General features: G+C 63.2%; 28 protein-coding genes (1 of these 28 running past the window's edge). 23 read left to right on the top strand and 5 right to left on the bottom strand.

Going from position 1 to position 57,671, the window contains the following annotated elements; translation table 11 throughout:
* Positions 1-600 carry the 5' portion of a helix-turn-helix domain-containing protein gene (locus tag JQ611_RS18445; protein ID WP_212412684.1) on the bottom strand. 360 nt of this gene lie to the left of the window's left edge, so the window shows 600 of its 960 coding nt (coding positions 1-600); the start codon lies at positions 598-600; the stop codon falls past the left edge of the window.
* A gap of 332 nt (positions 601-932) precedes the next feature.
* Positions 933-1,073, bottom strand: a complete 141-nt coding sequence (locus JQ611_RS18440; protein WP_212466192.1) for a hypothetical protein — start codon at positions 1,071-1,073, stop codon at positions 933-935.
* A gap of 349 nt (positions 1,074-1,422) precedes the next feature.
* Here JQ611_RS18440 and JQ611_RS18435 point away from each other — a divergent pair, with 349 nt between their 5' ends.
* From JQ611_RS18435 to JQ611_RS18410, 6 genes are all read left to right on the top strand, one after another.
* Entirely contained in the window at positions 1,423-2,928 is a 1,506-nt protein-coding gene (locus JQ611_RS18435; RefSeq protein ID WP_212466246.1) for a PLP-dependent aminotransferase family protein, read from the top strand.
* A gap of 377 nt (positions 2,929-3,305) precedes the next feature.
* Positions 3,306-5,315, top strand: a complete 2,010-nt coding sequence (locus JQ611_RS18430; RefSeq protein ID WP_212466191.1) for a hydantoinase/oxoprolinase family protein — start codon at positions 3,306-3,308, stop codon at positions 5,313-5,315.
* Positions 5,312-6,898 carry a hydantoinase B/oxoprolinase family protein gene (locus tag JQ611_RS18425; protein ID WP_212466190.1) on the top strand — a complete coding sequence of 529 codons (1,587 nt, stop codon included), beginning with the start codon at positions 5,312-5,314 and terminating at the stop codon, positions 6,896-6,898. Before JQ611_RS18430 ends, JQ611_RS18425 begins: the two co-directional genes overlap by 4 nt.
* Complete coding sequence (locus tag JQ611_RS18420) at positions 6,895-8,217, top strand: aminotransferase class III-fold pyridoxal phosphate-dependent enzyme (protein ID WP_212466189.1); 1,323 nt, start codon at positions 6,895-6,897, stop codon at positions 8,215-8,217. The genes JQ611_RS18425 and JQ611_RS18420 overlap by 4 nt, the downstream gene beginning before the upstream one ends.
* Positions 8,218-8,524: 307 nt before the next feature.
* Entirely contained in the window at positions 8,525-9,457 is a 933-nt protein-coding gene (locus tag JQ611_RS18415; protein WP_212466188.1) for an N-carbamoyl-D-amino-acid hydrolase, read from the top strand.
* Entirely contained in the window at positions 9,458-10,117 is a 660-nt protein-coding gene (locus JQ611_RS18410; RefSeq protein WP_212466187.1) for a flavin reductase family protein, read from the top strand.
* Here JQ611_RS18410 and JQ611_RS18405 read toward each other — a convergent pair.
* Complete coding sequence (locus JQ611_RS18405; RefSeq protein ID WP_212466186.1) at positions 10,111-10,773, bottom strand: aspartate/glutamate racemase family protein; 663 nt, start codon at positions 10,771-10,773, stop codon at positions 10,111-10,113. The two genes, JQ611_RS18410 and JQ611_RS18405, sit on opposite strands and share 7 nt — an antisense overlap.
* 204 nt (positions 10,774-10,977) lie before the next feature.
* Between JQ611_RS18405 and hydA the strand changes: the two genes are divergently transcribed.
* From hydA to JQ611_RS18360, 9 genes are all read left to right on the top strand, one after another.
* Positions 10,978-12,447: a dihydropyrimidinase gene (hydA, locus tag JQ611_RS18400; protein WP_212466185.1), complete on the top strand. Its 1,470-nt coding sequence runs from the start codon at positions 10,978-10,980 to the stop codon at positions 12,445-12,447.
* 31 nt (positions 12,448-12,478) lie between these two features.
* Positions 12,479-13,456 carry an NAD(P)-dependent oxidoreductase gene (locus JQ611_RS18395; RefSeq protein WP_212466184.1) on the top strand — a complete coding sequence of 326 codons (978 nt, stop codon included), beginning with the start codon at positions 12,479-12,481 and terminating at the stop codon, positions 13,454-13,456.
* Between the two features lies 1 nt (position 13,457).
* The gene (locus JQ611_RS18390; protein WP_212466183.1) at positions 13,458-14,219 is read left to right on the top strand and encodes an SDR family oxidoreductase; all 762 of its coding nucleotides are present in this window, start codon (positions 13,458-13,460) and stop codon (positions 14,217-14,219) included.
* Positions 14,216-15,649, top strand: coding sequence for an NAD(P)-binding domain-containing protein (locus tag JQ611_RS18385; RefSeq protein WP_212466182.1), 1,434 nt, complete (start codon positions 14,216-14,218; stop codon positions 15,647-15,649). Before JQ611_RS18390 ends, JQ611_RS18385 begins: the two co-directional genes overlap by 4 nt.
* Before the next feature lie 139 nt (positions 15,650-15,788).
* Positions 15,789-17,405: an ABC transporter substrate-binding protein gene (locus JQ611_RS18380; protein WP_212263763.1), complete on the top strand. Its 1,617-nt coding sequence runs from the start codon at positions 15,789-15,791 to the stop codon at positions 17,403-17,405.
* Between the two features lie 13 nt (positions 17,406-17,418).
* Positions 17,419-18,450, top strand: coding sequence for an ABC transporter permease (locus tag JQ611_RS18375; RefSeq protein WP_212263764.1), 1,032 nt, complete (start codon positions 17,419-17,421; stop codon positions 18,448-18,450).
* Positions 18,447-19,295, top strand: coding sequence for an ABC transporter permease (locus JQ611_RS18370; protein ID WP_212263765.1), 849 nt, complete (start codon positions 18,447-18,449; stop codon positions 19,293-19,295). The genes JQ611_RS18375 and JQ611_RS18370 overlap by 4 nt, the downstream gene beginning before the upstream one ends.
* Positions 19,292-20,959, top strand: coding sequence for an ABC transporter ATP-binding protein (nikE, locus tag JQ611_RS18365; protein ID WP_212466181.1), 1,668 nt, complete (start codon positions 19,292-19,294; stop codon positions 20,957-20,959). Before JQ611_RS18370 ends, nikE begins: the two co-directional genes overlap by 4 nt.
* Before the next feature lie 934 nt (positions 20,960-21,893).
* Entirely contained in the window at positions 21,894-22,199 is a 306-nt protein-coding gene (locus JQ611_RS18360; RefSeq protein WP_212386181.1) for a hypothetical protein, read from the top strand.
* A 97-nt stretch (positions 22,200-22,296) separates the two neighbouring features.
* On the opposite strand, the gene JQ611_RS18355 is transcribed toward JQ611_RS18360, so the two are convergent.
* Positions 22,297-22,656, bottom strand: a complete 360-nt coding sequence (locus JQ611_RS18355) for a hypothetical protein (RefSeq protein ID WP_212270301.1) — start codon at positions 22,654-22,656, stop codon at positions 22,297-22,299.
* 99 nt (positions 22,657-22,755) lie between these two features.
* The gene (locus tag JQ611_RS18350) at positions 22,756-22,929 is read right to left on the bottom strand and encodes a hypothetical protein (protein WP_212466180.1); all 174 of its coding nucleotides are present in this window, start codon (positions 22,927-22,929) and stop codon (positions 22,756-22,758) included.
* A gap of 143 nt (positions 22,930-23,072) precedes the next feature.
* On the opposite strand from JQ611_RS18350, the gene JQ611_RS18345 reads away from it, so the two are divergent.
* From JQ611_RS18345 to JQ611_RS18310, 8 genes are all read left to right on the top strand, one after another.
* A complete protein-coding gene (locus JQ611_RS18345; RefSeq protein WP_212466245.1) occupies positions 23,073-24,221 on the top strand; it encodes an amidohydrolase in 1,149 nt (382 codons plus the stop codon).
* 239 nt (positions 24,222-24,460) lie between these two features.
* The gene (locus JQ611_RS18340) at positions 24,461-26,857 is read left to right on the top strand and encodes a TonB-dependent siderophore receptor (protein WP_212466244.1); all 2,397 of its coding nucleotides are present in this window, start codon (positions 24,461-24,463) and stop codon (positions 26,855-26,857) included.
* A 365-nt stretch (positions 26,858-27,222) separates the two neighbouring features.
* On the top strand, positions 27,223-27,453 hold the full coding sequence (locus JQ611_RS18335; RefSeq protein ID WP_212466179.1) for an MbtH family protein: 231 nt from the start codon (positions 27,223-27,225) through the stop codon (positions 27,451-27,453).
* Between the two features lie 20 nt (positions 27,454-27,473).
* Positions 27,474-28,229, top strand: coding sequence for a thioesterase II family protein (locus tag JQ611_RS18330; protein ID WP_212466178.1), 756 nt, complete (start codon positions 27,474-27,476; stop codon positions 28,227-28,229).
* Positions 28,198-29,166, top strand: a complete 969-nt coding sequence (locus JQ611_RS18325; protein ID WP_212466177.1) for a TauD/TfdA family dioxygenase — start codon at positions 28,198-28,200, stop codon at positions 29,164-29,166. Before JQ611_RS18330 ends, JQ611_RS18325 begins: the two co-directional genes overlap by 32 nt.
* A 51-nt stretch (positions 29,167-29,217) precedes the next feature.
* The gene (locus JQ611_RS18320; protein ID WP_212466176.1) at positions 29,218-39,000 is read left to right on the top strand and encodes a non-ribosomal peptide synthetase; all 9,783 of its coding nucleotides are present in this window, start codon (positions 29,218-29,220) and stop codon (positions 38,998-39,000) included.
* 2 nt (positions 39,001-39,002) lie between these two features.
* Positions 39,003-45,548 carry a non-ribosomal peptide synthetase gene (locus JQ611_RS18315; RefSeq protein ID WP_212466175.1) on the top strand — a complete coding sequence of 2,182 codons (6,546 nt, stop codon included), beginning with the start codon at positions 39,003-39,005 and terminating at the stop codon, positions 45,546-45,548.
* A gap of 13 nt (positions 45,549-45,561) precedes the next feature.
* Positions 45,562-57,671 (top strand): non-ribosomal peptide synthase/polyketide synthase (locus tag JQ611_RS18310; protein WP_212466174.1); only part of this gene is annotated, 12,110 nt, incomplete at its 3' end.

Below are 57,671 nucleotides of genomic sequence, written 5' to 3'. Positions count from 1 at the left end.
CAGCACGCGCTCGTCGGACTCGACCGCCATCGCTAGCAAATCGATGAGATGCTTGCCCATCATGGTTCGGGCAGTCTCGTCCATTTCCTCGATGCGCTCGCCGGAAAGGCGTAGCGTATCGACGAAGAGCGCGCCGACGCTGCGGCTGGCGTCGAATTGCAAGGTTGCGAGGCGTTCGGGGCGGGAGATCCGCCCGCGCAGCACGGCGCTTGGGATTTTCAGCACCCAGAGCGCGGCGGGATCGTGGTGGCTGAACTCATAGGGTAAATGGCTGCGCTCGATCAGGAAGGCGCCCGGTCGGCAGCGGATGTCCTTGCCGTCCTGCTCAAAGCGGATCTCGGCGAGCTCGGGCACGGTGATCAGGAAGCATTCCTCGCGTTCATTGACGAGGTGGCGTTCGTGCCGCTTGTAAAGCAGGCCGTCGCAGACGTTGCGGGAGATCGAAACCGGCCCGAGCGACCAGGCGCCCAAATTGCCGTGGAAGTCATGACCTCCGAGAAAGCGAAGATCCAACGAGTAGTAGATGTCGGAGACGACCTTCTGCCAGAACTGGCGGCGGTGATGGGTAGGAATGTCGTTGGTCGCGAAAGTGGTCTGCATCTTGCGCTCCGTCACTGCCGTCGACTACGGGGTCTTAGGTTCTCTCCTGACCGGGACCATCTGTCGCGCCGATGTGGCGGCGAACGCGATAGGTATCGTCATCTCGATCGTTGATGGCCGCACTCATACGCACTCCCGTGCCGTCATCGACGTCAGCTTGGCGAGGACGGCAGGATGACGTCAAGTCCAATGGAAGGGGAAGCCGATATTTTAGGCCGCGTGCTCAATTTCGATCAGGACAACCGAAGGATGGAGGCGGCGATCAACAACAACCTCCCGGCCGGAGTCCGTCCGAAGAGGTTGCCCATTGTCGGAGCGTTCCGGCGATTACGTCAACTGCGTAGTCTGGCCAAAAGCCCCGCGCGAGCCTGACGCGCGTCCAGTGCCATCCTGACCTTGACGAACCTGACCGCTGTGTTCGGCTGAAGCTGGCCGATCAGGTCGATGTCGGCTGCGTTCACCATGCCAATCATGAACTAGCCGCCGCCCTAAACGGCGTCGGTATCGACGCCGGCGGCAGGCCGCGCAAGTATTCGTGATCACGCAGATAATCCAACCGTGGTTAGTCGCATTGAGGGCGTAAGATAAGCCGCTGAAATACCGAGACTATCTCTTTTCCATCGCCCCCTTGATGGATTGGAGCGAGAAGGCGGCATGCGCACGATGGTTGCGCCGAGAGATCAGAGAAAATCGAGCAACATCCAGCGTGCGCAAGCCGACCTGAACGTGCTGGGGTATCAGTGGCGGGTCGATCGTTTCAAGAACGTGTATATGAAGACTGCGGTTTGCTGGTTGGCCGCGCTCAAGTTAAATCCTTCGTCTATGGAAAAATCCCGCCCCCAAAAGAGGCGCGTGTCGATCGCCGGCATGCATATCGATCGCGCTTCAGCGGTCCCGATCCACCTGCAGATCGCCGCGCATCTCCGGAACGGCATTCTGCAGGGGAGGCTTTCGGCCGGCACGAAGTTCCTCGGCTCGCGGGAGATCGCGCGCGAACTGGGCTGTTCACGAACCGTGATTCTGACAGCGTGGGATTTGCTCTATGCCGAAGGTTACCTGGAATCGACCCCGCGTGGAGGCGTCACCGTCGCGTCGGTCAAGCAGGCGCAAGCGAGCCCGGCGCCAGCGGCGGTGTCCTCGTCAGGAGAGGATTCGACTGCTATCGAGATTGGCCCGGTCTCTGATCGATGGCGATCCCTGCTGGCATTCGAATACGACACCAATTGGAAGTCCGAATTCAGCCCCGGTGCGCCGGATGTTTCCAGCTTTCCATTCAGGGAATGGGCGAGGCTGCTGCGGCAGGCCTGGCAGAATCCCAAAAACTCCGACTGTCTGGACCTTCCGCCTGAGGGGCATCCGGCGTTGCGGAGCGAAATCGCCAATTTCCTCGGATCGGTGCGCGGTCTGGTCTGCACGCCGGGCAACGTGGCCGTGACCTCCGGCACGTCAGGTGCACTGGATTTTTGCAGCCGCATGATCCTCGATCAGGGCGACGAGGTCTGGGTCGAGGAGCCCGGGTTCGTCGAAGCCCGGTGGACGCTGACCGCGGCCGGCGCGAGACTCATTCCGGTGCCTGTCGACGACAAGGGCCTCTGCGTTTCCGAGGGAATTCGGCTGGCGCCGCATGCCAAGCTGGTGGTCGTGACGCCGTCGCATCAATACCCGATCGGCGTCAGCATGGGGCTTGAGCGGCGGCTCGAGCTTTTGAACTGGGCGAACAAGAATGACGCCTGGATCATCGAAGATGATTACAATTCGGAGTTCAGGCACCAGGACAGCATGATTGCCTCGCTGCGGTCGCTCGATCGCGACGGACGCGTGATCTACCTCGGGACATTCTCGAAGCTGATGATGCCGAGCTTGCGTATCGGCTACATGATCGCCGACGAACGTCTCATCAGGGCGTTCTCGAAAGGTCGCGCCCGGATCGATGTCCACACATCGGGAATCGGGCAGGTGGCGCTGGCGGAATTCATGCGGGAAGGCCACCTGGTGAGACATCTGCGACGAATGCGGAAGGTTTATGCCGCGCGGCGGGCTGCCTTGATTGACGCGATCACCACATTGATGCCTGATGATCTGACCGTGTCATCCGCGGCGACCGGGCTCCATCTGGTCGCCTTCTTCACCGAGCGAATGCGGGCACGGATGAGCGACGCAGAGGCGGCAAGGCTCCTGCTGCAAACCGGCATTCACGTGCAGCCGCTGTCGCAGAACTATCTCGGCGAACCCACGCGGCAGGGATTGGTGTTTGGATATGGGCGGCTGCAGACGGAGGATGCACGCCGGTTGATATCCAAAATGGCCGCGTGCCTCAGTGCTTCATAGCGGCAGCAGATCAGCTTGAGCCATCGGAGTCGCGGCTCCGGGGGCGGCGAGTGTGCATCTTCCGTGAGCATCAATGCCCGGATTAATGCAGAAGACTTTGGAAGAGCGGCAGCGCGTTCGAGCGGCTGGCCTACCTGTTTGCGGCAAGTCTGGCTCTATGCGATGGCTCGACCGGTCTGTCACAAATTCGCCTGGGTGGCCTTCACAGGGGAAGCAGGGTGATGATGACGGATCGTGGAGTCTCGTTGAAACTACTGATCGGCGCGGCCTATCTCTAGCTCGACTTTCGCGATTTGAGTCGCAACGTGGCTTCTGTCGTCGCCCCCGGCCTTGTTCGGTGCGCTGAGAAGGAAGGCAATGGCTGAACAAGGAATGAAATGAACGGCTTGAACAGGGAATGGGAAGTCGGAACCGATATCGGGGGCACCTTCACGGACATCATTGCCATCCGGCGTGACCCCGCCGAAACCCGGATCGCCAAGGTTCCGTCGCGTCCGCATGCGCCGGTCGATGCGATGCTCGAAGCCCTTGAGGCCATTGGACTGCAGAAGGATCAGGTCAAACGCTTCGTCCATGGCACCACGCGGGTAACCAATGCGATCGTCGAGGAACGCCTCCCAAAGGTTGCGCTGATCGCCACCGCTGGATTCGAGGATGTGCTGGATATCGCCCGCTACCGGCGCCGTGATCTGTACCGCCTCGATATCCCGCCGAAATCGCCATCATTGGTGCCGCGCGAGCTTTGCTTCGGTCTGGTCGAGCGGCTCGATCACGAAGGCAATGTGCTGAAGCCGTTGCAGGACCGCGAGATCGATCGTCTGCTGACCTGGCTGAAGCGGACCGGTGTGCAAAGCGTCGCGGTGGCCTTGCTGCATGCCTACGCCAATCCGGTACATGAGAGGATTCTGGCCGAACGGCTCAAGGCGATCGTGCCGCATGTCTCGCTGTCACATGAGGTCAATCCGGAAGCACGCGAATACGAGCGCACGTCGTCGACGGTGTTCAATGCGGCGGCGATGCCGATTGCCGTCGAATATTTGAGTGAGCTGGAGCAGCGCCTGCCGATCGGGCCTGGCCTGCAGGTGTTCCATTCCGCCGGAGCCATGGTGCCGATTGCTGCGGTCAAGCGGCGTCCTCTGGTAATGGCGATGTCCGGGCCCGCGGCCGGTGTGTCGGCGTCGGTCAGCATTGCGCGCCAGCTCGGCACGCCGAGAATGCTCACCTTCGATATGGGCGGCACCACCACCGATGTCTGTCTGATCATCGATGGGCAGGCGGAGATGGCGGACGGCCGAATGCTCGGGGATCGGCCGCTGCGCCAGCCGATGCTGGCGGTTCACTCGATCGGAGCGGGAGGTGGTTCGATCGTGCGCAATGGGCCAGGCGGCTTGACCGTAGGACCCCAGAGCGCGGGGTCCGAACCCGGCCCGGCCTGCTATGGCCGCGGCGGCACGGCGGCGACGATCACCGATGCCAACGCGGTGCTCGGCTATCTCAATCCCGAAACGCGGCTCGGGGACCGTATCAGCCTCGACATCGAGGCTGCCCGACGCGCCATTGCGCCCATAGCACAAGCGTTGAAACTGGGCCTCGAGGAGACCGCACTCGGCATCGTCAAGGTCGCCAATGCAACCATGGCAAGGGCGCTGCGCCGGGTGACGGTGGAACGCGGCATCGACGGCCGCGACTGTACGCTCCTTGCCTTCGGCGGCGGCGGTCCGATGCATGCGGCGGGAATGGCGGATCTCTACGGCATCGGTTCGATCGTGGTGCCCAACGCATCGAGTGCATTTTCTGCGCTTGGCTGTCTCACTGCCGATTTCAGCTTTCTGCAGCAGCAGACCTTCCGTGTCGCATTGGATGGTATCGATCTCGCTCGGGTGTTGGAGCGGATCGAGACCTTGATCGGGCAGGCGTCGGAACCATTGATTGCCAACGGCGTTGCGCGCGCAGAGATCGACGTCGAACTGGTCGCCCTGATGCGCTATGCCGCGCAGAACGACGCCATTGCCGTGCCGTTCTCCCTGCCTCTGAATACCACGCGCCTGCGGGAAGATTTTCTCGTTCGTCACCACGAACTGTTCGGCTACGCGACGCAGGAGAGTTGCGTCGTCGAATCGGTGCGCGTGCAGGCGCGGCGGCCATCGACCACCATCGTCGATCGCCCCACGACCGCCGTTCGCAAGTTGCAGGTGGCTTCGCGTCGATGCACGTTCGATGGCGGCCATGACGTGGCGACGGTGATCGTGGACCGCGCCTCGATGAAGGAGCCGGTCCTCGGGCCCGCGATCATTGAAGATGCGTGGTCCACAATTGTGGTCCCCCCGGGCTGGCAGGCCAAACCGGACACGGTCGGTCATCTCTTTTTGACGAAGGTGAGGCCATGACGCTCGATCCGTTTACCGTTGAGGTGATCCGGCATGGTCTGTCGGCGGCAGCCGAGGAAATGAGTCTGGTGATGACGCGTTCGGCACGCTCGCCACTGTTGCGCGAAGCCGGCGATCTTTCATCTGCGATCACCGATGCGAAGGGCGATCTGGTCGGTCAGGGCCGGGACATCCCGATCCACCTCGGGGCCATGGCTTACACCGTCCCGGAACTGCTGAAAGTTGTGCCCGTAGGCAGCCTGAACGACGGCGACGTGCTGATCTATAATCTTGGCGCGCTGGGCGGCAACCATCTTAACGACGTCAAAGTGGTCCGGCCGGTTTTTGTCGACGGTGATATCGTCGCATTCGCGATCAGCCTCGCGCATTGGCCCGATATCGGCGGAACATGGCCGGGCAGCTACTTCGCCAAGGCCATCGATACTTTTCAGGAGGCGATGCGCATTCCGCCGGTTCTGATTGCGACAGCGGGCGGTGTGAATACGCCCATCATGCAGCTTCTGCAGGCCAATGTACGCGATCCCGAAGCGTGCGAGGGCGATCTGCTCGGACAGATCGCGGCAACCAAGGCGGGCGAAAAGCGCATCGTCGAGCTTTGCCGGCACCACGGCAGGGATGTGTTCACCGTGGCGCTGGCGCGTCTGCATGATCTGTCGGAGATCGAGATGCGGGAGGCGATCCGCGAACTGCCGGACGGCGTCTATGAAGGGGAAGATTACCTGGACGATGGCGGCGCGGGCGGCGAACCCGCCCGCATTCACGTCAAGATCACCATCGCTGGTGACGAGGCCACGTTCGATCTGTCTGGCAGCGCCGACCGGGCCGCGAATTTCTGCAACACGACGCCGTTCATCGCGCGTTCCGCGGTAGCTTATTCGGCACGCATCATGAGCGGGCGTGAGATGCAGCAAAATGCCGGCGCCTTGCGGCCGCTCACGATCATCACGCGCCAGGGTTCGATTCTGGAGCCGGGGTGGACGGCGGCCGTCGCGGCGGGAAATCACGAAACCTCAATGCGCATCGTCGATGCCATCTTCCATGCGATGCAGGACGCGATTCCGGAACGCTTGTCCGCCGGCGGGACGACGACAGCCAGCGTGCTCTTTTTCGCCGAGCCGCGCTCGGACGGCTCCTGGAAGATGCTGTACGAGGTCCATGGCGGCGGCGAGGGCGCGCGCCATGATCGTGACGGCGTTTCGGCGACGCGCGTGCACCTGGCCAATACGTCCAATACTCCGGCCGAAGTGATCGAGGCCAACTACAAGATCCGGGTCGAGCAGCAATCCATTCGCCGCGAGTCCGGTGGCGCCGGAAAGTATCGCGGCGGCGACGGCGTGGTGCGTTCCTATCGGATTCTCGCGCCGTCCATGCATCTGACCACATGTATCGAGCGAATGGTGATCCCGCCATTCGGCATGCAGGGCGGCCAACCCGGCCAGACCTGCCTGATATCGCTGGTCAGAAATGGCGCCAATGTCGAAATCGATGGCAAATCGAATCTGGTGCTGCAGCGCGACGATCTTGTCACCATCGAGAGCTGCGGCGGCGGCGGTTATGGAGCGGCGAATGAGGTTTCTCGATGAGTAGGCTATTGCGAACCGGCCTGAACGCAGGCGACAGCGCACCGCTTACCGTCGTCGGCGGTGAGGGCGTCTATTTCCACCTCGAGGATGGCCGTCGCCTGATCGACGGAAGCAATACTGGTGGCGGCCTTGGCCATCGTCATCCGGCGATGGTGGAAGCGATCCGTCGCGCTGCGGATACGCCCGTCGTGAATGAAGGCTGGACCTGGATCGGGCGCGAGCAAGCCGCTGACGATCTGATCAGGGTCGCCTTCGTAGGTGAAGAGGACTGGGTCGGCGCCGTTCGCTTTTGCATCAGCGGAAGCGAAGCGAATGACATGGCGCTCTCGCTTTGCCAGGCACTAACGCAGCGCACGGCGCTCGCGACCCGCGAACGCGCCTATCACGGCCTGGTCGGTCTGTCCCGCAGCATGACCGTGCAGCCGCAATGGCATGGCGGCCTCGCGGTGCATGCCGGTGGCTCGCAACTGCCTGCCGTGATGGCGCCGGTCCGCATTCTACCCGCGCCCGATGGCGCGATCTACGGCGCACCACCGAACAATCCGTCGGCGAAACAGTATCTCGCCGATGCCGCAAGCACCCTGTCGGACACCGCCGCAACCATCATCGACTATACGCAAGGCGGCATCTACTACGACGCCGACTATCAGGACCAACTGGCGCTGCACGCCCGCGAGGCTGGATCGGTCTGGATCGCCGACGAAGTGGTGACCGGCGCGGGGCGGGCGGGGCGATGGTTTGCGTTTCAAGGTGGCGAGAGCCGCCCGGACATCGTGACGCTCGGCAAATCGTTGGGGGGCGGCGCCGCGGCGGTCGCGGCGGTCGTGGTGTCGAAAGCGATCGTCGAGCAGCTCAAGGGCAAGAGTTGGCAGAATTACGGCACGTTGCGCGGGCATCCGATCAGCATGGCCGCCGTCAGCGCCTACCTCGGCGTCGTCACCAGCGAAGACATCCTGTCGCGGGTACGCCAGCTCGAGGGACTGTTCGCAAAGCGTCTGCTCGAGATCGCGCGGCGGCATCCCAGCGTAAGACGCGTGGCGGGACAAGGCCTGCATTGGACCATTGAGCTGCACGGGCCGGACTGGCGGACGTGGCACGCGGACAGCCTTGAGGATCCCATCGCTTCCCGCGTCGCGTTGCGCGCCCTTGAGGCCGGCGCGGTGATCGGAACCAGCGGTGAACAGACCTCGCTGTTCCTTGCGCCGCCTTTGGTGATCTCCGCGGATGAATCCCATCGGCTGCTCGATGCGCTGGATCACGGTCTGCAGGTTGCGGATGAAGAGCATGAGCGGCATGCTGCACCAAGCCACGGCCGATAGGAGGGCTGGACTGAGTCATCAAGGATACCGCCAGTGAGCTGCGTTTCTCGCTTGGCCGGTTGGCGAACCCTGGTACCTGCCGATGCCTGACGGCACGCTCGACCATGCGCTGGCGCGCGCCGAGCATCGGGCGGCGAGCGGAAACGCAGAACTGACGTGCATCACGAGGACTGTCTCCGGAATTGACTTCGTGTGAACCAAAACTTTAACTGCTGGCTCGATTGAGCCGGATAAGACTCCGAGCTTCACAGGCTGCTTCATTTTCATGCAAGCGCCGCCTTAAATGGAAGCGCCCAGAAAGGTATCCATGCGCGTCATCAATGTTGCCGCCGCCCAGTTGGGTCCGATTCAGAAAACCGACAGTCGCGAAACCGTCGTCAAGCGCATGATCGCGCTGATGGATGAAGCCAAGGCGAGGGGCGCCGATCTGATCGTCTATCCGGAGCTTGCCCTCACCACGTTCTTTCCTCGCTGGTACATGGAGGGCCAGGCCGAGGTCGACACGTGGTTCGAACGCGAGATGCCGAATGCTGCGGCCATGCCGCTGTTTGAGCGCGCCGCCCGGCACCAGATGGCGATGAGCTTTGGCTATGCCGAACTGACAGCGGACGGACATCACTTCAACACCTGTATTCTCACCGATAAGTCCGCCAGAATTGTCGGGACCTATCGCAAGATCCATCTGCCGGGGCATTCGGAGTTTGATACGAAACGCGCGTTCCAGCATCTGGAGAAGCGCTACTTCGAGCCCGGCGATCTCGGTTTCAAGGTCTGGCGGACCCTCGGCGGAATCTTCGGCATGGCCGTCTGCAACGACCGGCGCTGGCCGGAAACCTACCGCGTGATGGGTCTGCAGGGCGTCGAGATGGTGCTGATCGGCTACAACACGCCCTCGGTCAATGCCGAGAAGAGCGAGGAGGGGCCCGAGAAGCGGCTCTTCCACAACCGGCTGTCCGCACAGGCCGGCGCCTACCAGAACTCTACCTGGGTCGTATGCGTTGCCAAGGCCGGCGTCGAGGATGGCCACCCCTTGATCGGCGGCAGCCTGATCGTCAATCCGGACGGCGAGATCGTCGTCGAGGCGAAAACCGAAGAGGACGAGTTGCTGGTTTACCCGTGCGACCTCGACGCCACCGATTTCGGCAAGAAAACCATCTTCAACTTCGCCAACCACCGCCGCATCGAGCATTATGGCCTGATCACCAGCCGCACCGGCGCGGTGCCGCCGCTGGAAAACTAGATGTTCGGCATCTCCTTCCGCGAACTTGATCCGCACGACCGATACAAGTTGCTGTGCGGGGTCGTGGTGCCACGGCCGATCGCGCTGGTCACCACGCTCGACGAGAACAACAAGGTCAACGCGGCACCGTTCAGCTTCTTCAACGTGTTCTCCGAAGATCCTCCGCTCGTGGTGCTCGGCTTGCAACACAAGGCCGATCACAGCCCCAAGGACACCACCCGCAACATCCACCGCAGCGGAGAGTTCGTCGTGCATATGGTGGACGAGGCGTTGGCGACCACCATGAACGACTGCGCGATCGACTTTCCCTCCGGCAACAGCGAGGTGGAGGCGACGGGCCTGGCGACATTGCCGTCAGTCGATATCGCCGTGCCGCGGCTGGCGGCAGCTCCCTTCGCGCTGGAGTGCAGGCAACATGTCGCACTCGCTTTCGGACCCGGGCGCGAACTCCTGGTTGGTGAGGTGCTGCGCCTGCACGCGCGCGACGGCTTGGTCGACCGGGAGAGGATGTACGTCGATTTCGACGTCTATCGTCCGATCGGACGCCTGTTCGGCAATCTCTACGCTACCCAGCGCGATACCTTCGCGCTGACGCGCGAAAGCCACGCCCAGTGGCTTGCACGCAGCGGTGCGCGTGAACCGTCCGGCGAAAGTCAGTGATGGGCGAACTGTACCGCACCCAAAGCCATGGTCACGGCCGCCTGCGTCGGGTCGATCACGGGAATCCCGAGCGCCTGTTCCAGCGGCCTTCGATGACGCGCCATGCCGGCACAGCCCATCACGATGGCGCCGGATCCGTCTTCGTCCTTGAGCGCGCGCCCGACCTCGATCATCTTCGCGAGCGTTCCTTCGCCCGACGCCGTCTCCGCCACGCTCATGTTGAGCGGGCGCTCCCGCGTCAGGCGATCCGTCAATCCCATTTGCCTGAGGTAACGGACGTGGCGGCGAATCGAGCGCTGTGCGATCGCAATGACGCCGAAGCTTTCGGCGCGCGCAAGCGCCGTCAGCACGCCGCATTCGGCGATGCCGAAAACGGGCCGGTCCGTCGCTTCGCGGCAGACATGCAGGCCCGGATCGCTGTAGCAGGCAATGACAAAGGCGGCCGAACTGTTGTCGCCTTCGACAAGACGGCGCAGCGGCATCGCCACGCCATCGACGTCGGCCTGGCTTTCGATCCCGTAAGGCCCTTCAGCCAAAGTTTCGCAGACGATCTCCGGTCCGCCCTCAAAGCCGAGCGGCTTGAGTGCCTCTTCCAGCCCTTGCGTCACGAGGCGATTTGAATTGGGATTGATGACGAGAATGCGTTGCCTGGACATCATGTTTTCCTGCTGGACGGTGCATCGGCCGATGCCGTGGGGCCTAGGCGCAAAGAGACTTCGATGGAAGCAATGACCATGCCATCGAGCGATGCATGGTCCACTGTCTGCTCCCAAAGCGCAAGGGAGTGTAGCGACACGATCTGTGCTTTTATGCAGCGGACGCCCGACTTGCGATTCAGGACCTGACTTGGAGAGTTTGCCATGACCGAACCCGCCTACGACCTTCTCATTCGCGGCGGACGCGTCGCGACCGTCAGCGACGTGTTCGAGGCCGATGTCGCCATTTCCGGCGAGACGATTGTTGCTGTCGGCCGCGGCTTGCCGGCCGGGCGACGCGAGATCGATGCGCGCGGCAAGCTGGTGCTGCCCGGCGGCGTCGACAGCCACGCCCACATCGAACAGCTATCGGCCGCGGGTATCATGAACGCCGATACGTTCGAGAGCGCGACGGTCTCGGCGGCCTTCGGTGGCACCACCAGCGTGATCTCGTTCGCGGCCCAGCACGTCGGCATGAAGCTGCCGCAGGTGCTGGAGGACTATCATGCGCTGGCCAAAAAGGGCGCGGTGATCGACTACGCCTTTCACATGATCATCGCCGATCCGACAAAGGAAGCGCTGGAGACGGATCTGCCGGCATTGATCAAGCAGGGCCACGGCTCGATCAAGATCTTCATGACCTATGATCGCCTGAAGATCGATGACGAGCCGCTGCTCGACATTCTGCTGGCGGCGCGCGACGGCGGCGCGATGCTCTGCGCCCATGCCGAGAACCACGGGATCATTTCCTGGATGGTGAAGCGGCTGCTCGCGCGCGGTTACACCCATCCGAAATATCACGCTATCAGCCACGCCCGCGTTTCGGAAGCGGAGGCGTTCACGCGGTTGATTGGCATGGCTGCGCTGATCGACCAACCGATCATGATCTTCCACGTCTCGACGGCGGAAGGCGCCAGGGTGATCCGCGATGCGCGCGGGCAGGGGCTGAAGGTGTTCGCGGAGACCTGCCCGCAATATCTGTTTCTCACGGCCGATGATCTCGACAAGCCCGGCGTGGAAGGCGCCAAATGGATGTGCAGCCCGCCGCCGCGGCGCGCCGCCGACCAGGAAGCGCTGTGGCAGGCGTTGGCGCTCGGCGATCTCCAGACCGTGTCGTCCGACCACGCGCCGTATCGATTCGACGAAACCGGTAAACTGCGGGCCGGCCCCAATCCTAATTTCAAGCAGGTGGCGAACGGTTTGCCGGGCCTTGAAGTCCGGTTGCCGCTGCTGTTCGACGCTATGGTTTCCAGGGGGCGCCTCGGAATCGAAAAGTTCGTCGAACTGACCGCGACGGCACCTGCAAAGATCTACAATCTGCATCCGCGGAAAGGCTCGATTGCGGTTGGCGCCGATGCGGATATCGCGATCTGGGACCCGGCGCGAGAGGTGACGCTGAGCGATGAGATGATGCATGACCTCACGGGCTATACGCCCTTTGCCGGCCGCAAGCTGCGCGGCTGGCCGGTGACCGTGCTATCGCGCGGGCGCGTGATCGTGTCGGACGGCAAACGTTCGGTCGAAGCAGGCTCAGGGCGTTTCCTCGCACGCACGGGAGGAGAGGCGGCGAAACCGACCGGCCGGCTGGTATCGGATATGGACCCGGAACAGAATTTCGGGGCGAGGCTCCTGTGATCTGTCCGCGGCGACGGGTTCGGATTGAGAAATGAGAATCCTTGTTTTCGGCGGCACCGGTTTTGTTGGGCTCAATATCGCCGCGACATTGCTGGCGCGCGGTCATGCGGTGACGTTGTTCGACCGCGCGGGCTTGCCGTCTGACGCAGCCAGGTATCTTGCCTCTCACGCGGATCGGCTGACCGTCATCCAGGGCGATATCACCGATCAGAATGCCGTCGGGCAGGCGATCGCAGCCAGCTATGAGGCGATCATTCTCGGAGCCGCAATCACGGCCGGTCCGGAGCGCGAGGCAAAGGATCCCGAGACCATTCTGCGGGTCAATCTGCTGGCTCAGACGCCGGTCCTGATCGCGGCGCAGCGCACTGGCGTCAAGCGCATCATCAATCTGTCGTCCGCGGCTGCCTACGGCGCCAGCGCATTTGGGAATGCGGTGCTTGATGAGGAGACGCCTTGCGATCCGGTTTCACTCTACGCCATTACCAAACTCGCGTCGGAGAAAGTGGCCGCGCGCCTTTCCACCCTATGGCAATGCCAAATCGTCAGCGTACGGCTGAGCGCCGTATTCGGCCCGTGGGAGCGGAGCAACGAGGTGCGCGACACGCCAAGCCCGCAGGTGCAGATTCTGGCTGCGATGCAGGAGAAACGCGAGGCCGTTCTGTCACGTCCGGGTGTCAGGGACTGGATCTATGCGGTGGATGTCGCGGAAGCCGTGACAGTGCTGATCGAGGCGGAGCGGCCCAAGCATCAGCTCTACAATATTTCGACCGGCGTGGAATGGCCGGCGCTGCAATGGGGGCAGGAATTGGCCGCGCTGCGCCCCGGTTTCATTTGCAGGCTGACCGATGCCGGTGAAGCGGCGACGATCGACCTGCATAGTCCAGCCGACCGGGCGCCGCTTTCGGTCACGCGCATGGCGGAAGAGTTCGGCTGGCGCGCGCGGTTCGGCTGCGCCGATTCCGTCGTCGAACTGAGCAACTGGTGGAAAGAACATCGAGGGAAAGCCTGACATGAGACTGACAGGGCGGACGGCGATCATAACCGGCGCTGGCTCCGGCATCGGCCGCGCCAGTGCGGCGCTGTTTGCGAAGGAGGGCGCCTTTATCGCGTTGGTCGATCGTGATGGCGCGGGCTTGCAGGAGACGCTGGCGGCGATCGACGGCGTGAAGGGTGAAGCTTCATTCCATGTCGGCGATGTCGGCGAGGCGGATTTCGCGCAAACTGTGGTTGGCGATGTCATAGCGCGGCGCGGCCGCCTCGATGTGCTGATGGCCGCGGCGGGCTTTTCCTGCGGCGGCACGGTGCTGACCACCGATCCCGCCGATTGGGATGCGGTGTTCCGCACCAATGTCGGCGGCACCTGGCTCTGGGCACGCGCGGCAGTGCCCGAGATGCAGCGGCAAGGCAGCGGCTCGATCATTGCGCTCGCCTCGCAACTGGCGATCGCCGGCGGCAAGGGCAACAGCGCCTATATCGCGGCCAAGGGCGCGATCATCAGCCTTACCCGGACGATGGCGGTGGATTTCGCCACGGACGGAATCCGGGTCAACGCGATCGCGCCGGGCGCCATCGACACGCCGATGCTGCGACGCAGTTTTGCTCGCCATGCCGACCCTGAACCAGTGCGTGAAGCGTCCCGCAACCGCCATGCCATGAAGCGATTTGGCCAGGCGGAGGAGGTGGCCCAGGCAGCGCTCCACCTCGCCAGCGATGCGTCTTCCTTTACGACCGGCACCGTGATGGTGGTGGATGGCGGATGGCTCGCGGCATGAATAGCTTGCTCGCTCTCGAAGCCCAGGTTCGCGCCGATCTTGCCAAGACCGCGCATCCGGATGCTGCGTGGCTGACGCCGAAGCTCGGGCCCGACGGCAGACCGGCGCTGGACGTGCTCGTGGTGGGCGCCGGGCAATCTGGGCTCGCGACGGCGTTTGGGCTGATGCGCTCGCAGGTGAGCAACATCCTCGTGCTCGACAAATCCGAGGAGGGGCAGGAAGGACCGTGGCTCACTTACGCCCGCATGCATACGCTGCGTAGTCCGAAGCATTTCACCGGGCCCGATCTTGATATTCCCAGCCTGACCTACCAGTCCTGGCACGAGGCGCGCTTCGGCGAGGGGGATTGGCGAAATCTCGACCTGATTTCACGCGAGCTTTGGGCGGAGTATCTGCTCTGGTTCAGGCGCATCCTGGACCTGCCGGTGCGGAATGGTTGCGAGGTTATCGAGATCTCGCCTGCGGCCGGTGGATTGCTCGCGGCCAAGGTAAAGACGGCTGATGGTTTCGATATTGTCTTTGCGCGCAAGATTGTGCTGGCGACGGGGCAGGAAGGCATGGGCGACTGGACCATTCCGGAGCCGCTACGCCATCTGCCGTCGTCGGTTTGCGCGCATGCGGCCCAGCCGATCGACTTCGCCCGCTTGTGCGGCAAGAATGTTGCGGTGATCGGCGCCGGCGCTTCGGCCTTCGACAATGCAGCGACCGCACTGGAGGCAGGCGCGGCCGAGGTGGATCTGTTTTGCCGCAGGGCGGAGATCCAGGTGATCCAGCCCTACCGCTGGCTCACGTTCCGCGGCTTCCTGCGTCACTTCTGTGATCTGGATGATGCCTGGCGCTGGCGCTTCATGCGCGCCGTGCTGGAGATGCGGGAAGGTTTTCCGCAAGCGACCTACGACCGCTGCGCGCATCATCCCAATTTTCGCCTGCAGGAGGGGGCACCGATCGAAGCCGCCACGCAAACGGCTTGCGGCGTCGACTTGCAGACGCCGCGGGGCGTGTTCGCGGCCGACTTCGTGATCTGCGGCACAGGGATCGACATGAATTTTGCCGGCCGGCCCGAACTGCGAAGCAGCGCCGCCAACATCGCGACCTGGGCCGACCGCTACCAGCCGCCGCCGGACGAGCGCAGCCCGCGGCTCGGGCGTTTTCCCTATCTCGCTGACGACTATGCGCTGATGGAGCGGGTCGCCGGTGAAACACCATGGATCGCGAACATTCATGTCTTCGCGATCGCCTCCACCATGAGCTTCGGTGCTTCGGGCTCATCGATCAATGCGATGACCACGGCCGTGCCGAAGCTGGTGCACGGGTTGACACGCGGCCTGTTTCGCGCGGACATCGAGCGGCACTGGGCTTCGTTCAAGGCGTATGACGTGCCCCAGGCTGTCGTCGTGCGGCAAGCATCCACGACGGGTGAGGAACGGTGAACGGTTTTCAACCGCGTTTGGGAAGCTCGGCTCATACCTACTATGCTCCTGCCTCTGGCGGTTCCGGTTGGCATATCCCTTGCTTTAAGTTGATGTTCTCATTCAGAAAATAAACCTGACAATATAGGGAATAAGTTCGATGGGCGTTACAGGATCCAGGCGTCTGCTTTCGGCGGTAGCCTTTGTCGCGTTTTCACTGGCCGCCGGATCGGTGCAGGCACAAACGCGCGCGGAAACGCTGCGCTACGTCACCGGCGCATCGGTCAATACGCTCGAGCCGAATGTTCCGGGTTCGACCCGCGAAGCCTTTGCGGTGAGTCTCAGCACCTACGACCGGCTCGTGTCATTTGGCCGCAAGCAACTCAATGGCAAATGGGTGTTTGACCTCAGCAAGATCACCGGAGAGCTGGCGGAATCCTACGAGGTCAGCCCGGACGGGCTGAAGATGACTTTTCGCCTGCGCAAGGACGCGAAATTCCAGGACGGTACACCGGTCACCGCTGATGACGTCAAGTGGTCGCTCGACCGCGTCGTCACGGCGCCGATCCTCGGCAAGGCGCAGCTTCTCACGGGATCGTTGACATCAGCCGATCAGTTCAAGGTCGTCGACCCCTTGACCATCGAGGTGACGCTGCCGAAGCCGGACAAGCTGGCCTTACCGAATCTCGCCACCGTCTACCCGATCATCATCAACTCCAAGGTCGCCAAGTCGCATGCGACGGCAGAGGATCCCTGGGCAACGGCGTGGTTGAAGGAGAACACGGCCGGCAGCGGCGCCTACAGGATCGAGACGTTCAAGCCGGGTGAACAGGTGATCATGGTGCGCAACGAGGCCTGGAACCGCGGCACGACCGACAAGTCGGCGTTCTTCAAACGCGTCATCGTGCAGTCGGTGCCGGAGCCGGCGACGCGCGCCAATCTGGTCGAGCGTGGCGACGCCGATATCGTCGTCGATCTGCAGGCGAGCGACGTCCAGTCGCTCGAAGCCAAAGCCAAGCTGAAGGTGATCTCGACGCCGCAATACAATTCCGTCACCTTCGTTTCGATGAACAATCAAATCCCGCCCTTCGACAACGTCAATGTGCGCCGCGCCGTCGCTTTTGCGCTGCCCTATGACGACATGTTCAAGGCGGCGCTGTTCAGCCGCGGGTCGCCGCTGTTTGGCGCAACATGGGCTGATGGCAAGCCATCGAGCGGCGCCTATCCTGTACCGCAGCCGGTGAAACTCGACCTCGATAAGGCCAGGGAATATCTGAAGGCGGCCGGCATGCCGGACGGCTTCTCGACCACGTTCAGCTTTAACGTCGGTCAGGCTTCCACCGCCGAGCCTATGGCTGCGCTAGTGAAGGAGTCGCTCGCCAAGATCGGCATCAAGGTCGATATCCAGAAGCTGCCGGATGCGCAGATGTCGACGCAGATCAACGAGAAGAAGCTGCCTTTCTTTACCGAGGGCATCGTCGCCTGGTTGCCTTCGCCAGACTATTTCTACCGCAACTTCTACACCGGCAATCAGCGCTGGAACTACTCGTCGATCAACAATGCCGAACTGGTGGAGATCGCGCAGAAGGCCCGCTTCGAACCCGATGCGGCCAAGTATGAGGAAGACGGCAGGAAGCTCAACGCCATCCATTTCACCGAGATGCCGCAGATTCCGCTCTGGCAGCCCAGCCAGGACGCGGTCATGGCGGCCTCGGTCGAAGGCTACACCTACCAGTTCCACCGGCAGGTCGATTATCGCGATCTCAGTCGCAAGTAACCCGGCGGGTACGATGGCGGCCTTTGGAGCAACGGTGATACGGGCGGGCAGGCGTTTCCTGTCCTCGCTACCGGCGCTGTTTGGCGTGCTCGTGTTCACCTTCCTGCTGATGCGGGTGCTGCCGGGCGATCCGGCGGTGTTCTTCGCCTCCGGGCCGAACTCCGGCAAGGAGGAGATCGAGGTCATCCGCAAGCAGATGGGCCTCGACAAGCCGATGCCCGAACAACTGATGCTCTATCTCTATGACGTCGGCAGCGGCAATCTCGGTCGGTCGATGATGACCGGCCAAATGGTCACGAAGGATCTGCGCGAGCGGCTGCCGGCCTCGCTGGAACTGACGCTTACGGCGCTGCTGATCGCGCTGGTGTCGGCGGTGCCCCTCGGTGTGCTGGCAGCGCTCAGACCGGGCTCCATCATCGACCACGGCGTGCGATTTTTCTGCGCGCTCGGCGTCTGTGTCCCGACATTCGTCTCGGGCCTGTTGCTGATCTATGTTTTCTATTACCTGCTCGGGCTTGCGCCTGATCCGACCGGCCGGGTCGATATCTTCGCATCGCTGCCGCCGAGGCGAACCGGTTTCCTGTTGATCGATTTCCTGATCGCCGGCGATTTCGATGGCTGGTGGGCCGCCTTCCGGCAACTGATCCTGCCGGCGCTCAGCATGGCGCTGTTCGTGGTGGCGCCGCTGGCGCGCATCACGCGCGCCTCGATGCTGGTCTCGCTGGGCAGTGATTTCGTGCGCACCGCGCGCTCCATGGGCCTTCCGTGGTGGAAAATCGTCGTCACCTATGCACTGCGCAACGCCATCCTACCGGTCATCACCATCGCCGGCATCGTGTTCTCGACCATGCTCGGCGCCAATGTGCTGGTGGAAAAGGTATTCTCGTGGCCGGGCGTCGCTTCCTACGCGCTCGATGCGTTGCTGTCTTCCGATTATGCGCCGGTGCAAGGCTTCGTGCTGCTGATGGCGACCGTGTTCGTGATCGTCAATTTGTTGGTGGACATCCTCTATGGTATCGCCGATCCCAGGGTGACAATCGGATGACCAGTGCGACATTACGCCATGCCGGCTGGATCCTGCGCGGCAATCCGCTCACCGGTGTCGCCGCGACCGGCGTTTTCCTGCTGGTGTTGATTGCGATCTTCGGGCCCTGGATCGTGCCGTACGATCCGATCGTCTCGAATGTATCGCAGGCGCTGCAGCCGCCGAGCGCGGCGCACATCGCAGGCACCGATCAGCTCGGCCGCGACGTATTCAGCCGCCTCATCGTCGCGGCACGGCTCGACCTTGCCATCGCCGTCTCGGCGGTCGGGATCTCCTTTGCCATCGGCGCCGTCATCGGCGCGATCTGCGGCTATACCGGCGGCCGTCTCGATCGCGGCGTCGGCCGCTTTGTCGACGTCGTGATGGCTTTTCCGCTTTTCGTGCTGGCGATGGCGATGGTCGCGGCCCTCGGCAACCGGGTCGAGAACATCATCATCGCGACCGCCATCATCAATCTGCCGTTCTACATCCGCTTTGCGCGGGCGGAGGTGAACGTCCGCCGCAATGTCGGCTGGGTCGAGGCGGCGCGCGCCTGCGGCGACAGCCACATCTCGGTCGTGCTGCGCTTCCTGCTGCCGAACGTGCTGCCGGCCATGGCGGTGCAGATATCGCTCAATCTCGGCTGGGCGATCCTCAATGCGGCCGGACTGTCCTTTATCGGTCTCGGCGTCAAGCCGCCGACGCCGGAATGGGGCATCATGGTTGCCGAAGGCGCGCGCTTCATTTCGACGGGCAAATGGTGGCTGGTTGCATTCCCCGGGTTGGCGCTGATGCTGACTGTGCTGTGCTTCAACCTCCTCGGCGACGGGGTGCGCGATATTCTCGACCCCCGCATGCGCACATGACCCCATCGCTGCTGGCACTGGACGACCTGCACGTCACTTTCTCGACACGGCGTGGTCTTGTCGAGGCGGTGCGTGGCGTCACGCTGTCGCTCGGTGCGGGCGAGATGCTCGGCCTGGTCGGCGAGAGCGGTTCGGGCAAGTCCGTGACGGGTTTTGCGATCACGCGGCTGCTCGATGCGGCCGGCCGTATCACGGCAGGCAATATCCGGTTTCGCGGGCAGGACATCACGCGGATATCAGGGAGTGATTTCCGTTATCTGCACGGCGCGGCGATGGCGATGATCTTTCAAAATCCTCGCGCAGCGCTCAATCCAATCCGTGCCGTCGGCGACCAGATCGCCGATGCCATCACGGCTCATAAGCGAATGCCGCGGGATCAGGCGCGCGCGCAGGCGCTGGAACTGTTGCGCGCCGTGCAAATCCGCGATCCCGAAAAGCGGATGTCCGCTTATCCGCACGAACTCTCCGGCGGTATGTGCCAGCGTGTGATGATCGCGATGGCGATTTCCTGTAATCCCGCACTGCTGATCGCCGACGAGCCCACTACCGGCCTCGACGTTACGACGCAAAAGGTCGTGATGGATTTGTTGACCGGGATTGCGGCCGAGCGCGGCATGGCGACCATTCTGATCACCCATGACCTCGGTCTCGCCGCCCGTTACTGTCGTCGCGTCGTGGTGATGGAGCAAGGCCGGCTGGTCGAGGAGGCCGAACCGCTGACACTGTTCCGAGCGCCGCAGCATTCCTACACCAAGCGCCTTGTTGCTGCTTCGCCCACGGCGACGTCCCGGATCGCGGATTTGGTGCCGGAAGAGGAGAGGGGTCGAGAAGTGGCGATCCAGGTCGCACCCAAATCGCCGGCTGCTCCGGGCACGCCGCCGCTGCTGGAGGTGCAGAAACTCGCAAAGCGGTTCGATCAGGGGGCCCCGGCGGTCGCGGACTTTTCGATGATGATCAATGCCGGCGAGAGCGTCGGCTTGGTCGGCGAGTCGGGTTCCGGCAAGAGCACGACATCGCGCATCATCTGCCGGTTGATCGATCCGAGCGAGGGCGAGATCGCGTTCGAAGGACAGTCGATCGGCCATATCCCGGCCCGCGATTTTCACCGCTCGCCGTTTCGCAAGGATATCCAGATCGTCTTTCAGGATCCGAACGACAGCCTCAACCCGCGCTTCACCGCCTTTGACTGCATCGCCCATCCGCTGTTGCGGCTGGGTGGCATGCGCGCCGGCGACGCGCTGCGGCAGCGGGTGGAGGAGTGTGCACGACGGGTCGGATTGGGGGTCGAATTGCTGACGCGCTTCCCGCATCAGCTTTCGGGCGGCCAGAAGGCTCGTGTTGGCATTGCCCGCGCCATCGCCTGCCGGCCGCGCCTCCTGGTGCTGGACGAGCCGACGGCGGCGTTGGATGTATCGGTACAGGCGGTGGTGCTGCAACTGCTCGACCGGCTGCGACGTGAGGATGACTTGGCCTTCCTCTTCGTCAGCCACGACCTCAACGTCGTTCGCATGATGTGCGACCGGACCATCGTGCTGCAAAATGGCCGCATCGTCGAACAGGGCGAGAGCCGGGCGATGTTCGACAATCCGAAAACCGCTTACACACGTGAGCTGGTTGAAGCCGTGCCGCATATCGAGCCGGAACTGGTTGCATCCGTAACCTGATATTGACGGGCGCGACAGCCGCAAAAGCCGCTTTCGCCGACCACCGATAGGCCGTCAAGTCCGGCCCCCGGCGGCCAGCGCGGCATAGAGCGCACGGGCGAGATCGGCGGGGCTTTGACGTTTCAGGCTTTGGCGTTTCAGGCTTTGGCGTTCCATCCCGTAGGTCCTCTTTTTCGATGCGCAATGACGGCGGAGTGCGGCAAATCAACCCGACGGGCAAATCAGTTCTGATTTACGGAATTCGTGTCAAGTCCCAAGATAAAAAAAGATTTCTGTTTACCAGAAGGAAAATCAGAGGTATGTGTTTGGCCATCCCGTCCTACTCAGAAGGGCGTCGGCCGTCGTCACGGACGTTGGGCGGGTTGCGGTGGACGCTTGTTTACGCTGAGACGACGGCGTGGATTAAGCGTACGGCAAAACCGTGTGGTCCTGGCGCCCGTTGCCGGCGTCAAGCTGTCGGAGAAGCGTGAGCGGAAACGATAGCGACGGAGTCAACCAAGAACTCGTCTCCGGGGAGATCACGGCATAAGCCGTAAAGCCATTGCGCAGGGAAGGCCGGGTGTTCACCGCTGCCCTGTATGCTCGTGTGCACTTTGTTCTGTGCAAACCGCACGCGAGACCGCGGGTGCAGCGCGCACCCGGTCTTCCCTGCGCCCTCTATTTTTCGAGGGCAAGGAATTTCTGGCAGAGCTCGGGCATATTAGGCCGCGAGATCGCGGATTCATGTCCGCGTGTTCATGCTGGGCAATCTGTTCTCTACAGTTTCGAGCCATTCAAATTTTGAAACGCAGGCGATCGCTTGATGGCAATCACGTCAGGGCGTATCGATTGTCCGGCGCTGACGTTGGTCGCGCAGGGTGCGTTTCTCTGAGCACATTGTGGCCTTCGCGGCCGCCCGCCATGGGCGCGAACAAGGAAGAGGATCCGAGCAGTCATGCAATCAGACACGGATAGCGAATCTGCCGGCGCAGAGATGCATCGGTCCATTATGACGGCCTTCTGCGATGTCCTTCGTACCACCCAGCTGCCGCCCATGACCGTCATGAGCCTTGCCGCGTCCGCGCTCGGAGCCGTCTACAGGGAAGTCGCCGATCAGCATCGTTGTGATGACGGTTGTCCCTGCGGCTGGAAGCCGAATCTGCGTGCCGATGTCGAGGCTTTGCAGGCGGCGCTGGCAGCGAAAACACAGACTGTCCCGTCCAGTGACTTGCGCGTCATGCAAGCCGTCGGACGTGCATGAGTCATGCGCGACCCCGGCCGACCTTGTGCGTAGCGGTTGGCTTTGAACGCCGCCGTCGACGCTGATCCCGCCGTCTGCTTCGGAAATATTGTCATGTTCACGGCCGGTGATCGACGGGGGCGGATCGAAGGCGCGCCCCGAGCTTGTGCTCGCCGGTGTGCCTGCGCCTGGCGCCAAAATGGCAAATGACGGCATCGAGGCTTTCGCCGGGCATTCGTAACCTGCGCCCATGCTCGGCCAGCCAGACCTCGATCGTTGCGATCGACGCCTTCCCAAGCCCGGGTATTTCCGAAAGCTCGTGCTTTGTGTGCAACGATAGTATTTCCGGCAGGAAAGCAGCGCGATCGGCCGTGTGCCGTACCACCAACGGTGCGTACGGCGCATTTTCCGTCAACTGAATGATCCGATCCGGCAAAACTGGTTCAGGTTTAACGGTCGTGCTCTTTGTCTTGGCCATATGAGACAGACTCACCTTTGACATGACGGGCAGGCTGAATTGGATCGCTTCTAGGTCTGCTCGCAAAAAAGCGCGGTTGCGTCAAATCTCACGGCGCATTCATGCGTGTGCGTTGCAGGAGAGGTTTGGAATATTTCTAATGGTGACAGGATTTCGGCTTGTTGCTCCAATGACTGGCTTTTTAAGCAAGGCGAGCGAGCCGTCTGGATCGTTTTCGATGGTTCTTTCAAATTGTTCTAAGCTTGGTTCGATACCTAATTTTGATCGATTCAAGATCGACTTCACCCGATGCGATCGTCCTGATGTGAGTGACAACGATCAGGTTCCTGTCCTTGCGACTCGTTCCTGGTGTTATGTGATGTCATGATCAACGCCCGAAATCGGGGCCTATTGAGCTGAACGTGATGAGCATGAGCATGTTTTTGGCTGAGCGGGAATTGACGGAACTGATTGCGTGGCGGCACCAGCTCCACAGCAAGCCCGAATTGTCAGGGCAGGAAGAGAAGACCGCGCAAGCAGTGAAGGCGCTTCTCCATGCAACTGGTGCCGACAAGGTCGTCACGGGACTTGGCGGGCATGGCCTGCTCGGGATCTACCAAGGAGATGCACCTGGCCCGACGATCATGCTTCGCGCCGAGCTGGATGGATTGCCGATCCAGGAGATCTCGGCTCTGCCGTATCGGTCGTCGGAACCAGGAAAAGCGCATCTTTGCGGTCACGACGGTCACATGACGATTTTGGCGGCGGTGGCGCGCGGCTTGGATCGTCAGCGCCCGCAACGAGGGCGGGCCGTACTGCTGTTTCAACCGGCGGAAGAGGATGGATCTGGCGCCGCTGCTGTCCTCGCCGACGAGAAGTTTGAGCAGGTGCAGCCCGATTTTGTGCTCTCGTTGCACAATTTGCCGGGACTTCCTCTTGGGCAAGTTTCGATCGCCGAGGGGCTGGTCAACTGCGCCTCTCGCGGTATGCAGATCAAACTGTCCGGGCGAACCTCGCACGCGTCGAGCCCCGAACTCGGTGTTTCGCCGCAGGCAGCCATCGCGAGACTGTTGGACGAGATCGATGCGCTCGGACGGGGCGGGGCGCTCGACGAAGATTTCTCCATGGTGACCGTCACCCATGCGAGGTTGGGAGAACCGGCGTTCGGCATCTCGCCCGGTCATGCCGAGGTCTGGGCGACACTCAGGACGTTGACCGATTCGAAGATGGACGCCCTTCGCGCGCAGGCCGAAAGCCTGGTCCAGAGCGTGGCGGCAAGCGAAGGACTGAAGGCGGAGATCATCTATCGCGATGTGTTCAATCATTGCATGAATGACGCGGAGGCCGTCGTCCATCTCCGGAGCGCGCTGGAGGCAGGGGGCGTGCCGTATTCCGGGCAGGGGCTGCCGATGCGGGGGTCGGAGGATTTTGGACGTTTCAACTACCGGTCAAAGGCCGCGATGTTTTTCCTGGGGGCGGGCACGCGGCATCCCGGCCTGCATCAGCCGGACTATGATTTTCCGGACGAATTGATCGAAATCGGCTCGCGGGTCTTCATCCGTGCATTACGTAATCTGTTGGGATGAGATGGCGCGCAGCTGACGTCACGCGCGTGATTGAATTTCGCGCGCAGCTTGCAAATTTAGAACGCTTAAAAACTCAGGTATAGTTTAGAACGATTGGAAACTGCGCGGTGTTGCTCGATCGCCACTGATGCAATCTGTTGTGCGCACGCGCCGTTACCTTAGATAGCTTCTACTCGCTGTTTCCACTCGCGAAGATAGAACGGCCTCAGGGACCTGCTTATGGGCTTTGGGGTGGAAGTATGACGTATAAGATTGCGACCAGAAATGTTGTGCGCGCTGTTTCGTTGGGCGCGGTAAGTTATCTTGCTCTTTCGCTCGATTTTGCCAGCGGTCAGAAAGCGTTCGCGCAGAGCTTGCCGCCCGTCACCGTAGATGCTCCGACGCAGCAGCGAGCGCGGCCCGCGGCACGGAGAACGCAGCCGTCCACGTCGCGCGTGCAACGCCGTGTCGCCGCGCCGGCGCCTCGCCGCATCGAACCGGTTCCGTATCTGACGCCTTCGACCGGAACACTCGGTGCGCCCCCGGCCCCCTATGCGGGCGGGCAGGTGGCGACGGGCGGAAGCCTCGGCCTTCTCGGCAACCGCGGCGTGATGAATTCGCCGTTCAACCAGACCAGCTACACTGCGGAATTGATTGCGAATCAGCAGGCCCGCACGATTCGTGACGTGCTGGCGAATGATCCTTCGGTCAGAGTGATACAGGCGGCAGGTGGCGGCGCCGACGGTCTGTTCATTCGCGGCTTCTATTACGACAGCGGCGATTACAGTTTGAACGGCCTGGCCGGCATCGCGCCATACTACTCCACGGGTGCAAATTTCGTCGAGCGCGTCGAGGTTCTGAAGGGTCCGAGCGCCTTGCTCAACGGCATGACGGTTGGCGGCACCGGTGCGACGAGCGGCGGCGCTGTCGGCGGCACCGTCAATCTCATCACCAAGCATGCTCCGGATGTCGATATTACGCGGCTGACGGGGACCTACGTTTCCAGATCGCAGTTCGGACAGATCACCGACGTCAGCCGGCGCTACGGCGAGCACAAGGAGTGGGGCGTCCGGCTGAATAGCACCTATTCCAACGGCGGCACCCCGTGGAATCGCCAGACCGACGAATTCGGCAACGCTGTCCTGGGCCTTGATTATCGGGGCGAGAACGCGCGCGTGGAAGTCGATATCGGCTATCAGGCCGACAATCTGAATCCGCCGCTGCGCTTCTTCAACACGCCTGGAACCACGGCCGCACCCGCGACGCAGTTCATTCCCGCGCCGCCGAAGGCGGGGCTCAATTTCCAGGTTCCGTGGGCCTATTACACGCCGACGGACTTTTTCTCGACCGTAAGGAGCGAGGTGGATCTTGCCGACAACCTAACCGCCTATGCGGCTTTTGGTTATCACGACAGCAACATCAACTATGCCTACCCTTCGCCCAACATCTCCAATATCGCGCCCGGTGCCATAACGATCCCTCCGGGAACGTTGCAGGCGGGAGGCTTGTGGTCGCGACCGCTGATGGGGAGTGAGAGGTTCGAGACGCTCGCGGGCGAGGCTGGCGTTCGTGCAACGGTGGACACCGGTCCCGTTAGACATGCCTTGAACTTCAACTATTCGGAGAACGACCGAACCTATGACCAGCAGGTCCGGACGCGGTCCGCTAATGCCCTGACCGATATTATTTTCTGGAACCTCTACACCGAGCCGACCAATATTCCCAAGCCCAACTTCACGACATTGTCGGCCAGTCAGGTCACCCACGTGAATCTGTCGAGCTTTGGCGTTTCCGATACGATGTCGACGTGGAACAATCGCGTCCAGTTGACCGTCGGTGTCCGTCGCCAGACCGCAGGGAGTGAGATCAACAACGTATTTGCTACAGTGGCCAATCCGAACCGGCCGTTCCAGTCTGAAAGCGTGTGGACCCCGGCCTATGCCCTCGTGGTCAAGCCGGTCGAGAATATCTCGCTTTACGCAAACTACATCGAAGGACTCCAGACACCGACCGTCGTTGGCGGCGCTTTCACCAACGTGGGTACCGTATTCCCGCCCAGCAAGACCACCCAGGCCGAGGCCGGTGTCAAGTTCGATACGGGCCGCCTGACCACGACCCTCAGTATGTTCGAGATCGAGCAGGCGAGCATTATCGCGGTGGGAACGGGCGTGACGGCGACCCAGCAACTTAACGGCAGGCAGCGCAATCGCGGCACTGAACTCAATGTGTTCGGCGAAATAACCCCCGAATTCCGGGTGCTTGGCGGCGTGGCGTTGATCGACGGCAGGCAGGTTGCCACGCCCACCGTGGCCGGCGTGAATACCGACGGCAGGAAGGCGGTCGGCGTGCCCGGCTTCAACGCCAACATCGGTGCGGAGTGGGATACGCCGTTGCGCGACCTGACACTCACGGGCAGGGTGATCTATACCGCCTCGCAGTATGCCAACGTGACCAATACCCTTTCCATCCCGGAATGGACGAGGGTTGATCTCGGAGCGCGTTATACCCTGACGTCTCCGTGGAACGGAAAGCCGATCGTGATCCGTGCCAATGTCGAGAACGTCTTCAACAAGACCTATTGGGCGTCGGCCTACAGCGGTGTGATCACGCTTGCCGCGCCGCGCACCTATCTCCTGTCGACGACGTTCAACTTCTGAACGCTGCGTCGTTTTCCGGCAGTGCGTGCCGTCGCGGATTTCATCCGCGGCGGCATTGTCTTGTTCGGGGGTCGTTCTCATTCCGACGGAATTGATGACAATGCGATGAAAAAAACTTGAGAGCTGGTGTCCGATTTCCAGAACGAAAAATGTTCCAGCTTGGATGATTAGAATTCGACAAAATACGGATCACCTTGCAAATCAGTCACTTGCCGCGCGCGCCCGGTCGCTGCGCGGAGGTTGTATTTTCCACTAACGCGCCACCTTGGAGCTATTAAAAACTGCGTCGCCGATATTGCTTTGACCATCATTTGCTTCTGACCTAGTCAGACGCCGTTGCTTCGTTTTTCTGAAAGGTGCCGGCCATGATGGTTTTTGACAGAGACGACGTCACCTTCACCGTCGTCATCAATCACGAAGAGCAATATTCGATCTGGCCGACGTTCAAGGATATTCCAAACGGCTGGACGGCAGTCGGCAAGACCGGCACCAAGAAGGAATGCCTGGATCACATCGAGCAGGTGTGGACCGACATGCGTCCCCTGACGCTGCGCAAATTCATGGACGAAGCGCCTCCTGCGCCGAAATCGGCTTAGCAAGCGGAGCCCGTCTTCCGATGCGGCTTTTTTGTCTGCCATACTCCGGCGGCAGCGCCATGTTCTATGCGCGGTGGCGCAGGCTGCTGCCCGCTTGGATCGACGTCCGGCCGGTCGAGTGGCCCGGACGCGGCGCGCGGATGGACGAGCCATTGGCGACCGATCCGCGAGCACTCGCCGTGCAACTGGCCGCAGAGATCGACGCACAGCTTGATGGTCCTTATGCGCTGTTCGGGCACAGCCTCGGCGCGCTGATTGGGTTTGAGGTTGCCCACAGCCTGCTCGATCGCGGCGCATCCGCGCCGGCCATCTTCTTCGGGTCGGGCACGGAGGCGCCGGCCGTTCGAGACGGAAGCAAATGGCGCCTGCCGCTGAGCGACGAAGCGCTGCTGAAGGAACTGCGCAATCTTCAGGGGACGCCCGACGAAGCACTGGCGAATGCGGAACTCATGCGATCGGCGCTGCCGGTGCTGCGCGCCGATTTCCTGATGTGCGGCGCCTATAACTATCGGCCGCGGCGTCCGCTGCCGTGTCCCGTCCACATCTTCGGCGGCATCGACGACGAGACCAGCCGCCAGTCGCTGGAAGCCTGGCAGCAGGAGACCTCAGCCGAATTCGCGCTCGACATGCTGCCGGGACATCACTTCTTCATTCACACGCAGCAAGCCGAACTGCTCGACCTGGTCGGATCGGCCCTGGCCCGGCAATCGGGACGGTCGATGGGTTCGCATTGGAGCAAGGATCATGAGCGCATTCGCCGTCCTGCCACTCGTTGAAGGCAAGAGCCTTCCGTTGTTGCTGAAGGCCGACAAGGCAGGGCAGCCGCTCGGCGCGGCGCTTCCGATGCTGCGCGATACCATCGACCGGCATTTGATCGATTGCGGCGGCATCGTGTTTCGTGACTTCTCTCTCGATGGCCCCGACGCGTTCCGGGCTTTCGCGGCCGATTTTGGCCATCCGCTGCTCAGCTACGAGTTCGGATCGACGCCGCGCTTGCAGGTCACTTCTGGCGTCTACACGTCCACCGAATACCCGCCGCACCAGCATATTCCGCTACATAACGAGCAGGCCTATACAAGGGATTGGCCGATGAAGATCTGGTTCTATTGCATGCAGCCGGCACAAGAGGGCGGCGAGACGCCGATCGCCGACAGCCGCGCGATCCATCGAGACATGCCGTCAGCCATTCGGGAGCGTTTCGCCGAGAAGGGCGTCATGTATGTCCGCAATTACGGCAACGGCCTCGATGTCGACTGGCAGCAGGTGTTCGGCACCGATTCCAGGTCGGAGGTCGAGGCCTATTGCGCCCGCCATGACATCGACTGTGAATGGAAAGAAGACGGCGAGCTGCGGACGCGCCAGATCTGCCAGGGCACGGCACGTCACCCCGTAACGGGCGACTGGGTCTGGTTCAATCAGGCTCATCTGTTTCACGTCTCGAATCTCGAGCCGGAGGTGCGTGAGAGCTTGCTCGACGTTGTCGGCGACGAGGTCGAGCTGCCGCGCAACGTGTTCTACGGCGACGGGGCGCCGATCGACGACGAGACGCTGACCACCGTGCGCAACGTGCTGGAGGCGCACAAGATCAGCTTTCCCTGGCAGGCCGGCGATGTCGTCATGCTCGACAACATGCTCACCGCGCATGCGCGCGCGCCGTTCAAGGGCCCGCGCAAGGTGATCGTCGCCATGGCCGAGGCGCATCGGCAGAGCTGATCGTCCCTCGCTGCCCGCGAGGCGGAGATTTCCGGACTGGATTTCGAGAAAATGCATCAAGACAGTCTCGTCGAACGACTACGCGGCCACGCAGCGTTGCGTCCGGATCGGGTGGCGTTGCGCTTCCTCGAAGGCGATGATGTCGCCGGCGAATTGACGTTCGCCGCTCTCGATACAAGGGTTCGCGCCGTCGCGTCCCGGTTGCAACAATTGGGCGGCGCGGGCGAGCGGGCGGTCATCCTGCTGCCCAGCGGGCTCGACTATGCCGTGGCATTCTATGCGTGTCTTTACGCGGGTGTGATCGCGGTTCCGGCGTATCCGCCTGAAGGTGCTGCCGATCGCTATGCAGGTCGCCTCAACGGCATTCTGCGCGACGCGACGCCGCGCTTCATTCTGACGGAAACAAATCTGCGGGCCGCCGTGGAAGCGGCGATCCCCGAACAGGCCAATGTCCGGATTATCGAAGTTGATGCGGTTTCGTCTGAACTCGCTGCGCAATGGCGAGAGACAAGTCCTGCGGCGAATGCTGTCGCTTTCCTGCAGTACACGTCGGGGTCGACGTCGCAACCGAAGGGGGTTTGCGTCTCGCACGCCAATCTGACGGCTAACGAGAAGGCCATCCAGGCCGTCACAGGAGGAACGCTCGACGATGTTTTCGTCAGCTGGCTGCCGCTCTATCACGACATGGGACTAATCGGTGGACTGCTGAATCCACTGTTCACCGGCTTTACCGCTGTCTTGATGTCGCCGCGCAATTTTCTCGAGCGGCCTCGACGGTGGCTTGAGGCTATCGACCGTCACGGCGGAACGTTGAGCGGTGGCCCCGATTTTGCCTACGCGTTGTGTGCCGATCGGGTTTCCGATGACACGATCGGCCGGCTCGACCTGAGCCGTTGGAGATTCGCATTCTCCGGCTCGGAGTTTGTCCGCAAAACCACGCTTCAGAGATTCGGCGAGCGATTTGAGCGGACCGGTTTTGATCGACGTGCGTTAACCGCCTGCTACGGTCTGGCTGAGGCGACGCTGCTGGTGACGGCAGGAAGCCCAACGACCGAATCCGTCAGCCATACGCTCGATACAGCGGCGCTCGCGGCGGGTCGTATTGCGAACGCCGGTGAAGGTACCGACCTGGTGGCCTGCGGTCAAACGGTCGGCGATCACGTCACGCGCATCATGCGCACGGATGGATCGACGGTCACAGAGGCTGACGAGGTCGGCGAGATCTGGGTCGCCGGTCCCAGCGTTGGGCTCGGGTACTGGAATAATCCGGAGGCCACGTCCAAGGCATTCGTCGAGCGGGATGGCATGCGCTGGCTGCGCACCGGAGATCTCGGCTTCATTCGAGACGGCACGCTGGTCGTCACCGGCCGGCTCAAGGATCTCCTGATCGTCCGCGGGCAGAACGTCTATCCGACGGATGTCGAGCAGGCGGTGGAGGCCGACGTCGAGTTGGTTCGCAGCGGCCGGGTGGCCGCTTTTGCGGTCGAGATCGACGGACGGGAAAGCATTGGAGTCGCGGCCGAGTTCAGCCGTGTTGTTCTTAGGCGCAGTGATCCCGGGGTTCTTGCTCAGGCCATCGGCGAGGCTGTGCTTCGACAGGCTCAGGAATATCCGGCTGTCATCATCCTGTTGAACCCGCAGGGGATGCCGCTGACGACCAGCGGGAAGCTGCAGCGTTCCGCCTGCAGCGCGCGTTGGGCCGACAACACGCTCGACAGTTTCATGGTCTTCGAAAGAGGGCGTCGTCGCGATGGCGCCGCATTGACGGCGCCCGCGGGCGATACCGAGCGTGCCCTGGCGTCGATCTGGCGCGACGCGCTCGGCGTGCAGGCTGTCCACCGAGAGGACGATTTCTTCGTATTGGGCGGAAACTCGATCACGGCCGGACAGACCGCCGCCGCGATCCGCGAACGTTTCGGCGTAGAGCTGGAATTGCGCAGCTTCTTCGATGCGCCGACGCTCGCAGCCTTCGCAGGGCGGATCGATACCCTGGTGGGTGAAGGCGCAGGACGGGCTCTCCCGTCGATCCAGCGGGCGGCGCCGGCAAGCCGCATGATCTTGTCCCATGCCCAGGAACGGCTGTGGTTTCTCTGGAACATGGACCCCGGCGGAACGGCCTACACGGTTGCCAGCACGGTCCGCCTGAAAGGAAAGCTCGATCATGCCGCCTTGTCGCGGGCGATTGCGGAAATCGTCCAGCGCCATGAGGTGTTGCGCACCACGTTTGCCGCGCACGAAGGCCGCGCAGAGCAGGTGGTTCATGGCTCGCTGAGTGTTGCCATCCGGCACAAGGATCTCCGCCCATATCCCGCGCACGCCCGTGCCGAACACGCCGCGGGGCTCGGTCAGTCCGAACTCGCCAAACCGTTCGATCTCGTCAATGGGCCGTTGTTGCGGGCGGCCCTGTTGCAGTTCGCAGACGATGAGCACGAACTGTTGCTGCTGGCCCACCATATTGTCGTCGATGGCTGGTCGCTCGACGTGATGCTCCAGGAGTTGGCGGGGCTTTATCGCAGCTTCATCCGGGAGGGCGTCGGTCCACCGCCGGTGCCGATGGTTCAATATGCGGATTTCGCAAGCTGGCAACGCGATTGGCTTGCGGGAGGTGAGGCAGACCGGCAGCTAGCTTATTGGCGTTCAAAGCTGGGTGACATGCACCCGGTGCTGGCTCTGCCCCATGACCGGCCGCGTCTGGCGGCGCAAAGCCATGGCGGAGATACGATCGGCGTTACGATCGACGGCGCGTTGGCCGCCCGGCTCCGCGAGATCGCGGGAAAACATCGCGCGAGCGTCTTCATGCTGCTGCTCGCGGCGTATCAGGGGCTGCTATATCGCTATGCGGGCCAGAGCGATGTGCGCGTCGGTGTGCCCGTAGCCGGGCGTCGTCACGCGCAGCTCGAACGATTGATCGGTTGCTTCGTCAATACGCTGGTGCTGCGTGCCGAGATCGTCGATGGAGCGACGTTCCCGGACCTGCTCCAACAGGTCAAGGGAGCGGTGATCGATGCGCTCTCCCATCAGGATCTTCCGTTCGAGATGCTGGTCGATGGTCTGCGGCCTGAACGCAGCGGTGGTCATAACCCGCTGTTCCAGGCGAAGTTCAACTATATGAAGGCGCCGAGCGGATTTGACGGCGTCGAAGGACTTGCTGCCGAGATCGACATCCTGGACCTCGCGGGTTCGCATTTCGATCTCGCGCTTGATATCGTCGATGGCGCCAATGGCATGAAGGCGACCTTCAACTACGCCACCGATCTTTTCGACTCCGCGACGATCTCGCGGCTGGCGACACAGTTCGGCTCGCTGCTCCGCCAGATCGCTGAAGACGCAGAACGCCTTGTGTCGGACTTCGTCATCGACGATGCGAATCGGCAGCTGGTGCCGAGCCAGACCGCTGCGTTCCGATGCACCGATGTGGTCAGTCTTTATCGCGCCTCGACGGCCGATCGACAGACCGCGGTTGCCATCCAATGCGGCAGCGAGAGACTGACTTTCGCGGACCTCGAGCGGAAGTCGGAGGGTATCGCGCGCATGCTCGCTGCCGGGGGAGTGACACGGGAAACGCCTGTTGGGCTCTGGATCGAGCGCTCGCCGGCCTTCGTGACGGCGCTGCTCGGCGTGCTCAAGGCCGGCGGTGCCTATGTGCCGCTCGATCCGAAATGGCCGGTGGAACGGGTCCGAGGCATCCTGGCGGATGGCGGGATCGAGATCGTGTTGGCGTCCGGTGAGAAGCTGGCCGAGGCGCTTACGCTTGATTGCCTTGTGCTCGATGCGGACGCCGACGCCACCTCTGAAGAATTGTCGAGCGCGCCTCCGGGCAGCACGATTCATCCGGCGCAGACCGCTTATGTGATCTACACGTCGGGATCGACCGGGGCGCCCAAGGGCGTCGCCGTGTCGCACGGTGCGCTGGCCAATTATGTCCAGGCCCTGCTGCAACGCGTGCAGCCGTCGCCGAGTGCAAGCATGGCGATGGTTTCTACCGTCGCGGCCGATCTCGGCCACACCGTGCTGTTCGGCGCACTTGCCTCCGGGGCGACGCTGAATCTATTGGTTCCGGAAGCCATCCTCGATGCGGATTTGTTTGCGAAGGCGATGCGGGATGGTGACGTCGGCATTCTCAAGATCGTGCCCAGCCATCTGCGCGGCCTGTTGCAGGCGTCACGCTCGGCCGATCTCTTGCCCCGCGATGTCCTGATTCTCGGCGGTGAGGCCTGCGACGCTGATCTGTTGAACGAAATCCGTCAATTGCGGCCGCAATGCCGAATTCTCAATCACTATGGTCCGACGGAAACGACGGTCGGGGCGGTTACGCATGAATGGGAGCCTGCAGGGGAGGCAGGTCCGGTTCCGATCGGCTTGCCGCTCGCTAATTTGCGCGCCCAAGTGCTGGACGACACTCTAAGCGAGGTGCCGATCGGCGTCACCGGTGAACTCTATATCGGAGGTGCCGGGCTCGCGCGGGGCTATCGTGGTCAGCCTGGCCTGACCGCCGAACGCTTTGTCCCGAATCCGTTCGGACCGGCCGGAGAGCGGCTCTACCGGACCGGGGATCGGGTTCGTTGCGATCAGTCGGGGCGGTTGGTGTTCCTCGGCCGTGGCGACGATCAGATCAAGCTGCGCGGCTATCGCATCGAGCTTGGCGAGGTGGCGCGCGCGGTCAAGGCGTTGCAGGAGATAGACGACGCGGTGGTGATTGCCCGCGCCATTGGGAGAGGCGCCGAACGGCAGGAACTGGTCGTGTACTGCGTTCCCCGCTCCGGCATGGCGCCGACGGCGGAGGCAACCAAGCAGCAACTGGCTGCCGTCCTGCCGGAATACATGGTGCCGTCGCGCGTCGTTCTGCTGGAGCGCCTGCCGCTCACGCCAAACGGCAAGGTGGACCGCAAGGCGCTGCCGGAACCGGATCAAGACACAATTGTCGCGAACTATGCGGCTCCCGAGGGAGAGACCGAGGAGGCCATCGCTGCGATTTGGCGCGAGGTGCTCGGCCGCGAGCAAATTGGCCGCAACGACAATTTCTTTGAACTCGGCGGCGATTCAATTCTCAGCCTGCAGATCATCGCGCGGCTGCGCAAGCGTGGCATTCGTCTGACGCCGAAACAGGTCTTTGGACAGCAAACCGTGGCGCGCCTGGCAAATGTGGCTGTCCTTGCTGCGGTGCCTGCAGCAAGGAAAGAGACATCGAAGACAGAGACGATCGTCGAGAACGAGCGGGTAGCCGGCGTGCATCGCCTGCTGCCGATCCAGACCCGCTTCTTCGATGAGGATTCCGGCAACCGCCATCATTGGAATCAGGCCGTGCTGCTGGTCCCGCAGTCGCGGCTGGACTGGGAAGTGCTGCGGCGTGCGCTTGCTGCGGTCGTGGATCATCACGATGCCCTGCGCTTGCGGTTCGAGCAGGTAGACCGCACGTGGCGGGCAGAATATGGCGCCGCGCCGGCGCCGCCGGAATTGCTGTGGGTTCGCACGGATGTCGGCGACGCGGCGCAGGCCACGGCGATTGCTTCTGCCGCGCAGGCCAGCCTGTCGCTGTCATCGGGTCCCTTGTTGCGCGCGGCAGCAATGGATCTTGCCGATGGCAGTCAACGACTGCTGATCGCGATTCATCATCTGGCGGTTGACGGCGTGTCGTGGCGGGTTCTCCTGGAAGACCTGGCCGCAGCTTACGGCCAGCTGAAGCAGGGCGCTGCCACTGTCTCGCTGCCGCCGAAGAGCGAAACCTATGCATCGTGGGGGGAGCGGCTGCACGCCTATGCGGCCACCCCGGAGCTTGCCGATGAGCTGTCGTTCTGGCTCGCGCGCGGAGCGGGTGCCGACCTGCCATGCGATAATGATCACGGTGATCTGGATCTCGTCGGGGACGGCGAAGAGGTGCCGCTGGTACTCGATGCCGAATTGACGTCGAGGCTGCTGCAGCAAGCGCCATCCGCCTATCGGACGCAGGTCAATGATCTGTTGCTGGCGAGCCTGGTGCGCGCTGTCTCGCGCTGGTGCGGGCTCGAAGATCTGACGATCGAACTCGAGGGGCATGGCCGTGAGGACATTTTTCCCGCGACGGATATTTCCCGCACGGTGGGCTGGTTTACAACAGCGTTCCCGGTGCGGCTCCATGGTGGATCAAGCGACGACGCATCACTGATCAAATCGGTCAAGGAAGAACTCCGCGCCGTCCCGAACCGTGGAATTGGCTACGGCGTGTTGCGCTACCTCGGTTCCGAGGAGCAACGCAGCGCGCTGGCGCGACTGGCGGAACCGCAGATCGTGTTCAACTATCTCGGCCGGTTTGATGGCAGCGTAGGTACTTCCTCGCTTTTCGACTTCGCACCTGAGAGTTCAGGCCCATCACGTAGTGATGCAGGTCACCTCAGAGGTTGGCTGAATATCACGGGTCAGGTGCGCGAGGGATGTTTGCTTCTGTCCATTGGATACGGGCGCAAGCGTTATCGGCGGGAGACGGTTGAACGGTTGGCGCAAATGTACGAGACTGTCCTGCGTGAACTGGTGACGCACTGCTGCAGCGGTGCATCCGGCATTACGCCGTCCGACGTTGCGTTGTCCGGCCTTGACCAGGCCGATCTCGACAGGCTGGGGACTGCTCTGGACCTGCGCGGTGTCGAGGACATCTATCCGCTTTCGCCGATGCAGCAGGGCATGCTGTTCCACGCGCTCCGGGATGGTGCTGACGACGTCTATGTGAACCAGGTCGGGCTCGATGTGTTTGGCTTCGATGCCGGCAAGCTGAAAGCTGCGTGGCAGGCGGTGAGTGACCGGCACGCCGCATTGCGGACCGGCTTCGTCTGGGAGCATTTGTCGGGCTCAGCGCAGCAGGTGGTGTATCGCCATGTGGCGGTGCCCTTTGTCGAGGAAGATTGGCGCGATCGGGCGGCGGCGCTCGATGGCGGCGGCGAACGCGCCGAGCTGGATGCCGCGCTGGCCGAAGTATCTCGGCGTGAGCGCGAAAACGGTTTTGATGTCTCGCGACCCCCACTGCAGCGGGTGCGTTTGATCCGGCTCGATGACGTCAGGCATTGGCTGATCTGGACCCATCATCACATCTTTATCGACGGCTGGAGCTCGGCGCGGCTGGTTGCGGAGGTGTTGCAGCATGTGAGCGGCGGCACGCTGCCGACGGTGCAAGGCAACTATCGCGACTATATCGCGTGGCTGCAGGGCAGGGATCATGCAGCCGCAGCCACGTTCTGGCGTGATGCGCTGGGAAAGCTGGATACGCCAACCTTGCTGGCGAATGCGCGGGCATCGAACGGCATGGCGCCGGAGGCCAAAGGTCACGCCAGCATCGCGCTTGCGGTGAGCGCAGAGCTGACCGAACGGTTGAAGTCATTTGCGAAGCGAGAGCGCGTGACCCTTAACACGCTCATTCAAGGAGCGTGGGCGCAGCTGTTGCGGCGGCGTTCGGGGCAGGGCGCAATCTCGTTCGGGGTGACGGTATCGGGCCGTCCGGCGGAACTGGCAGGCTCCGAGGAGATGGTCGGCCTGTTCATCAACACGCTGCCGATCGTCGACGCACCAAACCCGGAAGCCAGTGTCGGCGATTGGCTGCGCCAGTTGCAGGAGCAGAACCTGGCCTTGCGCGAGCACGGCTGGACGCCGTTGTACGAGATCCAGCGTCTTGCCGGTCATGCCGGGCAGACCCTGTTCGACAGCATCTTGGTGTTCGAAAATTATCCGATCGATGAAGCGTTGCGGAAAACCGGCGAGGGCGGTCCTCGCCTCGGGCGCGTGGAGCACGTCACGCCCACCAACTATGCGCTGGCGGTCGCGGTGTTCGCCGGAGCGGATGCGCTCAATCTGGAGTTCAATTACGACCGGGCCCGTTTTGGCGGAGCCGGGATCGGGCGTCTGCGCGACAGCTTGCGCGGATTGCTGGAGCAGATCGCGGCCAATGCCGAGCGGCCGGTGGGTGATATCGGATTGCCCGACCATGATGAAGCAAGGCGAATTCTGGACTGGAGCTGTGCCTCGAACTTGGCGGCATCACGGTCTTCCTATGTCGGCGTCGTCGCGCAGATCGAGGCGCGGGCCGCGCAGGCGCCTTCGTCGGTCGCGCTGGTGTGGGGCGATGCGTCAGTCAGCTATGGTGAGTTGAACGCCCGCGCGAACCGGCTGGCGCGACGGCTTCGTCGGTGGGGCATTGGTCCGGATCGCCTGGTCGGCCTGGCGCTGGCGCGCAGCCCGGACATGATGGTCGCGCTGCTGGCGGTCCTGAAGGCCGGCGGCGCCTATCTTCCACTCGATCCGGACTATCCGGGCGATCGCCTCGCCCACATGCTGCGCGACAGTGCGACGAAGTTGGTATTGACGGAAAGCGCGCTGCTCAAGCGTTTTGCGCCAGTGCTCCGCGACACCGGGGTCGAGGCCTTGCGCCTGGACGAGCCGCAGCAGTGGCGCGCCGGTGACGATGCAAGCAATCTCGATGTCGAAATCCACCCGGACAGCCTGGCCTATGTGATCTACACCTCGGGTTCGACGGGAACACCGAAGGGCGTGACGGTCTCGCACGGTCCGCTCGCCATGCATTGCGAGGCGATCGGCCGGCTGTACGGCATGAACTCGGGCGATCGGGAGTTTCAGTCGGCTTCGATCAATTTCGACATCGCCCACGAAAGATGGCTGGTGCCGCTGATGACAGGCGGGTCGCTCGTCCTGCCGTCCAGGCCAGGTCTGCTGATCGACGACCTGGTCGGCGAAATCGAGCGTAATTCGGTCACGGTACTCTTCCTGCCTCCGGCCTATGCCGACCAGTTGAGTGAAGCGTTGCGGCACAGCGGCCGACGCCTTTCGCTGAGAGTCTGCATCGTGGGCGGCGAGGCCTGGTCGGATACGGGAATCAAGGCGTTTCGTCGAGCAGTCAATGTCGGGCTTCTGATCAACGCCTATGGTCCGACCGAGACGGTGATCGCGCCGACGGCATGGACTGTCGACGAGGCTGCGTTGACGCCGGGTCAGTACGCGCCGATCGGACGGCCCGTTGGCCTCCGGTCCGCCTACATTCTCGACGCTGAACTCAACATGGTCCCGGCCGGCGTAACGGGCGAGTTGTTCATCGGTGGTATGGGGCTGGCGCGGGGCTACCTGAAACGCGGCGCACTGACGGCGGAACGGTTTATTCCGGATCCGTTCGGTGGCAGCGGCGAGCGTCTCTACCGGACCGGCGATCTGGCGCGGTGGCGGGCTGACGGCGTGATCGAGTATGTCGGACGCGCGGACCATCAAGTGAAGATTCGCGGTTTCCGGATCGAATTGGGGGAGATCGAAGCGCGTTTGCTGGAGCAGCGCGGCGTAAGCGCCGCCGTCGTGGTGGCACGCGAGATAAGGGCGGGACGTCAGCTGATCGCCTACGCAAGCGGCGAGCGGACGCTCGACGGCCAGGCGCTGCGCCAGGCGTTGTCGGCCATGCTGCCCGACTACATGGTTCCCACGACAATCGTGGTGCTCGAGCAACTGCCGCTGACCCCGAATGGCAAAGTCGATCGGCGAGCACTGCCGCCGCCAGACGAGGACGCAGCGGCGCGCCGCCGCTATGCGGCGCCCGAGGACGAAATCGAGATCGCGCTGGCGGAGATCTGGACCAAGTTGCTGGGCGTCGACCGGATCGGACGCAATGATCATTTCTTCGAACTCGGCGGACACTCACTGCTCGCAGTGCGGCTGCTCAGCCGGGTGTCGCAGGATCTCGGCGTGTCGATCCAGATTTCGGATCTGTTCGTTCATCCGGAGCTCGCCCAGTTCGCCCGGATCGTTTCGATCGGGCTGATCGAACGCGAGTTCGATGCGGAAGAACTTCAAGATCTGATCGCATCGGGATTGTGACAATGGCAGATTTATTGAAACCCGATTTGCGGGAGCTGGATGCAGAAGGATTGAAAAAACTCCTGGCGCTGGCCAAGGGCCGGAGCCGCAACGCCAACAGGGGAGAACCCGTCTCGATACCGGCGGTGCCGCGCGACGGGCCGCTTGCATTGTCCTTTGCGCAGCAACGGCTTTGGCTGCTGGCGCAACTCGACGGCACCAGCACCAACTATCACATTCGCGGCGCGCTGCGCCTCTCGGGCGATCTCGACGTTACCGCCTGGCGTCGCAGTCTGGACCAGCTGTTTGCACGTCACGAATCCCTGCGCAGCATTTTTCGTGTTGCCGATGGACAGCCCAGCGTCGAGCTGTTGCCTGCCGGTCAGGGCCTGCCTTTGCTCGTACATGATTTGCGGGCCGAACCGGAGCGCGAGCAGGTGCTTGAGCGCCTGTGCGGCGGCGAGGCGAATACGTCCTTCGATCTCTCCGAAGGGCCGTTGATCCGCAGTCGTCTCATCCGGATCACGGAGTGCGAATATCTGTTCCTGCTGACCCAGCACCATATCGTTTCGGACGGCTGGTCCATTGGTGTGCTCGTGCGCGAGCTGGGCGCCTTGTATCGGGCTTTCATGGCCGGCGAGGGCGATCCGCTACCGGCGCTGCCGATTCAGTATCCTGACTATGCCGCCTGGCAACGCCAGTGGTTGGCGGGCGAACGATTGCAGCGGCAGGTCGACCATTGGCGGCAGACGCTGGCGGGTGCGCCGGCCTTGCTCGAACTGCCGACCGATCGGCCGCGGCAACCGAACAAGTCTATCGCCGGCGCGTCGCTGGCGGTCGAGATCGACGCCGAGCTTGCACGTGGCATCAAGCAGCTAAGCCAATCTCATCGCACGACCGCATTCATGACGGTGCTGGCGGCATGGGCGGCTGTGTTGTCGAGGCTGTCAGGTCAGAGCGATGTCGTGATCGGTGCGCCGACGGCCAATCGCAACCGGCGTGAAATCGAGGGTCTGGTCGGCTTCTTCGTCAATATGCTGGCGCTCCGCGTCGATTTGTCGGGCGAACCTGACGTGGCGGAGCTGCTGAGCCGCGTGCGCGGTACGACGCTGGCGGCTCAGGACCATCAGGATTTGCCGTTCGAGCAACTCGTCGAGATCATTCAGCCGCCGCGGCGTCTGGACCATGCCCCGGTGTTTCAGGTCGTGTTCGCCTGGCAGAATAACGAGTCGGCAACGTTTGAATTGCCGGGCCTGAAAGCCGAGATCACGGACACTGCTCTGAGCGAGATCAAGTTCGATCTTGAGCTCAACCTGAGTGAGGCCGACGGCTGCATCGTCGGGGCCCTGAACTACGCGACGGCACTGTTTGACGAGGCAACCGTCGAGCGTCATCGGGACTATCTGCTTGCCATGCTGCGAGCCATGGTCGCTGATGTGGGTCAGGTCGTCGACCGGATCGATCTGGCTGATGTCGAAGAGCGCGAACTCGTTCTGGAGACCTGGAACCAGACCGCTACGCCGTACCCGTCCGAATATTGCATCCACGAATTGTTCGCCGAGCAGGTCCGAAAGGCACCCGATGCCACTGCGCTGGCGTATGAGAATCTCCGCCTGAGTTACGGCGAACTGGATGCAAGGGCCAACCAGCTCGCGCACTATCTGATCGAACGGGGCGCGGGTCCGGACCAGCCGGTCGCGATCTGCCTGGAACGCGGCATCGCCATGGTCGTCAGCCTGCTGGCCGTACTCAAGGCGGGCGCCGCCTATCTGCCGCTGGATCCCGTCTATCCGTCCGAACGGTTGCGGCAGATCGTCGATGACGCAAAGCCAAAATTACTGATTTGCGACGATGCCGGGCGCGCGGCGCTCGCGGGAACAGCATGCGATATCGTTGATCTGGAAGCGGACGCACCTGTTATCGCCGGGTTGGCGAAATCAAATCCAGAGGTCGCGGGCCTGACATCGCGTCATCTTGCCTACATTATCTATACGTCGGGTTCGACCGGAACGCCTAAAGGCGTGATGGTCGAGCATCGCGGTGCGGTAAACCTGGCGCTCGCCCAACGGGCGCTGTTTGAAGTTTCCGCGGGCAGTCGCGTCGTTCAGTTCGCTTCCTTCAGCTTTGACGCCAGCACCTGGGAAATCGTCATGGCCCTGTGCTCCGGGGCCGAATTGTTTCTGCTCGGCCCGCGAGAGCATCGCAACGCGGCGGAGCTGCTGGATTATCTGGCACACAACGGCATTACGCACGCGACCCTGCCGCCGGCCTTGCTCCAGGGGCGCACGGACCTTGATCGCCTGGCATCGCTGCAGGTGCTTGTCCTCGCCGGTGAATTGCCCAAGGCCGAGTTGATCAAGGGTGTCCCGTCAGGTGTGGCCGTTTTCAACGGTTACGGCCCCACAGAGATAACCGTCTGTGCCACAACCTGGCTGCGGCCGATGGACTTTGAAGGCGGCGTCGTCCCGATCGGTCGACCGCTTCCGAATGCGCAGGTTTATCTGCTGGACAGGTTCGGTGCGCCGGTTCCGCTCGGGGCGATCGGCGAGATCTATGTCGGCGGAGCAGGGGTCGCACGCGGGTATCTCAATCGCGCCGATCTGACCGCGGAACGCTTCGTGTTCGATCCCTTCAGCGGTGATGCAGGGGCACGGATGTATCGCACCGGCGATCTCGGCCGCTATTTGCCAGGTGGCAATATCGAGTTCCTCGGCCGCAATGACCATCAGGTCAAGATCCGCGGCTTCCGCATCGAGTTGGGCGAGATCGAATTTCGCCTGAACGAGCACGCCGGCGTGGCTGATGCGGTGGTGCTGGCGCGCCAGGATCATGACGACGACCAGCGGCTGATTGCTTATGTGGTGCCAACTGCGCAGGATGACGACGGCGGCGATTTCGCGGCTGCAATGCGCAGTCACCTCCGCGCCTGCTTGCCGGAATATATGGTGCCGTCGGCTTTCGTGCGCCTGGAAGCGTTGCCGCTCACGCCGAACGGAAAGGTCGATCGAAAGGCGCTGCCGTCGCCCGAGGACGATGCCTTCGTGCGCCGAAACTATGAAGCACCGCAAGGCGAACGCGAAGAAACGGTTGCCATGGTCTGGACCGAGCTGCTCGGCGTCGAGCGCATTGGGCGGAACGATCACTTCTTTGAACTCGGCGGCCACTCGCTGCTCGCAGTCCGCATGCTGGATCGGTTGCAGCGGCATTCGCTCAGCGCGGACGTGCGCACGCTGTTCGCCAAACCGGTGCTGGCTGATTTCGCGGCGAGCCTTGATGGTGGCGGCGCGGCTGACGTGCCGGCCAACCTGATCCCGACGCAGGCTGCTGCGATCACGCCCGATATGCTGCCACTAATCAGGCTGGAGCAACCCGACATCGACAGGATCGCGGCGAAGGTTCCTGGTGGCGTTGCCAACATCCAGGATATCTACGGATTATCGCCGCTTCAGGACGGCATCCTGTTTCACCATCTGCTGGCAGTGGAGGGCGATCCTTATCTGCTCGTCGGGCAGATGGCGTTTGCAAACCGCGATTTGCTCGAGCGCTATCTCGCAGCCGTGCGGCAGGTGATCGATCGTCACGACATTCTTCGTACCTCCATTGAATGGGAGGGCCTGTCCAGCCCGGCTCAGGTGGTCTGGCGACAGGCTCCTTTGATCGCCACCGAGGTAGAGCTGGACCGCGAAAGCCCGGCGCACGAACAGCTTGCGCAGCGTTTTGATCCGCGACGAAACAGGATCGATCTTGGCCAGGCGCCGCTGTTGCGCTTTGCGGTGGCCCGGGATGCCGGCAAGGATCGCTGGCTGCTGCTGGTCTTGCTGCATCACCTGATCGGCGATCATTCCACCCTGGAGGTGATGCATGACGAAGTCCGGAAGATATTGTCCGGGCGTGGTCATGAACTGGCGGCTTCGTATCCGTTCCGAAATCTCGTAGCCCAGACGCGGGGAGCGGAAGCTACGGCCGGGCATGAGCGTTTTTTCCGCAGCATGCTGTCGGATATCGATGAACCGACCACGCCGTTTGGTTTGGACAGGGTGCACGGCGACGGCCGTGGCGTGACGGAAGCCCGACGAACGTTGTCGCAATCGCTCAACGGACGGCTGCGGGTTCAGGCGCGTCGTCTGGGAGTGAGCCTCGCCAGTCTCTGCCATCTCGCCTGGGGTCAGGTGGTGGCGCGGAGCAGCGGTCGCGGGCGCGTCGTGTTCGGCACGGTGCTGTTCGGCCGCATGCATGCCGGCGCCGGTGGCGACCGCACCATGGGGTTGTTCATCAACACATTGCCGCTGCGGCTGGACCTCGACGACACCGCGGTCGAAGACAGCGTTCGCCGTGCGCATGCCCGGCTCGCCGAACTGATGGCGCATGAGCACGCCTCGCTGGCGCTTGCGCAGCGATGCAGCAAGGTTGCGGCGCCGGCCCCCTTGTTCAGTTCGATCCTGAACTACCGCCATAACGCCATGCCGGCCGGCTCGACCGTGGGTGAGACCGCCGCTGGCGTCGACGGCATCGAGTGGCTCGGCGGCGAAGAGCGTACCAATTACCCTTTGATGCTGTCGGTCGAGGATTACGGTCAGGCATTGGGTCTGACGGCGCAAGTGATCCATCCGCTGTCGCCTGAACGCGTCTGCGCGTTGATGCAGCATGCGCTCGAGCAACTGGCCGATAATCTGGAGCGACGGCCGCAGTTTCCTGTCCGGCAACTCGACATTTTGCCGCCTGAGGAGCGCGAACTCCTGCTCGATACGTGGAATCGGGCGGACGCCGGGTATCCGCGAGACCGCTGTCTTCATGCGCAGTTCGAAGAACAAGCCCGCCGGTCTCCGGATGCAGTGGTGCTGGTATTTGGCGATGCAGCGCTGAGCTATGGCGAGCTGAACAAGCGGGCCAACAGGCTGGCCCGTGACTTGCGGGATTACGGCGTCGGGACGGACGTGGTGGTCGGTCTGGCGCTGGAGCGCGGCGTCGCGATGATGGTGGCGCTGCTGGCGGTGCTGAAGGCGGGCGGGGCGTATCTGCCGCTCGATCCGGATTATCCGCCGGAGCGGCTTTCCCACATGCTGCGCGACAGCGGCGCAGCGCTGGTGCTGACGCAGACGTCGTTGCTGGGGCAGTTTGCTCCCGTGCTCAAGGAAACCGGCGCCGAGGCGTGGCTGCTCGACGAGGCGGCTGGCGGTGAGGGTGGTAATGCCGACAATCTTGATCTCACGATCCATCCCGAGAGCCTGGCCTATGTGATCTACACCTCGGGTTCGACCGGCCTGCCCAAGGGCGTGCTGGTCCGCCACGACGCGGTGACGAACTTTCTGGCGACGCTGGCGGAACAGCCGGGAATGACGCCACAGGACCGCGTGCTGGGCCTGACCTCGCTGTCGTTCGACATTGCGGTGCTGGAACTGTGGCTGCCACTCACGCTGGGGGCGCGCGTCGTGCTGGCGGATCGTGCCGCGGCGCATGATCCGGGCCAGCTCAAGGCGATGGTGACAGCGCAAGGCGTGACGATGATCCAGGCGACGCCGTCGACCTGGCGGATGCTGCTCGATCACGACGGGCCACAGCTTCCGCAAAGCTGCCGCGTGCTGTGCGGCGGCGAGGCGCTGCCGCCGGATCTTTCGCGTCGGCTGGTAGCGCAGGCCGGCGAGGTCTGGAATCTGTACGGCCCGACCGAGACCACGGTGTGGTCGGCCCGTCATCGCCTCGACGCGCAAGACGATAGGCCAGTGCTGGGCGGCCCGATCGGCAATACCACGCTGCACATCCTGGACAATGATCTCAACCTTGCGCCGGTCGGGGTTGCCGGCGAACTCTATATCGGCGGCGAGGGACTCGCGCGCGGCTATTGGCGGCGCGGCGCGCTGACGGCGGAACGTTTTATTCCCGATCCGTTTGGCCCTGCCGGTGCACGGCTGTATCGCACCGGCGACGTGGCGCGGTGGCGGGCCGACGGCGTGATCGAATATATCGGCCGCTCGGATCACCAGGTGAAGATCCGCGGCTTCCGGATCGAGCTTGGCGAGATCGAGGCTCGGCTGATGGAGCAGGCCGCGGTACGCGCAGCCGTGGTGGTGGCGCGCGAGGTTGGCGCTGGCCGCCAACTCGTGGGCTATGTCAGCGGCGAGGCGTCGCTGGACGGCTTGGCGCTCAAGACGGCGCTGTCATCGGTGCTGCCGGATTACATGGTGCCTGCTCGTATCGTGGTGCTGGATCGATTGCCGCTGACGCCGAACGGCAAGATCGATCGCAAGGCGCTGCCGGCGCCGGATCAGCTCGGCGCCGCCGAGCATGTCGCGCCGCGCACGCCGACCGAAGCGGCGCTGGCCGCGATCTGGGCCGACCTGCTGCGCCAACCCAACATAGGCGTCACCGACAACTTCTTTGAGCTCGGCGGGGATTCTCTCGCCGCCGTCCAGCTCATCAGCCGTATCAAGCGTGATCTCGGCCATGACCTGCCGCTGAACCGCCTGTTTGAAATGACGACCGTCGAAACCATGGCTGCCAGCCTCGCCCCGGAGATTCAGGTCGACAAGCGCGGCGATGACATCGCCGCGATGCTCGACATGTTGAAGTAAGTCGAATTTTCCGATGAGTGACATCGCCACCACGCAGAAGCAGCAGCTTCGCGACATCTCACGGCGATTGATGCGCCTTGATGCGAGCAAGCAGCATGCGTTCCTGACGCAGCTGGCGGCCAAAGGCGTTAACCTGGCCATGCTGCCGATTGCGCGCCAGGAACGGACGCGCGCGCCGCTTTCCTTTGCGCAGTCGCGCCTCTGGTTCCTGTGGCGAATGGATCCGGGCAGCGCCGCCTACAACATCTCGGCGACCGTGCGGGTGCGCGGTAAACTCGATGTGCATGCGACGCAGCAGGCGTTCGACAGGCTGGTTGTCAGGCACAGCGCACTTCGCACGGTGTTTCGGCAAGAGGGCAGGGATGCCGAGCAGATCGTGCTCGATCCGCAACCGGTCGAGATCAGGCACGTCAAGGTGGACGGCCGCGACCGCGAACAGCAGGCTCACCTGCTGGCGCGCGAGGAAGCCGCGCGCCCCTTCGATCTCGAGGCCGGCCTGCTCATGCGGGTCGCAGTGCTGACGCTGGAAGAAGACGACAGGTTTGTCGTGGTCAGCCTGCACCATATCGTCGCCGATGGTTGGTCGATGGCGGTGCTGGTCGAGGAGTTCTGGCAGCTGTATGCGGCCGTTGCGCGAGGCGAGGCGCCGGCGCTGCCCGAACTTGATGTTGAATACATCGACTATGCCGATTGGCAGCGGCTCTGGATGAGCGTGGTCGACGGCGAGCGGCAGATCGATTACTGGACGACGCGCCTTAGCGATCCTGCGGTGCTGCAGCTCCCCATCGATCGGGCGCGGCCGGCGGAGCCCGACCTTGCCGGCGCCGCGGTTCGCATGGAGCTTGATCCGGGGCTCGCCGATGCCCTGCGTGCTTTGGCGCGCACGCACAAGACGACGCTGTTCGCTATCCTGCTGGCGAGCTTCAAGCTGCTGCTCTATCGCTACACCGGCCAATCCGACATCGGCGTCGGTGTGCCGGTTGCCAATCGTCACCGGGACGAGACCCGGGGGATGATCGGACTGTTCGTCAACACCCAGGTGCTGCGCACGCAGCTTGACGGGCGCGCGGCAATCGCGGACTTCATCGCAACCGTCCATGCAGCCACGATCGAAGCCCAGGAGAACCAGGATCTTCCGTTCGAGCGGCTATTGGAGGTACTGCAGCCCAAGCGCAGCCTGAGCCAGAATCCTCTCTTCCAGGTTCTCTACAACCACCAGCGCCGCCGGACATCGGACAATTCGCTCGGCCTGACCGGCCTGCAGATCGAAAAAATCGACCCCAATGTCGACACCGTCAAGTTCGATCTGGCGCTCGACAGCGAAGAGGGACCGTCAGGAGAGATACGCGCGATATTCACCTACGCAACGGCACTGTTTGACGCGGCGACGATCGAACGCCTTGCGGCGCATTGGATCACGCTCCTCAAAACGATGGCTCAGGATTCGTCGCAGTCTATCGCCGGAATCGCGCTGCTTTGCGAGCAGGAACTGACTCAAATCAGGAGCTGGAACGGAGCAGACGCCGGTTCGGCGCCGCCGTTCACACCCGTGCACCAGACGGTAGCCCGCTTTGCCGCGCAAACACCAGACGCGCCGGCGCTCGTCTTCGGCGACGACGTTATCTCGTATGACGAACTCAACCGTCGCGCCAACCGCCTTGCGCATCGACTGATCCGTCTTGGTGTCACCAGTTCCGACCTGGTCGGCCTGTCGGCGCAACGTTCGCCATCTCTCGTCGTGGCGCTGCTGGCCGTACTGAAGACGGGCGCGGCCTATCTGCCGCTTGATCCCGACCACCCGGTCAAGCGGCAGTTCGCCACCATGCGCGATGCCGGCGTGCGTTTTGTGCTGACGGATACGGCCGGTGAAGCGCTGACCTCGCAACCGTCCGGAGTCAAAGTTGTTCTGCTTGATGTAGTTGATCCTGATCAGGAGACGGAGAGCAATCCTGCGATTGCCGTGGCAGCGCAAAGCCTCGCCTATGTGATCTACACGTCGGGTTCGACCGGACTACCGAAAGGTGTCGCGGTCGAGCATGGACCGTTCGCGATGCATTGCGAGGTGACTGCCGGCCTCTACGACATGGACCGGCATTCCCGCGAACTGCACTTCCTGTCCTTTACGTTCGACGGTGCGCATGAACGGCTCTGGACCGCGCTGACCTGCGGCGCCGCGCTGGTGATGCGGGACGAGAATCTATGGTCAGCCGAACAGACGCTGGACGTCATGCGCAAGCAGCGCGTCACCAACGCCGGCTTCCCGCCGGCTTACCTGCAGCAGCTCGCCGACTTTGCTGAGTGGCGCGGCGATCCACCGCCGGTCTCGCTCTATTCTTTCGGCGGCGAGGCGATGCCGAAGGCCGGCTTCGACAAGGTCAAGCGCGCTCTCAAGCCAAGGACGTTGATCAATGGTTACGGCCCGACCGAAACCGTCGTAACGCCGCTGGTCTGGAAGGTCGATGCCAGCGAACAGATAGAGGGCAATTATGCGCCTATCGGTCGCCCGGTCGGCCGGCGGTCTGCCTATGTCCTCGATGCTGATCTGAACATCGTGCCGGTCGGCGTAACCGGCGAACTGTTCATCGGCGGCGAAGGGGTGGCGCGGGGCTACTGGCGGCGCGGCGCGCTGACGGCGGAGCGATTTATCCCCGATCCCTTTGGCACGCCGGGCATGCGGCTATACCGCACCGGCGATCTTGCCCGATGGCGTCCGGATGGTGTGATCGAATATCTCGGCCGCTCCGATCATCAGGTCAAGATTCGCGGTTTCCGGATTGAGCTCGGCGAAATCGAGGCGTGGCTGATGCGTCAGCCCGGCGTGCAATCGGCGGTCGTCGTTGCCCGCGACGCCGGGGCAACCCATCAGCTGGTCGGCTATGTCTGTGGTGAAGGGGCGTCCGACGAGACGACAATCCGCGCCGCACTCGCGGACGGGCTACCGGACTACATGGTGCCGGCCCGCATCGTCAGACTTGAAAGCCTGCCGCTCACCGCTCATGGCAAGGTGGATCGGGAAGCCTTGCCGGTCCCCGACATGCACGCCGCCGCGGCACACGTCGCGCCGCGCACTGCGACGGAGACGACGCTTGCCGCGATCTGGGCGGAGCTTCTTGGCCAGCCTCTGATTGGCGTCGACGACAACTTCTTCGAACTTGGCGGCGATTCGATCATCTCGCTGCAGATGGTGGGTCGCGCCCGTCAGGTCGGCCTGCTGATCGAGCCACGTGACGTTTTCCGGCACCAGACATTGCAGGAACTGGCGCTGGCGGCGCGCACGGAACAGGCGGTGCCGGACGCCGAGCCCGAGAAGGTTCTCGTGGGCAGCGAGCATCCGCTGTTGCCGATTCAAATGCGGTTCTTCGGCGAGGACGCCGGCGAACGCCATCACTGGAACCAGGCCGTATTGCTGATGCCGCAGTCGCGGCTGGATTGGGCGATCGTGGAACGTACGGTCGCCGCTGTCGTGGCGCATCACGATGCGCTGCGCCTTCGCTTCGAAGAGATTGATGGTGTCTGGCGGGCGTCCTATGGCGCTGCGCCCTCGGTATCGGAACTATTCTGGATTCGAAGCGGCATACGCGATGCGGCCGAGGTGACGGCGCTGGCGTCAGCGGCCCAGGCGAGCCTGTCATTGCAAGGACCGCTGTTGCGCGTGGTCGGAATGGACCTTGCCGACGGCAGCCAGCGGCTCCTGATATCGGTGCATCATCTCGTCATCGACGGCGTGTCGTGGCGGGTGCTGCTGGAAGACGTCGCATCGGTTTACGGCCAGATGGCGCAGGGTGCGGCCTCCGTTGCGTTGACGCCAAAGAGCCAATCCTATTCGTCCTGGGCCGCGCGCTTGAAAGCGCATGCAGGCAGCGTCGAACTGGCGGCCGAGCTGCCGTATTGGATCGAACGCAAGCCCAACGCCGATCTGCCCTGCGATAACGATCATGGCGACGTCGATCGGGTTGCCGAGGGCGAGGAAATCTCGCTGACATTCGACGCGGGCCTGACGACGCGGCTACTCAAGGAAGCGCCGTCCGCCTACCGCACCCAGGTCAACGATCTGCTGCTGGCGGCGTTGGCGCGCGCGGTATCGTGCTGGAGCGGGATTGACGATATCCTTGTCGAACTCGAAGGCCATGGCCGGGAAGACATCTTCCCGGGTACGGAAATTTCACGCACGGTGGGCTGGTTCACCACCGCGTTCCCTGTCCGCCTGCCTAGAGGTTCGGGCGACGACGCTGCGCTGATCAAGGCGGTCAAGGAAGTACTGCGGGAGATCCCTGCGCGCGGGCTGGGCTATGGCATTCTGCGCTATCTCGGCACCGAAGAGCAGCGCCATGCGCTTTCCGCAATCCCCGAGCCGCGTATCGTTTTCAATTATCTCGGCCAGTTCGATGCGAGCCTGGGTGAGGGGGCCTCGTTCAAGGTTGCGCCCGAGAGCGCCGGCGCTGTGCGCAGTGCGAGCGCGCCGCTTGGCCGCTGGCTCAGCATCAACGGCCAGGTGCGCGACGGACTGCTGCGGCTGTCGTTCAGTTTCGGTCGCAAGCGCTACCGGCGCGCGACGGTGGAACGCCTCGCAGAGTACTATGCGGCAGCCTTGCGGGAGCTGGTGGACCATTGCACCGGCGGCGCGCATGGGATTACGCCGTCGGACGTCGAACTCTCCCGTTTGAGCCAGGCCGACCTCGACGTTCTGACTGCGACGATCGATTGTCGTGAGATCGAGGACATCTATCCGCTGTCGCCGATGCAGCAGGGCATGCTGTTCCATGCGTTGCGCGATGGCGAAAGCGGAAATTATGTCAACCAGGTCGGCCTGGAAATCCGTGGCATCGATTCCGGCAGGCTGCGAGCGGCCTGGCAGGAAGTAAGCGCCCGGCACGCGGTACTGCGCACTGGTTTCGCCTGGCGCGAACTGTCGGGCGCGGCCCAGCAGGTGGTGTATCGTCATGTGACGCTGCCGTTCGTCGAAGAAGACTGGCGCGAGCGGGCGGCCAGCATGGACCGCAGCGAACTCGAGGCCGCGCTGGCGTTGGCGTCGCAGGCCGAGCGGGCTGAAGGTTTCGATCTGTCGGATGCGCCCTTGCAGCGGGTGCGGCTAATCAGACTCGAGGAAGGCCGCCACTGGCTGATCTGGACGCATCACCACATCCTGCTCGACGGCTGGAGCTCGGCGCGACTGATGGCCGAGATACTGCAGCGCGAACGCGGCGGCCGATTGCCCGCCGTGCACGGCCGTTACCGTGACTATATCGGCTGGCTGCAAAGGCAGGATCGCGACGCGTCGGCGGCGTTCTGGCGTACCGCCTTGGCCGAGTTGGACGAGCCGAGCTTCGTGGCGAATGTGCTGGGAGGACCTTCGAGCACAGGCGCAGCCGGTCACGGTTCGCTGGATCTGCTTCTCACTCCTGATCTGACCGCAAGATTACAGGCGTTTGCCAGGCGCGAGCGCGTGACGTTGAACACGCTCCTGCAGGGTGCGTGGGCGCAACTGTTGCGGCGTCATACCGGGCAGCGCGTTGTGTGTTTCGGAGCGACGGTGTCGGGCAGGCCAGCGGAGATCGCTGGGTCCGAGGAAATGGTCGGCCTCTTCATTAACACGCTGCCGGTGGTCGATCAGGCAGATCCGCAAGCCGAAATCGGCTCTTGGCTTCGCGGCTTGCAGGAGCGCAACATTGATCTGCGCGACCATGGCTGGATGCCGCTCTACGAGATCCAGCGCCTGGCCGGACGATCCGGCCGGCCGCTGTTCGACAACATCCTGGTGTTCGAGAATTATCCGATCGATGAGGCCCTGCGCGGAGAGAACGAAAGCGGCTCCCGCTTTGGACGGGTCGAGCAGGTCTCGATCACTAATTATGCGCTCACGGTAGCGGTATTCGCCAAGACCGACGGCATCAATCTCGGTTTCCGCTATGACCGCGGCCGGTTCGACCAGGACCAGATAAGATATCTGCAAGCCTGCCTGTCGCGCCTGCTCGCGCAGATCGTGACGGATGCCGCCGCTCCGCTTGGCGAACTCACCGGGCTCGATGTCGATGAGGTCAGGCAAATGCTCGCCTGGAGTGGCGGCGCAATCGAGCTCGACAAGATTTCGGATTTTGGTGGCGGAATCGTTGCCCGCATCGAGGCGCAGGCCGCTGCTTCACCGTCCTCAATTGCGTTGGTCCTCGGCGATCAACGGGTCAGCTATGGCGAGTTGAACGCTCGCGCCAATCGTCTGGCGCGACAGTTGCGGGACCGCGGTATTGGCCGCGACCAGCTGGTGGGTGTCGCGCTGGAACGCAGCGTCGAATTGATCGTTGGTGTGCTCGCCGTCCTCAAGGCCGGCGCGGGCTATCTGCCGCTCGACCCGGATTATCCGGCTGATCGGCTGCTGCATATGCTGCGCGACAGTGACGCCGGGTTGGTGCTGACTCAAAGCCGGCTGCTTGAACGCCTCGCGCCTGTGATGGCGGAATCGGCCGCGGAGGCCTGGGCAGTCGACGTGGAGAATGAGGCCGGGGCAGCAGAGCCGGCGTGCAATCTCAATCTCGCGCTTGATCCGGAGAGTCTCGCCTATGTGATGTACACGTCGGGCTCGACCGGCATGCCAAAGGGCGTCGCCTGCTCGCATGGCGCGCTGGCCGCACGGCTCGGCTGGATGCAGGCGGAATACCGCCTCGATGCCAGCGAGACCCTGCTGCAGAAAACACCGTTCAGCTTCGACGTGTCGGTGTGGGAAATTCTGTGGCCGCTTGCGGTCGGTGCGCGCCTTGCGATCGCCGCGCCGGGTGCACATCGCGAACCGCGGCTTCTCATTGACGCGGTCGTTGCCCACGATGTGACGACGCTGCATTTCGTGCCGCCAATGCTCGAGCATTTTATTGCTGAGCCGGAGGTGGAACGCTGCGTGACGCTCAAACGGCTGTTTGCCGGCGGCGAAGCCTTGTCTGCGGAGTTGAAGGCGCGCGTGCTCGCGGCCTTCCCCGACGTTCGCTTCGACAACCGCTACGGTCCGACCGAGGCCCTGATCAACGCGACGTTCTGGAATTGCCGCGACGACGGCGCGGTGCGCGTGCCGATCGGGCGACCGATCCCGGGCACGGCCATTCGCATCCTTGACGCTTCGCTGAACCTGGTACCGGCCGGGGTGACGGGCGAGTTGTTCATCGGCGGCGTCGGGCTGGCGCGCGGCTATTGGAAGCGCCAGGGGTTGACGGCGGAACGGTTCATCCCGGATCCGTTTGGCGGTCCCGGTGAGCGGCTGTACCGGACGGGGGATCTGGCGCGCTGGCGCCCGGACGGCGCCATCGAGTATGTCGGGCGATCCGATCACCAGATCAAGATCCGCGGCTTCCGCATCGAACTCGGAGAGATCGAAGCGCGGCTGCTGGAGCAGCCCGGCGTACGCTCCGCGGTGGTGGTTGCGCGCGAGGTGGGCCTGGCACGTCAGCTCTTCGGTTACGTTTGCGGGGCGAGCGAACTTGACGGGACGGACTTGCGCGCGGCGCTGTCGTCCGTTCTGCCGGACTACATGGTGCCGTCGCGAATCGTGACGCTGGAACGGCTGCCGCTGGCGCCGAACGGCAAGGTCGACCGGCGTGCGCTCCCGGCGCCGGACGCGATCGACACCGGCTCGGAGCACCTGGCGCCGCGTACCCCGGCGGAAATGGCGCTCGCGGCGATCTGGGCCGAACTGCTCGGCCGGCCTGTCGTGGGCCTATCCGACAATTTCTTCGAACTCGGCGGCGATTCGATTATCTCGCTGCAAATGGTGAGCCGCGCCCGACGCGCCGGTTACCTGATCGAACCGCGCGATGTGTTCCGGCATCAGACGCTGGAAGCCCTGGCGCTCGCGGCACGTATCGAGCAACTGAGCGAGACGCGCGCCGACCAGGGATTGGTATCCGGTTCGCATCGTCTGCTGCCGATACAGACCCGGTTCTTCGCAGAGGATGTTACAGAACGCGATCACTGGAACCAGGCGGTGCTGCTGCGGCCAAACGACCGGCTTGACTGGGAGGTCATGGGACGCGCGATAGCGGCCATGCTGGCCCATCACGACGCGTTGCGGCTTCGCTTCGAAGCGAGTGACAGCGTGTGGCGTGCGGAGCATGGTGCCGCGCCGGATGTGGCTGAGCTGTTGTGGGTTCGAAGCGCGGTTGATGGTGAAGCCGTCACGGCGCTTGCATCCTCGGCGCAGGCAAGCCTGTCGCTGGCCAATGGGCCGCTGTTGCGTGCGGTTGGCATCGATGTCGCCGACGGCAGCCAGCGCTTGCTGATCGTGATCCATCATCTGGTTGTGGATGGCGTGTCGTGGCGGGTGCTGCTGGAAGACGTCGCGGCGGCGTACGACCAGTTGACGCAAGGCAACACGGTTGTGCTTCCGCCGAAGAGCCATGCCTATTCCCTGTGGGGTGCCCGGCTGGAGGCTTATGCGGCGGCGTCCGAACTCGCGGCAGAACTACCCTATTGGGTGGAGCGCAACGGAGTTGCGGATTTTCCGTGCGACGACGATTACGGCGGGATCGACACCATCGCCGACGCCGACGAAATCTCGCTGTCATTCGACGCAGAACTGACGCACCGCCTGCTGACGGACGCGCCTTCCGCCTACCGCACGCAAATAAACGACCTTCTCCTCGCCGGCCTGGCGCGCGCCGTTTGGCAATGGAGCGGACAGGACGATGTCCTGGTCGAACTGGAAGGCCACGGCCGCGAGGATCTGTTCGGCGATATCGATATCTCGCGTACGGTCGGCTGGTTTACGACCGCGTTTCCCGTGCGTCTGGCCGGCGGCTCGCAGGATCCGTCGTTGTTGGTCAAGACCGTGAAGGAAGAGCTTCGCGCCATTCCCGGCCGTGGGCTGGGCTACGGCGTGCTGCGCTATCTCGGCTCTGAAGAGCAGCGCGCGGCGTTGTCGAAAGCGGCCGAGCCGAAGATCACGTTCAATTATCTCGGCCAGATCGACGGCGGCGCGGGAGAGGCGTTCGCCATGGCGCCCGAAAGTGCGGGCCCCTCGCGCAGCGCATCGAGCCCTCTGCGGCGCTGGCTCAGCGTCAACGGCACGGTGCGCGAGGGGCAGCTGCGGCTGTCGTTCGGCTTCGGCCGCAAGCGCTATCGGCGCGAGACGGTCGAGCGGCTGGCCGCGTTGTATGAGGCGGCGCTGCGGGAGTTGGTCGATCACTGCACCAGCGGTGCCTGCGGAATCACGCCGTCGGATGTGGCGTTGTCCGGGCTCAGCCAAACCGATCTCGACCGGCTGGAACTCGACTGGCGCCAGATCGAGGATATCTATCCGTTGTCGCCGATGCAGCAGGGCATGCTGTTCCATGCGATGCACGACGGCGAGAGCGGACTTTATGTCAACCAGGTTGCCGCCGAAATACACGGCCTTGATGCCGGCAAGCTTCGTCTGGCCTGGCAGGCGGTCAGCGACCGCCATGCGGTGCTGCGCACCGGGTTTGTCTGGCGCGACCTGTCGGGTTCGGCGCAACAGGTGGTCTATCGCCACGCCGAGGTGCCGTTCATCGAGGAGGATTGGCGCGCGCGCCTTGCGGTGCTGGAGCAATCCGGACTGGATGCTGCGCTTTCGGACGTCTCGCGGCAGGAACGCCTCGAAGGCTTCGACCTGTCGCGGCCGCCCTTGCAGCGGGTCCGGCTGGTTCGTTTGGGAGAAGACCGTCACTGGCTGATCTGGACCCATCATCACATCCTGCTCGATGGATGGAGTTCGGCGCGGCTGATCGCCGAGGTGTTGCAATACAGCGCCGATGGCCGGTTGCCAGCCTTGCAGCGCCGCTATCGGGATTACATCGGCTGGCTGCAGAACAGGGATCGCGACGCCGCAGCCGCGTTCTGGCGCACGGCGATGGCGGAACGGGGGGAGCCGGGTCTGCTCTCGGATGGCTCGCCGGAACGCTTGAGCGGAGCAACGCCGGGTCACGGTGCGTTGGCGCTGGAAATGGACGTCGCGCTGACCGCGCGGCTGCAGCAATTTGCAGCCCGGGAGCGCGTGACGCTCAACACATTGGTGCAGGCCGCTTGGGCGCAATTGCTGCGTCAGCATACCGGGCAGGGCACGGTCTGCTTCGGCGTCACCGTGTCGGGGCGGCCGTCGGAGCTCGCAGGCGCCGAAGACATGGTGGGCCTGTTCATCAACACTTTGCCGGTCGTCGACAGCGCCAGTCCGCAGCAGAAAATCGGCGCATGGCTGCGTGAGCTGCAGGACCGCAATCTGACCATGCGCGAATTCGGCTGGACGCCGCTCTATGAAATCCAGCGCCTGGCGGGACGTCCCGGACGGCCGCTGTTCGACAGCATCCTGGTGTTCGAGAATTATCCGGTCGACAGTGCGCTCAAGGAGAAGAACCAGCGCGTCCGTGTCGGCGAGACAAGGATCACCGAGACCAGCAACTATCCGCTGTTCGCGAGCGTCGGTCTCGATGAGCGGCTGCGGCTGGTGCTCAACTATCAGCGCAAGCATTTTGACGAGGCGCAGGTGGCGCGGCTGCAGGCCACCTTCGTGCGGTTGCTGGAGGCGTTGAGCGCTGATGCGGATCGACCGGTCGGTATGATCGCGGCGAACGATCCTGTGGATGAGGCGCTGCTTTTGCGCATGAACAGTACCCGTCGTGACCAACCACGCCGGGGAATGGTCGCGCAGTTCGAAGAGCAGGTTCGCCGGGCTCCGGATGCGATCGCGCTGGTGTTTGGCGATGCGGCGCTGAGCTATGGCGAGCTGAACAAGCGGGCCAACAGGCTGGCCCGTGACTTGCGGGATTACGGCGTCGGGACGGACGTGGTGGTCGGTCTGGCGCTGGAGCGCGGCGTCGCGATGATGGTGGCGCTGCTGGCGGTGCTGAAGGCGGGCGGGGCGTATCTGCCGCTCGATCCGGATTATCCGCCGGAGCGGCTTTCCCACATGCTGCGCGACAGCGGCGCAGCGCTGGTGCTGACGCAGACGTCGTTGCTGGGGCAGTTTGCTCCCGTGCTCAAGGAAACCGGCGCCGAGGCGTGGCTGCTCGACGAGGCGGCTGGCGGTGAGGGTGGTAATGCCGACAATCTTGATCTCACGATCCATCCCGAGAGCCTGGCCTATGTGATCTACACCTCGGGTTCGACCGGCCTGCCCAAAGGCGTGATGGTCCGCCACGACGCGGTGACGAACTTTCTGGCGACGATGGCGGAACAGCCGGGAATGACGCCACAGGACCGCGTGCTGGGCCTGACCTCGCTGTCGTTCGACATTGCGGTGCTGGAACTGTGGCTGCCACTCACGCTGGGGGCGCGCGTCGTGCTGGCGGATCGTGCCGCGGCGCATGATCCGGGCCAGCTCAAGGCGATGGTGACAGCGCAAGGCGTGACGATGATCCAGGCGACGCCGTCGACCTGGCGGATGCTGCTCGATCACGACGGGCCACAGCTTCCGCAAAGCTGCCGCGTGCTGTGCGGCGGCGAGGCGCTGCCGCCGGATCTTTCGCGTCGGCTGGTAGCGCAGGCCGGCGAGGTCTGGAATCTGTACGGCCCGACCGAGACCACGGTGTGGTCGGCCCGTCATCGCCTCGACGCGCAAGACGATAGGCCAGTGCTGGGCGGCCCGATCGGCAATACCACGCTGCACATCCTGGACAATGATCTCAACCTTGCGCCGGTCGGGGTTGCCGGCGAACTCTATATCGGCGGCGAGGGACTCGCGCGCGGCTATTGGCGGCGCGGCGCGCTGACGGCGGAACGTTTTATTCCCGATCCGTTTGGCCCTGCCGGTGCACGGCTGTATCGCACCGGCGACGTGGCGCGGTGGCGGGCCGACGGCGTGCTCGAATATATCGGCCGCTCGGATCACCAGGTGAAGATCCGCGGCTTCCGGATCGAGCTCGGCGAGATCGAGGCTCGGCTGATGGAGCAGGCCGCGGTGCGCGCAGCCGTGGTGGTGGCGCGCGAGGTTGGCGCTGGCCGCCAACTCGTGGGCTATGTCAGCGGCGAGGCGTCGCCGGACGGCTTGGCGCTCAAGACGGCGCTGTCGTCGGTGCTGCCGGATTACATGGTGCCTGCTCGTATCGTGGTGCTGGATCGATTGCCGCTGACGCCGAACGGCAAGATCGATCGCAAGGCGCTGCCGGCGCCGGATCAGCTCGGCGCCGCCGAGCA

Source organism: Bradyrhizobium sp. AUGA SZCCT0182, assembly GCF_018130185.1.
In the GTDB taxonomy this organism is placed as follows: domain Bacteria; phylum Pseudomonadota; class Alphaproteobacteria; order Rhizobiales; family Xanthobacteraceae; genus Bradyrhizobium.
Note: the sequence above shows the minus strand (reverse complement) of the source record. Positions and strands in the feature narration are given on the sequence as shown.

What these genes read in the sequence shown, in the direction of transcription:
- JQ611_RS18440 (WP_212466192.1), bottom strand. Translation starts at nt 1,073, where the DNA reads ATGATTGGCATGGTGAACGCAGCCGACATCGACCTGATCGGCCAGCTT.
- JQ611_RS18435 (WP_212466246.1), top strand. Translation starts at nt 1,423, where the DNA reads ATGGAAAAATCCCGCCCCCAAAAGAGGCGCGTGTCGATCGCCGGCATG.
- JQ611_RS18430 (WP_212466191.1), top strand. Translation starts at nt 3,306, where the DNA reads ATGAACGGCTTGAACAGGGAATGGGAAGTCGGAACCGATATCGGGGGC.
- JQ611_RS18425 (WP_212466190.1), top strand. Translation starts at nt 5,312, where the DNA reads ATGACGCTCGATCCGTTTACCGTTGAGGTGATCCGGCATGGTCTGTCG.
- JQ611_RS18420 (WP_212466189.1), top strand. Translation starts at nt 6,895, where the DNA reads ATGAGTAGGCTATTGCGAACCGGCCTGAACGCAGGCGACAGCGCACCG.
- JQ611_RS18415 (WP_212466188.1), top strand. Translation starts at nt 8,525, where the DNA reads ATGCGCGTCATCAATGTTGCCGCCGCCCAGTTGGGTCCGATTCAGAAA.
- JQ611_RS18410 (WP_212466187.1), top strand. Translation starts at nt 9,458, where the DNA reads ATGTTCGGCATCTCCTTCCGCGAACTTGATCCGCACGACCGATACAAG.
- JQ611_RS18405 (WP_212466186.1), bottom strand. Translation starts at nt 10,773, where the DNA reads ATGTCCAGGCAACGCATTCTCGTCATCAATCCCAATTCAAATCGCCTC.
- hydA (WP_212466185.1), top strand. Translation starts at nt 10,978, where the DNA reads ATGACCGAACCCGCCTACGACCTTCTCATTCGCGGCGGACGCGTCGCG.
- JQ611_RS18395 (WP_212466184.1), top strand. Translation starts at nt 12,479, where the DNA reads ATGAGAATCCTTGTTTTCGGCGGCACCGGTTTTGTTGGGCTCAATATC.
- JQ611_RS18390 (WP_212466183.1), top strand. Translation starts at nt 13,458, where the DNA reads ATGAGACTGACAGGGCGGACGGCGATCATAACCGGCGCTGGCTCCGGC.
- JQ611_RS18385 (WP_212466182.1), top strand. Translation starts at nt 14,216, where the DNA reads ATGAATAGCTTGCTCGCTCTCGAAGCCCAGGTTCGCGCCGATCTTGCC.
- JQ611_RS18380 (WP_212263763.1), top strand. Translation starts at nt 15,789, where the DNA reads ATGGGCGTTACAGGATCCAGGCGTCTGCTTTCGGCGGTAGCCTTTGTC.
- JQ611_RS18375 (WP_212263764.1), top strand. Translation starts at nt 17,419, where the DNA reads ATGGCGGCCTTTGGAGCAACGGTGATACGGGCGGGCAGGCGTTTCCTG.
- JQ611_RS18370 (WP_212263765.1), top strand. Translation starts at nt 18,447, where the DNA reads ATGACCAGTGCGACATTACGCCATGCCGGCTGGATCCTGCGCGGCAAT.
- nikE (WP_212466181.1), top strand. Translation starts at nt 19,292, where the DNA reads ATGACCCCATCGCTGCTGGCACTGGACGACCTGCACGTCACTTTCTCG.
- JQ611_RS18360 (WP_212386181.1), top strand. Translation starts at nt 21,894, where the DNA reads ATGCAATCAGACACGGATAGCGAATCTGCCGGCGCAGAGATGCATCGG.
- JQ611_RS18355 (WP_212270301.1), bottom strand. Translation starts at nt 22,656, where the DNA reads ATGGCCAAGACAAAGAGCACGACCGTTAAACCTGAACCAGTTTTGCCG.
- JQ611_RS18345 (WP_212466245.1), top strand. Translation starts at nt 23,073, where the DNA reads ATGTTTTTGGCTGAGCGGGAATTGACGGAACTGATTGCGTGGCGGCAC.
- JQ611_RS18340 (WP_212466244.1), top strand. Translation starts at nt 24,461, where the DNA reads ATGACGTATAAGATTGCGACCAGAAATGTTGTGCGCGCTGTTTCGTTG.
- JQ611_RS18335 (WP_212466179.1), top strand. Translation starts at nt 27,223, where the DNA reads ATGATGGTTTTTGACAGAGACGACGTCACCTTCACCGTCGTCATCAAT.
- JQ611_RS18330 (WP_212466178.1), top strand. Translation starts at nt 27,474, where the DNA reads ATGCGGCTTTTTTGTCTGCCATACTCCGGCGGCAGCGCCATGTTCTAT.
- JQ611_RS18325 (WP_212466177.1), top strand. Translation starts at nt 28,198, where the DNA reads ATGAGCGCATTCGCCGTCCTGCCACTCGTTGAAGGCAAGAGCCTTCCG.
- JQ611_RS18320 (WP_212466176.1), top strand. Translation starts at nt 29,218, where the DNA reads ATGCATCAAGACAGTCTCGTCGAACGACTACGCGGCCACGCAGCGTTG.
- JQ611_RS18315 (WP_212466175.1), top strand. Translation starts at nt 39,003, where the DNA reads ATGGCAGATTTATTGAAACCCGATTTGCGGGAGCTGGATGCAGAAGGA.